This is a genomic window from Phenylobacterium sp. (assembly GCF_041919955.1).
Classification (GTDB): domain Bacteria; phylum Pseudomonadota; class Alphaproteobacteria; order Caulobacterales; family Caulobacteraceae; genus Phenylobacterium.
Window position 1 is genome coordinate 1 of sequence record NZ_JAYRSU010000011.1, and the last position, 55,917, is coordinate 55,917.

A 55,917-nucleotide genomic window follows, 5' to 3' on the forward strand; every position below is an offset into this window, starting at 1 on the left:
GGGCGCTTCCGGAGCCGGCTTGGCCGCGGCCGCTTCGGCGGCGGCCTTCGCGGCGGCGGCGGCGCGGGCCGCTTCAGCCTCGGCCGCGCGGGCGCGTTCCTCACGGGCGCGCTGCTCGGCGGCCTGGCGCGCCTGATGCTCGCGGGCGAGTTCGATCGCGCGCTGGCGGGCGCGTTGTTCTTCCGGCGACAGTCCGTGAGCGTCGCTCGAGCCGCCGCCCTGGGCCGGACGCGGCGCGGAGGGCTGCGACGGCGAGAAGGCGCGCTTCTCGGCCGAGGACGGCGCAGCAAGATTGCCCGCCGGCGCCTGGTGCGTGCGCTGGCGCTTGGTCTCCACGACCACCGTCTTGGAGCGGCCGTGGCTGAAGCTTTGCTTCACCGTGCCCGCACTGACCGATCCAGCCCCGCGGGGCTTGAGGGTCAGGGGAGCTCGCCCGCCAGGGGCCCGGCCGTTGTCGTTCTCGTCGCTCATGCGCTCGCTTTACATATCGGCCGGGACGGTCCCGACCACGGACATTCCAATAGCTCTAGGCGCGCGAAACCGGCTTAGGTTCCGCCCGCCTCAGAAGGCTTTTCCTCGCGCCAACTCTCGGGAAGGAGCGGACGGAAGCCAGCCAATCTCCGGACATCCGCAGTCCAGCGATCGGCGCCTCGCCCCGCAAGGAAGGCGGTGTGTATCACATTCTCGGCCCCCAAGGCCAAACCCAATTCCTCCGCCGTGAAAAGTCCGAAGACCTCGGGCGGATTGGGTGACTTGCGGGCCACATTAGAAATCTTGCGGCGACCGTCAGCGGCGCCGTCGGCCGCCTCGATCAGCCAGGCCGCCTTGCCGGCGTTCAGCGTGGCGGCGACCTTCTCGAAGCCCGAGATAAGCTCTCCGGCGCGTTTCGCAAGCCCGAGCCCATCCAGCAACCGTCGCAGGAGCAGCGCCTCGACCTGGTCGGACAGGCCCGGATCAGCCGTCAGCTTCGTTTTCGCCGCGCGCGAGAAGAGGCCTTTCTTCACCGCCGCGTCGACCGAGGCGCGATCGGCGGCGACCCACAAGCCCCTGCCCGGTAGCTTGCGCGCCAGGTCCGGCGTCACCCCGCCGTCGGGTCCGGCGACGAAGCGGAGCAGACCCGCTTCGTCCATCACCTGACCGGATACGATGTCGCGTCGCTCCCGCGCGGCCTGCGCGAGCGTCTTGGGCGCACGGCCCTCGATCGCAATGTCGGCGGGAGCGCTCACGTCGGTCTTAGGCCTCCGGCGCTTCTTGCGTCGGCGCCTCGACGTCGCCTTCGGCCTCGGCCTCGGCGTCGAACTCGCCCTCGGCGAACTCTTCCTCGACCGGCTCCGGCTCAGGGGCCTCGACCCAGCCCATGGCGATACGGGCGCGCATGATCAGGGCTTCGGCCTCGGCCGGATCCAGGTTGAAGCTTTCCAGGATGCCCGGCTCGCGCACGCGCTCGCCGTCGCGGGTCTCGAACCAGCCGCGCAGGTCGTCCGGGATCAGGCCGGCCAGATCCTCGACGCTCTTCACGTCGCCCTCGCCCAGGGCCACCGACATCGGCAGGGTCACGCCCTCGATCTCCAGCAGGCCGTCCTCGACGCCGAGGGCCTTGCGCTTGGCGTCGTACTCGGCCGCTTCCTTTTCCAGGAACTCGCGGGCGCGGGTCTGGATCTCGTCGGCGGTGTCCTCGTCGAAGCCCTCGATGGCCGCGATCTCGGAAGCGTCGACATAGGCGACGTCCTCGACCGAGGCGAAGCCTTCGGTGACCAGCAGCTGGGCGATGACCTCGTCGACGTCCAGGGCTTCCTGGAACAGGGCCGTGCGCTCGGTGAACTCGCGCTGACGGCGCTCGCTCTCCTGGCTCTCGGTCATGATGTCGATCTGCCAGCCGGTCAGCTGCGAGGCGAGGCGGACATTCTGGCCGCGACGGCCGATGGCCAGCGACAGCTGTTCGTCCGGAACCACCACTTCGACGCGCTCGTCCTCCTCGTCCATGACGACCTTGGAGACTTCCGCCGGGGCCAGGCCGTTGACGATGAAGGTCGCCTCGTCCGGGCTCCACTGGATGATGTCGATCTTCTCGCCCTGCAGTTCGGCCACGACCGCCTGCACGCGCGAGCCGCGCATGCCGACGCAGGCGCCGACCGGATCGATCGAAGAGTCGTTCGAGACGACCGCCATCTTGGCGCGCGAGCCCGGGTCGCGGGCGACAGCGCGGATCTCGATGACGCCGTCGTAGACTTCCGGCACTTCCTGGGCGAACAGCTTGGCCATGAAGCCGCCGTGGGCGCGGCTGAGCAGGATCTGCGGGCCCTTGGTCTCGCGGCGGACGTCGTAGATGTAGCAGCGGATCCGGTCGCCGATGTTGAAGTTCTCGCGCGGGATCGACTGATCGCGGCGCATGATGCCTTCGCCGCGGCCCAGGTCGACGACGGTGTTGCCGTACTCGACGCGCTTGACCACGCCGTTCACGACCTCGCCGACGCGGTCCTTGAATTCCTCGTACTGGCGCTCGCGCTCGGCCTCGCGGACCTTCCCGGTCACGACCTGGCGGGCCATCTGGGTCTGCACGCGGCCGAACTCGAACGGCGGCAGGATTTCCTCGTAGACCTTGCCGACGAAGGCGTCCTTGTCGCTGCGCAGCGCCTCGGCCAGGCGGCGCACGCCGGCCGGCTCCTCATAGACGCCGTCCTCGTTCTCGAACGAAGCGTCGTCGTCGATGACGGTGATCACGCGCTTGACCGTGGTCTCGCCGGTCTTCGGGTCGATCCGCACGCGGATGTCGTGCTCGGCGCCGTAGCGGGCGCGCGCGCCCTTCTGGATCGCCTCCTCGATCGCCTCGATGACGATCTCCTTGTCGATCGACTTCTCCCGGGCCACGGCCTCGGCGATCTGCAACAGCTCAAGCCGGTTGGCGGAAATGCCGGTCAGGCTCATCGGTTTGCGTCCTTGCTACTCAGGGGTGTCTTGGTCGGCCTCGGCGTCGAGACGGGCGGCGCGCTCTTCGGCGCCCCGCTTCATCAGCGCGTCGGTCAGGATGAGTTTGGCGTCCACGATCCACGAGAACGGGACCATGGCGGTGGAGTCCTCGCCTTCGAGGTCGATGCCGATGGCGTCGCCCTCGACGCCGGCCAGCACACCGCGGAAGCGCTTGCGGCCCTCGGCGACGCGGTCGAGTTCGATCCGCGCCTCGTGGCCCTCGTAGTTCGCAAAGTCCTTCAGCCGGGTCAGCGGCCGGTCAACGCCGGGCGAGGAAACCTCAAGCGTGTACTCCCCGGCGATCGGGTCGGCGGCGTCCATGATCTCGGAGATGGCCCGGCTCAGGCGCGCGCAGTCCTCGACGACCATCTCGCCTTCCGGCGTCTCGGCCATGACCTGCAGCCGACGGGCTTCCTCGCCGCCCATGAGGCGCAGGCGGACGATCTCGTAGCCCGCAGCCTCCGCGACGGGGTCGAGGAGCTCCAGGAGCCGATGGTCTTCAGCGGTCTTGCCACGCATAAGCTTGGCTGCTCTCCGGCAACAAAAAAGCGGCCGGGCCGAAGCCTGCCGCTCGTATGCGCTATCCAGCGCTAACGGACGATGTAGCGCTTATATAGCGCGGCGCCGGCGACTTGTCAGCCCCCCGCCCGATTGGGGCGCGAAGGCCGCAAATTCCTGCAATCGCGCGGCTTGTGGCGCGGCGCCCCTTTTCGGCGGGCCTCGAATAGTTCAGAGGAGGCGCCCTCAACTCCTGTGTCGCCAAGGTCCTTCCTCCCCATGGACATCTCCAAGATCCCCACCGGCGCGAACCCGCCCTACGACGTCAACGCCATCATCGAGATCCCGCAGGGCGGCGAGCCGGTGAAGTACGAGCTCGACAAGGAGAGCGGGGCCATCATGGTCGACCGCTTCCTCCACACCGCCATGTACTATCCGGGCAACTACGGCTTCATCCCGCACACGCTGTCGGACGACGGCGACCCGATGGACGTGCTGGTGGTCGGCCCGACCCCGGTGGTGCCGGGCGCCGTGATCCGCGTGCGCCCGATCGGGACGCTGATGATGGTCGACGAGGCCGGCGGCGACGAGAAGATCCTGGCCGTGCCGGTCGACAAGCTGCACCCGTTCTACGCCGGCGTGGATTCGTGGCGCAGCCTGCCGGCGATCCTGACCGAGCAGATCGCGCACTTCTTCAAGCACTACAAGGACCTGGAGAAGGGCAAGAGCGTCGAAATCGTCCGCTGGGCCGATCCGGAAGAGACCGGCGAACTGATCCGCCAGGGCATCGAGCGCGCCAAGGCCGCCGGCAAGGGCCAGCCCTGAGACCTGTACGGAGAGGCCGCCGTCGGCAGGTTTAGGCGGCGGCCTTTCGGTTACGTTCTGATGAAATCGAAGAAGACCGGCTCGCAGTCGCCCAGGCGCTTTTCCTCGTAGCGGGTGGTGATGTGGTCGGCGGGCGCGACGCGCCAGTCGTCGGCCCGCTCCGCCGGCCAGTCGAAATGGGGCGAGGCGATGATCCGCTCCAGCGCCCAGTCGGCGTAGCCGGCCACGTCGGTGGCGAAGCGCAGCCGCCCGCCGACCTTCAGCACCCGGGCCAGTTCGGCCACCATGTCGGCTTGGACGATCCGCCGCTTATGATGGCGCGCCTTGGGCCAGGGGTCGGGGAACAGGATGAAGACCCGGTCCAGGCAAGCGTCCGGCAGTCGCGCGACCAGTTCGCGCGCGTCGCCATCGAGGATGCGGACATTCTTGAGGTCCTGCTCGGCCACGTGGCGCACGGCGCTGGCCACCCCGTTCAGGAACGGCTCGCAGCCGACGATCAGGACCTCGGGCGCGCGGGCCGCCTGGGCGGCCATGTGCTCGCCGCCGCCGAAGCCGATCTCCAGCCAGGCCTCGCGCGCGCCCTCCATCAGGGCGCGGGGGTCGAACGGGCCTTGCGGCGGGCGCAGCGAGGGCAGCAGCTCCTCGACCAGCGCGGCCTGGCGCGGCTTGATCGGGCGCGACTTGATGCGGCCGTAGGAGCGGAGCAGGGGGTGGGCGGCGTCTTCCATGCGCGGCCCTCTACATCGGACCGGGGCGCGTGGAAATCCGGCGCGTCGATATCGAAGGGTCGGCCAAGGAGTCGCACTAGCGGCGAACGCGCACCGCAGGCATCGTCCAAACCTAGAGTCGGCCGCCGGCCGCACGCAGGGACCCGCCCATGACCACGCTGTGGGAGACGATCCGCTACTTCTTCGCGACCGAGGCGCTCAACCCGCACGGGATCTGCCTCTTATGGCGGCCCGAGCTGATCTGGACCCACGCCGCCGCGGACATCCTGATCGGCCTGGCCTATTTCTCGATCCCGCTGGCGATGGCCGCCTTCCTCTACAAGCGGCCCGACGCGCGCTTCGGCTGGGTGATCCTGCTGTTCGTCTCGTTCATCCTGCTCTGCGGCATGACCCACTTCATGGCCGTGTGGACGCTGTGGAACGCCGACTACGGGATCGAGGCCCTGCTGAAGGTGGTGACGGCCGTCGTGTCGGTGGCCACCGCCGCGGCGCTGTGGCCGCTGCTGCCGCGGTTGCTCGCCCTGCCCTCGACCGAGGCCCTGCAGGCCCGGATCGACGAGCGCGACCAGGCGCTGGCAGAGTTGCGTTCGGCCATGACCACCATGATGGAGATGCGCGAGCACGAGACGCGCCAGAAGCTGCTGCTGGACGAGCTGAACCACCGGGTGAAGAACACCTTGGCCTCGGTGCAGTCGATCGCCTCGCAGACCATCAAGACCACCGGCGACATGGACGAGTTCAAGGACGCGTTCATGGACCGGCTGATGGCGCTGTCCTCGACCCACGACCTGTTGGTCAAGCGCGAGTGGACGGGGGCCTCGCTGGTCGAGCTGACCGATGCGACCCTCGCCCACTACGGCCGGCCCTATGGCTATCACGGCCCCGACCTGCGGCTGCATTCAAGCCTGGCCGTGACCCTTGGCATGGCGCTGCACGAGCTGGCGACCAACGCCATCAAGCACGGCGCCTGGACGTCGGGCGGCCGGGTGGAGATCGAGGTCCGCCAGATCGCCGATCCTCAACAGGTGGAGATCGTCTGGCGGGAGCTGGATGGGAATGCGGTGCAGGCGCCGTCTCAGAGCGGCTTCGGTTCGCGGCTGCTGGAGCGCGGGGTGGCCGGCGAGCTGGGCGGAACCGTGGAGATCGACTACCGGCGCGAGGGACTGGTCTGCACCATCCGCGCGCCGATCTCGCCGAAGATCGCCGCCGAGGCGGCCTGAGCCCGAAGGCCCGGCCGTCCCGGAGGCTCGTAAGGGCTTAGGCCAGGCTCTTCAGCTGGTCGACCAGATCGGTCTTTTCCCAGGAGAAGCCGCCCTCGTTGTCCGGCGTGCGGCCGAAGTGGCCGTAGGCGGCGGTGCGGGCGTAGATCGGGCGGTTGAGGCCGAGATGCTCGCGGATGGCGCGCGGCGTGGCGCCGCCGATCATCTGCGGCAGGGCCAGCTCCAGCTTCGCCGGATCGACCTGGCCGGTGCCGTGCAGATCGACATAGAAGCTCAGCGGGTCGGCGACGCCGATCGCATAGCTGATCTGGATGGTGCACTTGCGCGCCAGGCCGGCGGCCACGACGTTCTTGGCCAAGTAGCGGCAGGCATAGGCGGCCGAGCGGTCGACCTTGGTCGGATCCTTGCCCGAGAACGCGCCGCCGCCGTGGGGGGCGGCCCCGCCGTAGGTATCGACGATGATCTTGCGGCCGGTGACGCCGGCGTCGCCGTCCGGACCACCGATCAGGAAGCGGCCGGTCGGGTTGACGTGCCACTTGGTCTTCTTGGTGATCAGGCCGGCCGGGATCACGCTCTCGACGAACGGCTTGATCGCCGCGGCGATACGCTTCGAGTTGGCGGTCTGGTCGCCGATCTTCTTCTGATGCTGGGTCGAAACGACGATCTTCAGGATCTCGACCGGGCGGCCGTCCTGATAGAGCACGGTCACCTGGCTCTTGGCGTCAGGCTCGAGGAACTCGCACTCGCCCGAATGGCGGACTTCCGAGAGCTTGCGCAGGATGTCGTGCGAGAACTGCAGGGTCGCCGGCATCAGCGACGGGGTCTCGTCGCAGGCGTAGCCGAACATGATGCCCTGGTCGCCCGCGCCCTCTTCCTTCTTTTCGGTCGAGTCGACGCCGACGGCGATGTCGGCGGACTGGGCGTGCAGGAAGTTGGCGAACTTGGCCTTCTCCCAGTGGAAGCCCTTCTGGGCGTAGCCGATGTCCTTCACCGCGGCGCGGACCTTGGGCTCGAGCCCGGCCAGGATTTCCTTGGTGAGGGCCTTGTTCTCGGCCTTGGAGGCGCCCGGCTTGCCGGCGCGGACTTCGCCCGCCAGCACAATACGGTTGGTCGTCACCAGGGTCTCGCAGGCCACGCGGGCTTCGGGCTCTACCGACAGAAAGGCGTCGACCACGGTGTCGGAGATGCGGTCAGCGACCTTGTCCGGATGGCCTTCGGACACGCTTTCGCTGGTGAAGATGTAGGAGGAACGGCTCAAGAGGTGGCTCCGGTGAATCGGGCAGGCCGCCGCATAGCCGCGCGGCCCCATTTCTACGTCGCGGGAAACCTATAAAGAAATCTTTATATCCCGCAAGCGGCGTGACGCGGCGCCGTCTGCAAGCGCCACGGGCCGCCGGGCGGCTATTCGGCGGGGATGGCCTCTTCCTCGGTCATGGCGCGAACCAGATCGAGGATGCGACGACGCACACGCGGCGGGCTGATCTTCGGGAAGGTGCTGGCCAGTTCCACGCCCTCGGGCGTGAGCAGGAAGGCCTGCATGTGCGCCTGGCCGCCCGGCTCCTCACCGGCGGCCAGGGTGGTGGTGTCGGCAAGCCCTTCGAAGAAGTAGGCCGTGGACGTCTCCAGCGCGCGCGCCATTTCGTACAGCTTGGACGCGGACACGCGGTTGGCGGCCCGCTCGTACTTCTGGACCTGCTGGAAGGTGAGGCCGATGGCCTCCGCCAGCTTCTCCTGGCTGACACCCAACTCCTTGCGGCGCAGACGGATCCGCAAGCCGACATGGACGTCGATGGGATTAGGAACTGTGTCGAGGTCCTTTGACATGGCTCACCCTGAAACGAGCCTTCACTGACGCGTCAAAAACCTGACCAACTCGTCAATTGCGCTCTACTCGCCGATCTAACTGTCGAATTCCGACAATGGCCAGCGAAACGAGCAACATGATGGCGAAGCTCCCTTCGCCGCCCAGACTATAGATTGTACGCGCCCGAGAAGGCGGCAACCTTGCGTCGACTATCCCCGTTTTCCCCAGGTCAAGCTTGGCGTTCGGAAGTACCCTTCCTTGGGAATCGATGACCGCCGATACGCCAGTCGGGGTCGCGCGGACGATCGGCAGGCCGCTCTCGATGGCGCGGTAGCTGGCGATGTTCAGGTGCTGCCACGGCCCGCTGGTCGCCCCGAACCAGGCGTCGTTGGAGACATTCAGCAGCCAGCGCGGACGTCCGTCTTTCCAGGCCGCCTCGGCGAAGCGCGGAAACAGGGCCTCGTAGCAGATCAGCGGCTGGACTGGCGGCAGGCCGGCCGGGACGATGGCGCGCGGCGCAGGGCCGGCGGTGAAGTCCTCGGGCATGTGCACGAGGCTGCGGATCCCGAGTCTGGTGGCGAGCTGGCCGAATGGCAGGAACTCGCCGAACGGCACCAGGCGGTGCTTGTCGTAGACCCCGGTGACCTGCAGGCCGGTCGGCTCGCGGCGCAGGGCCACCAGACTGTTGAAATAGTCGACCTCGCCGCCGTCACCATAGCCGGCGCGGTTGGCGCCCATCAGTAGGGTCTGACCAGGCGCGAGCGCGGCGGCGATGCGGGGCACATAGGGGCTGCCCGGGGCCAGCAGGTCGTCGATCACCGCCGGCAGGGCGCCTTCGGGCCAAACGACGATCTCCGGAGCCGGCGCCCCCGGGGCCGAACGCGACAGGCGGACATAGGTGTCGACGATGAGGTCGAGGTTCTCCGGCTTCCACTTGTCCTTCTGGTCGATATTGGCCTGGACGATGCGCACCAGCGGGGCGGCCGGGTCCTCGGCCGCCGCCTGGGCCAGGCGCCAGGCGCCGAAGCCGAACAGCCCGGCGAGCACGGCGAGAGCGACGGCCGGCGCCGCGAACCGGGTCCGGCGCGATCCCGGCTCGACGGCGGTGGCGACCGCCGCCCCCATGGCGATGGTCAGCCAGGAGAGGCCATAGGGCCCGACCACCGAGGCGAACTGCGAGATCGCGCCGCCGGCCCGCCATGTCTCGCCCGGCAGGTTCCAGGGAAAGCCTGTGAACACATGGCCGCGCACCCATTCGAGGCCCGCCAGGCAACCGGCGAAGACCAGCACCCGCAGCGGGCCGCGAACGTTCGCGGCCCGATAGACCAGCGCCGCCAGACCCCAGAAGAGGGCCAGGCCGCCGGCCATGAGCAGCAGGGCGAAGGGCGCCATCCAGCCGTGGGCCGCCGCATCGACCAAGAAGGCCTCGGTGATCCACCACACGCTGATCGCGAAATAGCCAACCCCGGCGAGCCAGCCCCGGAAGAAGGCCGAGCGAAGGGGCCGCGGTCCGGCGGTCTCGGCCAGGCGCATCATCGCGCCGTAACCGATCAGACCCGCCAGCAGGCCGAACGGCGGGTGGGCCAGACCGGCGGCGAGGCCGGCGGCCAGGGCCAGCAGGCGCAACGCCCAGGGCGACGGGGTCTTCAGGTCAGGCCTCCTGCGCCTGCTCGGGCTGGGCCGCCGCCGGTGCGAAGCGCACCCGCTTCACGCGCCGTGCGTCGGAATCGAGCACCTGGATCTCGTATCCGGCCGGATGGGCGATGACCTCGCCGCGCTGGGGTACGCGCCCGGCCAGGGCCGAGACCAGGCCGCCGACTGTGTCGATTTCCTCGTCCAGTTCACCGGGCGCGAGATCCTGGCCGATCGCCGCCTCGAGCTTCTCCAGCGGGGCGCGGGCGTCGACCTCATAGATTCCGCCGGGGCGCGGGACGATGCCGGCCACCGCCGCCTCGTCATGCTCGTCGTCGATCTCGCCGACCACGGCCTCGACCAGGTCTTCCATGGTGACCAGACCGTCGGTGCCGCCGAACTCGTCGATGACCATGGCCATGTGGGTGCGCTCGGCCTGCATGCGCAGCAGCAGGTCGGCCGCGCGCATCGAGCCGGGTACGTAAAGCGCATCGCGCCGCAGCTTCTGGAGGATCAGATCCTCGGGCCCCGGCCGGCGCCCCCCCGCCAGCAGCTTGAAGACGTCCTTGACGTGAACCACCCCGACCGGATCGTCGAGCGTCTCGCGATAGATCGGCATCCGGCTGTGCTCGGACTCTGCGAAGCGGTCGACGACCTCGGCGAACGGGGTCGAGAGCTCGACGGCGAAGATGTCCACCCGCGGGGTCATCACGTCGGAGACGCGGAGGGTCTGGAAGGCGGCGGCCTGTTCGACCAGGCGGCCGGCGGCGGCGGCGTCCTGGGGCGCGGCGAGCGCCTCGGCCCCGCCGGAACGGCGAAGTCTGCGGAAGAACGCCCGAAGCCCGCGGCTGCGCCGGGCGGGTTCGGGCGGGCTGGATATCCCGTCGGGAGAGTTAGTCATGGTCCCCTTGCTCAGCCGAGTAAGGATCAGGAACCCCCAGTCCGGCCAGGATGACGCGCTCAAGACCTTCCATCTGTTCGGCCTCGGCGTCGGTCTCGTGATCGTAGCCTACAAGATGCAGTACGCCATGCGCCACCAGGTGTTGCAGGTGGTGGGCCAGGGGCTTGCCCTGTTCGGTCGCCTCGCGCACGCAGACCCCGTAGGCCAGCGCGATGTCGCCGAGCAGTCCTTCCGGGTTCTGGGGCGCGGGAAAGGACAGCACGTTGGTCGCATAGTCCTTGCCGCGGAAGCGGGCGTTCAGCTCGCGCACGCTGTCGTCATCGGTCAGCAGGATGGTCACGGCCCCGCCGCCGAAGTCGATCTCGGTCAGGGCGGCGGCGGCGGCCTCCTCGACCAGATCCTCGGCGTTCGGCGCCGCGGCGAGCCAGGCCTCGTCCTCGATCTCGATGTCGATCAAACCGCTCGCCCGTTCTTGGTCGCATCGGCGTCATAGGCGCGCACGATCCGCTCGACCATGGGATGGCGCACCACATCCTCGACTGAGAAGCGGTTCACCCCGACGCCCTCGACGCCTTCCAGCAGGCCGACCGCGTGAGCGAGGCCGGAATCGGCGGCGTTGACCAGGTCGATCTGGGTCGGGTCGCCGGTGACGGCCATGCGCGAGCCCTCGCCGATGCGGGTCAGCACCATCTTCATCTGCAGGCGGGTGGTGTTCTGCGCCTCGTCGACAATGACGAAGGCGTGGCTGAGCGTGCGGCCGCGCAGGAAGGCGATCGGCGCGACCTCGATCTCGCCCTTCTCGCGCCGGCGGCGGAACTGCTCGGCGCCGAGGATGTCGCCCAGCGCCTCGAACACCGGCGCCATGTAGGGGTCGACCTTCTCGTTCATGTCGCCGGGCAGGAAGCCCAGCCGCTCGCCGGCCTCGACAGCCGGGCGCGAGACGATCAGGCGATCGACGTCGCCGCGCAGCAGCAGGCCCGCGCCATGGGCGACGGCCAGGAACGTCTTGCCGGTGCCGGCCGGGCCGAGGCCGAAGACCAGTTCGCAGCGGTTTAACGCCTCCAGGTATCGCGCCTGGCCCGGCGTGCGCGGCGCGACCTGGCCGCGCCGGCCGGTGGGCAGGCCGCCGGCCGGCGATTTTCCGGTCCCGGCCCGCGCATTGCCGATGGCGACACGGACATCGGCCTCGCTGACCTCGCGGCCGCTGTCGGCCAGGGCCGCGAGCGTATTGACCACCTGCTTGGCGCCGGCGCGCGCCTTGGCGTCGCCGTCGATCGACACGCCCCCGCCCGGCGTTTCGATCAGCACGTTGAAGGCGTCTTCGATCAGGGCGGCGTGGCGGCTGGCGGGACCGGCCACAGTGCGGGCGGCCGCATCGGAGAGGGGAATGTACTCGGGGCGGCTCACGCGGTTTCCATTTCCAGCACGCCGGCCAGGCTCATCTTGTTGGCGACGTCGATCCGTACGGGAACGATCTGGCCGATCAGGCGATCCGGGCCCTCGCAATGCACCGCCTGGAGATAAGGGCTGCGACCCGAGAGCTGGCCCGGATGGCGGCCAGGCTTTTCGAACAGCACCGGCAGCACCTTCCCGACCTGAGCGGCGTTGAAGGCGCGTTGCTGCTCGTCGATCAGGGCGTTGAGGCGGGCCAGGCGTTCGTCCTTGACCTCCTCGGCGACCTGGCCGGGCAGAGCAGCGGCCGGCGTGCCGGGGCGGCGCGAATATTTGAAGGTGAAGGACGCCGCGTAGCCGACCTCGCGCACCAGGTTCAGGGTCGCCTCGAAGTCGGCGTCGCGCTCGCCCGGGAAGCCGACGATGAAGTCGCCGGACATGGCGATGTCGGGCCGCGCGGCGCGAATTTTCTCGATCAGCCGCAGATAGCTCTCGGCCGTGTGCGCGCGGTTCATCGCCTTGAGAATCTTGTCCGATCCCGACTGCACCGGCAGGTGCAGATAGGGCATGAGCTGCGGCAGCTCGGCGTGGGCCTCGATCAGCGCCTCGTCCATGTCGGCCGGATGGCTGGTGGTGTAGCGGATACGGTCCAGGCCCTCGATCCGGGCGAGCTGGCGCGCCAGGCCCGCCAGGCCGCCTTCGCCCGCATAGGCATTGACGTTCTGGCCCAGCAGGGTGACTTCGCGCACGCCCTTGGCCGCCAGGTCGCGGGCCTCGGCCAGGATGGTCTCCAGCGGCCGCGACCACTCGCCGCCGCGGGTGTAGGGCACGACGCAGAAGGTGCAGAACTTGTCGCAGCCTTCCTGTACGGTGAGGAAGGCGGTGACGCCGGCCGGGTTGCGCTCCACCGGCAGGGCGTCGAATTTCTCGTCGGCCGCGAAGTCGGCGGCCAGGCGCTCGCCACGGGCGCGGTGGGCGCGGGCGATCAGCTCGGGAAGCTGGTGATAGGCCTGCGGCCCGACCACCAGGTCGACGGCCGGCGGGCGCTGCATGATCTGCTCGCCCTCGGCCTGGGCCACGCAGCCGGCCACGGCGATGGTCATCTTTGCGCCGGCCTCGGCGCGGGCCTGCTTCATCAGCTTGATCTGGCCGAGCTCGGAATAGACCTTCTCGGTGGCCTTTTCGCGGATATGGCAGGTGTTGAGGACGACGAGGTCGGCGTTCTCGGGACTGTCTGTCACGCCATAGCCCAGCGGCGCCAGCACATCGGCCATGCGCTCGCTGTCATAGACGTTCATCTGACAGCCGTAGGTCTTGATGAAGAGGCGCTTGGAGGGCGCTTGAGTGGACATCCGGGCGTTATGGGGTCGCGAAGGCCCCCACGCAAGTTTCAGCCCCGATTCGACGGCCCTCTAGTCCTCCAGCGGCACGCCGTAGAGCTCCAGGCGGTGGTCGACCAGCTTGTAGCCCAGCTTGCGGGCGATGGCCTCCTGGAGGGCCTCGATCTCCTCGTCGACGAACTCGACGACCTTGCCGGTCTTCATGTCGATCAGGTGGTCGTGGTGGACTTCGGTGGCTTCCTCGTAGCGCGAGCGGCCGTCGCGGAAGTCGTGGCGGGCGATGATGCCGGCTTCCTCGAACAGGCGCACGGTGCGGTAGACCGTGGCGATCGAGATATGCGGGTCCACCTCGTGGGCGCGGCGGTACAGCTCTTCCACATCGGGATGGTCGTGCGCGGCCGACAGCACGCGCGCGATCACGCGCCGCTGCTCGGTCATCCGCATGCCTTTTTCGATGCAGAGGCTTTCGATGCGATCCACGAACAGTCTCCTCGGGGGATTCAAACTCAACGCTAAGGATAGGGCCACTAGGCCTTTCGGCCAAGGTCGCGGCGCATGACGAGCGCGTCGGCGGCCGGCGCCGCGCCGCGATCATAGTAGGCTTTCCGCAGGCCGGTCCGCGCAAAGCCGGCCGCTTCGTAAAGGCCGATGGCCGGCAGGTTGTCGTGCGCGACTTCCAGGAACATGACGTCGGCGCCGGCCATCTGGGCTGCGCCCGCCGCCGCCTCCACCAAGGCGCGAGCCAGACCGCGGCGGCGGGCGGGCGGATCGACCGCCAGGGTCAGGATCTCGGCCTCGCCGGCGATCGCCCGGCAGAGGATGAAGCCCAAGACGCCTTCCGCCGGCGCGCCCTGCTCGACCAGCAGGGCGAAACCACCCGGGCCGTCGATCAGGGCGACGATGTCGGGCGCGGACCAGGCATGATCGAAGGCCCGCGCATGTACGGCCGACAAGGCTTGCGCCTCATGGCTCCAGGCGCCGCGCAGCTTCATTCGGAAAGGCTCTTGCCGCCCGGCAGCTTGGCGTCCGGCGCGCGCAGATAGAGCGGCCGCGGCGGGGCCGGCTTGCGCGCGGCGGCGACCATGGCGATGGCCAGTGGATCGACGTGGTCGAGGGGTTCGATGCGGGCGGCCCGGTGCATGTCGGCCAGCAGCGGCGCGCCGGTTCCGACCATCACCTCGGGCGCGAACTCGGCGACCCGGGCCGCGGCGGTCTCCAGCGGCAGGGCGTCGGGGGCGCTGACCGCCACGCCGTCGGCGAAGGCCTGCAGGTAGACCTGGCCCCGCTTGGCGTCGAGCACCGAGAGCACGCGGCCGGAAAAGGGCCGGGCCAGGGCTTCGAGCGAACCGACCCCGACCGCCGGGATCGACAGCGCCGCCGACAGGCCCTTGGCGAAGGCGAGGCCCACGCGCAGGCCGGTGAACGAGCCGGGGCCGACCGTCACCCCGACGCGGTCCAGGGCTCCGAAGTCGAGTCCGGCCGCCTCCATCACCTCCCGCACCAGCGGCGCGAGCCGCTCCTGGTGGCCGCGGGCCATCGGCTCGATACGGCTGGCCAGAACCGCGCCGTCGCGGACCACCGCGGCGGAACAGGCGAACAGGCAGGTGTCGAGGGCAAGGACGATCATGGCCGCGCCGGTGTCCAGCAGCGCGCCAGGCTGTTCAAGGTCTTTTCCATCCAGAGCGCCACAGGCGAGCCGTCGGTGGCGCGCAGTTCGAGCTGGCCGGAATGACGGTCGCTTCCCAGCCGCGCGTCCTGGACCCAGACGAAATAGCTGGAACCGTCGGGGCGCTCGACCGCCGCGGCCGCCCTGCGCCCGGCCAGCGGGACCTCGATCCGGGCGGGCGGAAGGGTTTCGAGCCCCGCCAGCGCGCCGGCCAGCGCCGGGCAGGCCTTGGAGCTGGTCCAGGCGATCGTGGCGGTATCGCCGCCCCGGGTTTCGACCCGGCGGGCGACGAGCGCCCCGCCCTGCACGAACAGGGTGACGCCGGTGGTGGGCCGGCCGGGCGCGCGATAGACCACGAAGGCGCCCCAGGGCATCTGGCCGTCGAGGCGCGCGCCCTTCAGCACCGGCCAGTCGTCCTCGCTGGCCGCGGCGGGCGCAGCCAGGATCGCGGCGCCGACCAGCGCCAGTATGGTCGTCCGGATCGCCCCCAAGAGATCGGCCCTAAAGCGTCTGCTCGACGCGGGTCACCTCGGGCACATAGTGCTTGAGCATGTTCTCGACCCCGGCCTTCAAGGTCGCCGACGAAGACGGGCAACCCGAGCAGGCGCCGCGCATGTGCAGCCAGACCACGCCGGTGTCGGCGTCGAAGCGGTTGAACAGGATGTCGCCGCCGTCCTGGGCTACGGCCGGGCGGATGCGGGTGTCGAGCAGGTCCTTGATCTCGGCCACGACCTGGGCGGTCTCGCCCTCGTAGACCATGTCGTCGTGGCCGCCGGACTGGGCGGTTCCCTCGGTGAACAACGGCCGGCCCGAGGTGAAGTGGTCCATGATGGCGGCCAGGATCGGCGCCTTCAGGTGCGGCCAGTCGTGGTGCGGGCCCTTGCCGACGGTCACGAAGTCCGGCCCGAAGAACACCCGTGTCACGCCCTCGATGTCGAACAGGTCGGCCGCCAGCGGCGAGGCCTGGGCTTCGTCCAGGCTGCGGAAGTCGTGCGAGCCCTCGGCCAGCACCTCCCGTCCGGGCAGGAACTTCAGAACCTCGGGGTTCGGCGTGGCTTCGGTCTGGATGAACATGCGCCAGATGTGGCGTTTTGGGCGCGAAATCGCAAGTTTTCCGTCCGTTCTTTGCGACCAGGCTCCGGTCGGTGTCATCCCGGTTTCGCCATAGGCGAAGACCGGGACCCATTCGCGTCCGAGTTCGAGGATGGGGCGCGGCCGAGCCGCGTCCTGATCTATCCGGTGTTCATGGGCTTGCTTCGCAAACCGGGATGACACCCTCTGGAGACCACCTAAGCCAGGTCGGCGATCTCGTCGTCGGTGAGGTCGCCCGGCACCACCGTGACCGGCAGCTTGCGCGTTCCCCACTTCACGCCGTCCTTGGCGATGGACGACACCAGAGGACCAGGACCGCGGCCGCCGACCGCCGAGGCCAGCACCAGGATCTTGATGGCCGGATCCTCCGAGATCACCTTGCGCAGCGCGGCCCGGGTGCTCTCGGCGTTGAGGATGATGAACTCGGGCGGGGCGCCGGTCTCGGCGACCACGAACTCGGCCATCTTCTGGAGCACCGCCTCGGCCTCCTCGCGGGCCTGACGCTCGATCTCCTGGCGCACGCCGCTCCAGTGCTCGAACACCGCCGGCTCGATGACGCGCAGCAGGGCCACGTGGCCGCCGGTCGAACGCGCTCGCCGGCAGGCGAAGCGCAGCGCCGCCTGGAACTCGGGGCTGTCGTCGGCGATGACGAGGAACTTGCGCTGGCTCATGGCGCGGACGGTGGCCTGCGCGGGCGCTCCGCGCAAGCCACCTTGGATGCTAGGGATTCAGGCGCCCCAGAAGCCGACGATCTTGCGAACCTCGGCCAGGGTGGGGGCCGCCGCCGCCCGGGCCCGTTCGGCCCCGTCCGCCAGCACACGGTCGATCTCCGCCGGATCGGCCATCAGCCGGCGCATCTCATCGCCCACCGGGCCAAGCTTGGCGACCGCCAGGTCGGCCAGTTTCGGCTTGAAGGCGCCGAAGCCCTGGCCGGCGAACTCGGCCAGCACCGCGTCGGACGAACGGCCGTCGAGGGCAGCATAGATGCCGATCAGGTTCTCCGCCTCCGGCCGGCCCTTGAGCTCTTCCAGGGTGGCGGGCAGCGGTTCCGGGTCGGTCTTCGCCTTACGGACCTTCTGGGCGATGGTGTCGGCGTCATCGAGCATGTTGAGCCGCGAATTATCCGACGGATCGGACTTGCTCATCTTCGCCGAACCGTCGCGCAGCGACATGATCCGCGCGCCCGGCCCCTGGGTCAGGGCGTCGGGCAGCGGGAAGTAGGCCGGGACCTCGAAGTCGTGGTTGAACTTCGCGGCCACGTCGCGGGTCAGTTCCAGGTGCTGGCGCTGGTCGTCGCCGACCGGCACCTCGGTCGCCTTGTAGAGCAGGATGTCGGCGGCCTGGAGCACCGGATAGGTGTAGAGGCCGACGCTGGACCGCTCCTTGTGCTTGCCCGACTTCTCCTTGAACTGGGTCATCCGGTCGAGCCAGCCGAGGCGGGCCACGCAGTTGAAGATCCAGGCGAGTTCGGCGTGCTGCGGCACGGCCGACTGCGGGAAGATGGTCGCGACCTTCGGATCGAGGCCCGAAGCCAGGTAGGCGGCCGTGATCTCGCGCACCTGGCCGGCCAGCAGCTTGGGGTCCTGCCACACAGTGATGGCGTGCATGTCGGCGACAAAGATGAAGGTCTCGACCTCGTGCTGGAGGCGGGCGAACTTCACCAGGGCGCCGAGATAGTTGCCGAGATGCAGGGCGCCGGACGGCTGGACGCCGGACAGCACGCGTCGGGGACCCGAATAGGCGGGGGGAGCTTGGTCGGTCATGGGATCGGGCTTCTTGAAAGGAGAACAGGCAGGCGCGCGCATCCGCGCCAGGAAGGGCGGTGATCAGGCGCTACGCCATCGCCACGTGTTGCGTCCGAAAGCCATGGCCGATGCGAATAAGGCCTGCAGCCCAAGACCGCAACCCCGTCAGAGGTCGGTGGACACCGCCGCATCGCCCGGCCGGCGACGGGTGGCGGTCCGGATCTCTGCCAGCGTGATGCCTCGGAAAGCCAGCAGCAGCAGGCCGTAGAGCGCCACCCCGACGGCGGCGGTCGCCAGGACCGCGATCTCCTTGGCCCCAAGGCCGGCGAGGTGGAAGCCGCGCAATGGCGCCTCGATCAAGGCGCGCTCGTGCGAGGCCAGGCCCAGAACGGCGCCGAAGACGGCGCTGGCCGCGGCGATGCGGGCGATGCGGCTCCAGGCCGCCTTGGTCGGCGAATAGTCGCCGCGCCTGGCCAGCAGCAGCACCATCTGGGCGACGTTGATCCAGGCCGCCGCGCTGGTCGCCGCGGCGATGCCCTTGACCCCGACCACCTGGAACAGCGCCAGACCGAGAACGATGTTGATCGCCACCGAGATCAGGCCGAAGCGCATCGGCGCCTTGGTGTCGGCGCGGGCGAAGAACGCCGGCTGAAGCACGCGCGCCAGCACGAAGGCCGGCACGCCCCAGCCGTAGTTGAGCAGGATCCAGCCGGTCTCGCGCGCGTCCTGCACAGTGAAGGCGCCACGGGTGAAGAGGCCGTCGATCAGGAAGAAGGGCATGGCCACCAGGGCGGCGGCGGCCGGCGCGGTCAGGGCCAGCGAGAAGATGACCGCCTGATCGGTCGCGACCTGGGCGTCGTCATGGTCGGCCGCCTGGATCGCGGCCGAGAGCCGCGGCAGGAGGGCGACGCTGACCGCCACCCCGATCAGGCCCAACGGCAGCTGATAGAGCCGCGCGGCGACCTCGGTCCAGGCGCGGCCGCCCGCCACCTGGGAGGCCAGGATGCCGGAGATGAAGATATTGATCTGCACCGCGCTGGCGGCGATCGCGCCGGGGACCGCCAGCGAGACCAGGGCCTTGATCTCGGGCGTCAGCTTGGGCCAGCGCAGGCGGATATGGGCGCCGGTCTTGCGCGCGCCCCACCACAGCAGGCCCGCCTGCAGGACGCCGGCGACAGGGATGCCGATCGAGGCCGCCCAGGCCGCGCGCACGGGGTCGGTCTGCGGGATCACCGCGATCAGCATCACGAGGTTGAGGATGGTCGGAAAGATGCCCGTCAGGATGAAGCGGCGATGGGCGTTCAGCACGCCCGACAGCAGGGCGCCGATGGCCATGCACGGCAGGTAGGGCATGCTGATCTGCGTCAGCACGATGGCCAGCTTGAACTTCACCGGGTCCGAGGCGTAGCCCGGGTTGATGACGTACATCAGCCACGGCATGGCCAACTGCGCCGCCAGGGTCAGGCCGATGGTCACCGCCGCCAGGGTGGCCAGGGCGTCCGATGCGATGCGGTCGGCCTCGGCCTGGCCTTCACCGGTCAGGGTCTTGGTGTAGGACGGGATGAAGGCCGAGGAGAACGCGCCCTCGGCGAAGATCCGCCGGAACAGGTTCGGAAAGGCCAACGCGGTATAGTAGGCGTCGGCGGCGATGGTCGCGCTGGCGCCTAAGCGGGCGGTGAGCACCAGATCCCGCGCCAGCCCCATGAAGCGACTGACCAAGGTCAGCCCCGACAGCAGCAGGGACGAGCGGATGAGCCCGCCCTTGGCGGGTGTGGAGGCGGGCGCGGTCACGGGCGCCTGTGTGCGCTCATGGCCGGGGAGCGGTCAAGCGGCCTTACCGCGCGACGCTGGCGCGGGCGCGTTGCAGGTTGACCCGGGGGCGGGGGGTGGCGGCCTCGACCTCTTCGAGCGAAGCCATGAGCGCGCCCTTCAGCGCCGTCATCCGCTTGGCGTCGGTCAGCTTCGCGCCATCCGGCTCGGTCACGTAGAAAGCATCGACCGCGCGCTCGCCGTAACCGTCGATATGGGCCGAGAGGATCGACAGGCCGGCGTCGGAGATGTTGCGGGCCAGCGCCACCAGCAGGCCCGGCCGGTCGCGGCCCGAAGCCTCGACGACGGTGGAGGCTTCGGACGCCTCGTTGTCGAGCATCACGGTCGGGGTGATGGTGAAAGCCGCGGCGCGCCCGAAGTCCGTGACCCTGCGCGGTTCGCTTTTGGAAGCCTCGCCGCGGCCGGCGGCTTCCAGCGACTGGGCCAGGCGCTCGAGCTGGCGCAGATTGTCGGCCCCGAAGGCGGCGCCGGTCGCGTCCTGCAGGTAGAAGACGTCCAGCGCCTGGCCCTGGCGCGAGGTGAAGACGCGGGCGCCGACGATATTAGCGCCGGCCGCGGTCACGGCGGCGGCGAGGTCGACGAACAGGCGCTGGCGGTCCGGCGCGGCGACCACGACCTCGGAGGCGTTGAGGCCGGGGCGGATATGCCCCTCGGCGGCGACGCCGCCAGCGCCGGCCGCCCGCCGGGCCAGGGCGCCATGGGCCTGGATCTCGGCGTCGGAGAAGCCGGTGAAGTAGGCGTCCTCCATCCCCTGCACCCAGTCGCCGGCGGCCGCATCGGCGGCGATCAGGCGCACCCGCGCGTCATAGGCGGCGTTCTCGTGATAGCGGCGGATGGCGGCGGCGGCGTCCGATCCACGGCCGCCGCGGAACACCGCCTCGGTCGCGCCGTAGAGCTCGCGCATCAGCTGGCCCTTCCAGCCGTTCCAGACCCCGGGCCCCACGGCGCGGATGTCGGCGACGGTCAGAACCAGCAGCAGGCGCAGGCGCTCCGGTGTTTCCACGATGCGCGCGAAGTCGGCGACGGTGCGTGGGTCGGAGACGTCGCGCTTCTGGGCGTAGTCGCTCATCACCAGGTGATGCTCGACCAGCCACGCGACCATCTCGATGCGCTTGCGGTCGAGACCGAGGCGCTCGCACGCCTGGCGCGCCGCGCGGGCGCCCGCCTTCTCCTGGCCCCCTGCCCCGCCCTTGCCGGTGTCGTGCAGCAGCATGGCCAGGAACAGGGCCTCGCGGTCGTCGATCAGCGGCATGATCGAGGTCGACAGCGGGTGATCCTCGGCGAACTCGCCGTTGGCGATGTCGGCGATCACGCCCACGGCGCGCAGGGTGTGCTCGTCCACCGTGTACGAATGGTACATGTTGAACTGCATCTGGGCGACGATGCGGCCCCATTCGGGGATGAAGCGGCCAAGCACGTCGGCCTCGTTCATCATCGACAGCGCCCGTTGCGGATTGCGGCCATGGGCGAGGATGTCGAGGAAAACCTTGGCCGCGGCCGGGTCGCGGCGCACCCGCGCCCCGATCATGCTGGCGCAGCGGCTGGCGGCGGTGAAAGCGTCCGGGTGCAGGTCGAGGTCGCGCTGGTCGGCCAGGCGGAACAGCCGCAGCATGTTGACCGGGTCGGCCTCGAAGATCTGCGGCCCGTCGATGTTGAGACGCCCGCCTTCCTCGTGGAAGCCGGGATCCAGCTTCTTGCGGCGCGGCCTGCCGCGGCCGGGGATCAGGCGCGACAGACCCTTGGGCTGCTGCTTGATCTGCTCGGCTTCCAGCTTGGCGGCGAAGACGCGCGTCAGCACCCCCACCTCCTTGGCGATCAGGAAGTAGCGCCGCATGAACCGCTCGACCGCCGGCGCATCGCCGCGGTCGCCATAGCCCATCCGCCGCGCGATCTCGGGCTGCAGGTCGAAGGTCAGCCGCTCTTCCGGCCGGCCGGTGGCGAAATGCAGGTGGCTGCGCACCGCCCAGAGGAAGTCGAAGGCCTTGATGAAGGCGGTGACCTCCTTGCGGTCGAACATGTCGAGCTGGACGAAGCCGTCGACGTGGCTGACCGGGTGCAGGTACTGGGCGATCCAGAACAGGGTGTTGAGGTCGCGCAGGCCGCCCTTGCCCTCCTTCACGTTCGGCTCGACCAGATAGCGGCTCGCGCCGGCGCGCTCCTGGCGAATGTCGCGTTCCTTGAGCTTGGCGGCGACGAAGGGCGCGGCGGTGCCCTTGACCACCTCGGCGCGGAACCGCCGCAGCAGCTCCTCGGCCAGGGCCTCGTCGCCGGTGAGCTGGCGCGCCTCGAGGATCGAGGTGCGGATCGTGTAGTCCTCGCGGCTGAGCTTCAGGCACTCCTCGACCGTGCGTGAGGCGTGGCCGACCTTGAAGCCCAGGTCCCACAGCGCATAGAGCATGTACTCGATCACGCTCTCGGCGTGGGCGGTCTGCTTGTAGGGACGCAGGAACAAGAGGTCCAAGTCCGAGAACGGCGCCAGCGTGCCGCGGCCGTAGCCGCCGACCGCCAGCAGGGCCAGACGCTCGCCCTCGGTCGGGTTGCGGGCCCGGAAGACGTGGACGGTGGTGAAGTCGTAGAGGGCCGTGACCACCTCGTCGGTGACCCCCGACAGCAGGCGGGCGGTCTCGATGCCGCCGGCCCCGTTCTCCAGCCGCTCCTTGGCGATCATCCGGCCGCGGAACAGCGCCTGCTTGAGGATGTCGAGCGCCCGGCGGCGCTGCTCGGCCTCGTCGCCAGCGGCGTCGAGCGCGGCGGCAGAAAGCTGGGCGCGCAGGCGCACGCCGTCGACGACATATTCCAGGCGGGTGGGACGGAGGCGAGGCGGCATGATCAGGATATAGTCTTCTCCTCGGCCTCTGCCGAGGGCAAGGACGATCACGACGCCAGACCGCAACGGAAAGGCTGGCTTTCGCGGCGCAGCATCGGCTCAAGCTGCACCGTGTGAGGCAAACTGGCGCAGGGTTTGAACCGCCTGAAGACCGCTTACCTATCCTTAACCGCCACAGCCCAGGAGTGCAGTCCAGTCGTAGTGGTGGAGTAGGTCATGACGCGTAGCGGTCTGGACGGGCGCCTGGAGTTCATGCAGGTGGGTCCCGAGACGCGAAAGACCCTCCGCGCCGCGCGGCCGCTGATCTCCGAGAAGCTGCCCGCCGCCCTCGACCACTTCTACGGCCAGGTGAGACGCACCCCCGAGACCCGCGTCCACTTCCGCGACGACGGCCATATCACCAAGGCCCAGAACGCCCAGCTTCGACATTGGCAGGGCATCGCCTCGGGCGAATTCTCGGGCGACTACGCCAAAGGGGTCCAGACCATCGGCGCCGTCCACGCCAAGATCGGACTGGAGCCGCGCTGGTACATCGGCGGCTACGCTCTGGTGCTCGAGCAATTGGTCCGCGCCGTGGTGGCGGAGAAGACCCCGAAGGGGTTCGGCGCCAAGGCCAAGACCGCCGACCTGGCCGATACGCTCTCGGCCCTGATCAAGGGCGCCATGCTCGACATGAGCCTGGTGCTGGACGTCTATTTCGAAGCCGCCGAGGCCGACCGCGCGAAGGCCGAAGCCGAGAAGGCGGCCACGGCGGCCGAGCAGGCGCAGGTGGTCCAGACCCTGGCACGCGCCCTCTCGGGCCTGGCGCAGGGCGATCTGACCAGCCGTATCGACCAGCCACTGTCGGGCGACTACGCCAAGCTCGGCGCCGACTTCAACGGAGCGGTCGAGGCCCTGCACGGGGCGATCGGCTCGGTGGTGGCCTCGGTTCAGGCGGTCACCGCCACGGTCGACCAGCTCAAGTCGTCCGGCGACGATCTGGCTCGCCGGACCGAGACCCAGGCCGCCAGCCTGGAACAGACGGCCGCGGCGGTCGAGGAGATCACCGTCACCGTCCGTCATTCGGCCGACACCGCCCGCAAGACCGCCGGCGCCGTCGCCGACACGCGCCAGGCCGCCGAGCAGAGCGCCCCGGTCGTCGAGGCGGCGATCTCGGCGATGGGTCAGATCGAGGGCTCGGCCGCCAAGATCAGCCAGATCATCGGGGTGATCGACGAGATCGCCTTCCAGACCAACCTCTTGGCCCTGAACGCCGGGGTCGAGGCCGCGCGCGCGGGCGAGGCCGGCAAGGGCTTCGCCGTCGTCGCCTCGGAAGTCCGCGCGCTGGCCCAGCGCGCCGCCGACGCGGCCAAGGAGATCAAGGCCCTGATCACCGACTCCAGCGAGCAGGTGGCCCAAGGCGTCGACCTCGTCGGCCAGACCGGCGAAGCCCTGACCCGCATCGTCGGCCGGGTGACCGAGGTCCACGGCCTGGTGGCGGAGATTTCGTCCTCGACCCAGGAACAGGCGACCGGCCTGAGCCAGGTGAACACCGCCGTCAACGAGATGGACCGGGTGACCCAGCAGAACGCCGGCATGGTTCACGAGACCGCCAACGCCGCCGCCGACCTGGCCCGCGAGGCCCAGATCCTGGCCAGCCTGGTCGGCCGCTTCCGCCTGGCCCAGGGCGAGGCCGCCGCTCCGCGCCGCCGGGCGGCCTAGGCCCGCGCGATCAGGTCCGCCAGCCGGTCCCGCCCGGTCCACACCGCCGCCTTCCAGCCCCGCGCGCGGGCCGCCTCGACGTTGGCGGCCTTGTCGTCGATGAAGAAGATGTCGGCGGGGCCGTAGCCGGTGCGCGCCTCGATGGCCGTGTAGAACTCAGGCGCCGGCTTGGCGTGGCCAAGTTCGGCGGCATAGTGCATCGCATCGAAGCGATCCTTCAGCCCCATCTCGTTCCAGAGATAGGCCGCGCGTTCATGTTCCTGGACGGTGGCCAGGTGCAGGGCGACCCCCTGCCCTCTCAATGCGGCGAGCTGGTCCAGCAGGCCGTGGTCGAGATGGCCGTCTTCCCGGAACCAGTAGGCGCAGAGGTCGTCGCAGGTCAGGTGCGGGGCGATCTCTTCCAGCACCGGCGCCAGGCGCTCGCGCAGCGCCGCGCGGCCATGGATCACGTCGCCAAAATGCGGCTCGAAGAACGCCGCCTGCAGCGTCGCCTTGGAGAGGCCGAGATCCCGCTCCAGGTGGGTGGCCCAGCCGCCCGGCTCGGGATGGACGACGACGACCCCGTCGACATCGACCATCAGCACCTTCACTTCAGCTTGTCCTTCAGGCGGTAGAGCGCGGCCATGGCCTCGCGCGGGCTCATGCTGTCGAGATCGAGGGTCTTGAGTTCCGCTTCCACTTCGCTCGGTCCGAACTGCGGCTCGGGCTCGGCGACATGGGCGGCGAACAGCGGCAGGTCCTCCAGGTGCGCCGGCGCACCGGCTTCACGCTCCAGGCGATCGAGCACCTCGCGCGCGCGGACCACCACCGCCGGGGGCACCCCGGCGAGCTTGGCCACCTGCACGCCGTACGACCGGTCGGCCGGTCCCGGCCCCGCCTCGTGCAAGAAGATCAGGTCGCCGTTCCACTCCTTGGCCTTCAGCGAGAGGTTGGAGACGAAGGGCAGCCGGTCCTCCAGCACCGCCAACTCGTGATAGTGGGTGGCGAAGAGACCACGGCAGCGGTTGGTCTCGTGCAGCGCCTCCGCGCAGGCCCAGGCGATGGCCAAGCCGTCATAGGTGGCGGTGCCGCGGCCGATCTCGTCGAGGATAACCAGCGAGCGGGGCGTGGCCTGGGTCAGGATGGCGGCGGTCTCCACCATCTCGGCCATGAAGGTCGAGCGACCGCGCGCCAGGTCGTCGCCTGCGCCCACGCGGCTGAACAGCCGGTCGACCACGCCGATCCGCAGCGCCTTGGCCGGCACGTAGCAGCCGGCCTGGGCCAGCACCGCCAGCAGGGCGTTCTGGCGCAGGAACGTCGACTTACCGGCCATGTTCGGACCGGTGACGATCGACAACCGCGCCGCGGCCGCCCCCGCCCCATCCAGGCGGCAATCGTTGGGGGTGTAGGGATCCCCGGCGCGCTTGACGGCGGCTTCCACCACCGGGTGGCGGGCGGCCTCGGCTTCGAACACGGTCGAACGATCGACGATCGGGCGGGCGGCGCCGACGTCGTCGGCCCACTCGGCCAGACCCGCGGCGACGTCCAGCCGCGCCGCGCCTTCGGCGGCGGCCTGGATCGCGGCGGCGATACGGATCGCGGCCTCGCGCCAGGCCTCGAACGTGGCGACCTCCATGGCCAGGGCGCGCTCGGCCGCCTGGGCGATGCGGGCGTCCAGCTCGGCCAGCTCGACCGTGGTGAAGCGCACCTGGTTGGCCAAGGTCTGGCGATGGATGAAGGTTGTGCTGAGCGGCAGGACCATCAGCGGCTCCGCCGCCTTGGCGGTGGCCTCGACGAAATAGCCGAGCACGGCGTTGTGGCGGATCTTCAGCGCCACGCCGCTCTCAGCCGCCAGCCGCGCCTCGAGCTGCAGGATGACCTTGCGGCTGTCGTCGCGCAGGGCGCGCGCCTCGTCCAGTTCGATGCGGACTCCGGCGGCGACGAAGCCGCCGTCGCGGGCCTGGGCCGGCAAGTCCTGTCCCATCCCTTCGGCCAGCATGCGGCGGAAGTGGGCCAGATCGGCATTGGCGCTGGGATGCAGGGCGGCGAGCGCGTCGGCGATTTCCGGAGGCGGCGGCGGATCAAGCGGCTCGGGATGGCCGAACAGGGCGAAGATCGCCTCTCCGCCCGCCAGGCCGTCGCGCAGGCATCCCAGGTCGCGCGGGCCGCCCCGGCCGAGGGCCAGACGGGAGAGGGCGCGCGCCATGTCGCCCATGCCGCGCAACTTCTCGCGGAGCTTCTCGCGCAGGGGCCGGCGCTCGCAGAACCATTCGATGGCGTCCAGACGCGCGTCGATAGCGGCGGGGTCGAGCAGCGGACGGGCCAGGCGCGAGGAGAGCAGGCGCGCGCCCGGCGCGGTGATGGTGCGGTCGATGGCGCCAAGCAGCGAGCCGTCTCGCGAACCCGACGTCGACTTCTCGATCTCCAGGCTGGAGCGGGTGGCCGGATCGATGGCCATGACGTCGGCCTCGCCGGCCCGGCGCGGGGCGGTAAGCGCCGGCAGCTTGCCGGCCTGGGTGGTCTCCAGGTGGGCGGCGATGAGGCCGAGGGCCGAGACCTCCGCCCCGGTCAGCTCGCCGAAGCCGTCGAGCGTGTCCACGCCGTAAAGGCGCTTCAGCCGCGCCTCCGCGGCCGAGGGCTCTGACAGCGCCGAGGGCATCGGCTGGATCAGGCCGCCGGCCGACTTGAATGTGGTCGCCAGGGTCTCGTCGGCGAACAGGCGGTCGGGCACCAGGGTCTCGGACGGCCCCAGCGCGGCCAGCGCCGAGGCCAGGGCCTCGCGCGACAGCGCCATGCACTCGACCTCGCCGGTCGAGAGCTCGACGCTGGCCACGGCCGCCGCGCCCGCGCGCACCGCGACGGCGGCCAGGCGGTTGGCGCCACGGGCGTCCAGCAGGCCGTCCTCGGTCAGGGTGCCAGGGGTGACGACGCGCACCACGTCGCGGCGCACCACCGACTTGGAGCCGCGCTTCTTGGCCTCGGCCGGGTCCTCCATCTGCTCGCAGAGGGCGACCTTGAAGCCCGAACGGACGAGCTTGGCGAGATAGGCCTCGGCCGCGTGCACCGGCACGCCGCACATCGGGATCGGCGCGCCGCCGTGATTGCCCCGCGCGGTCAGGGTGATGCTGAGCGCCGCGGCGGCCTTCTCCGCGTCCTCGAAGAACAGCTCGTAGAAGTCGCCCATGCGAAAGAACACCAGCGCATCGGGCTGGCGGGCCTTGGCCTCGAAGAACTGGGCCATGACCGGCGTGGCGCCGGTCGGGTCGGGAATGGCGGAGGTCGGGGCGTTCATGAGTTCGGGGAAGCTAATGGCGCCCGCGTGATCCGTCAGCCCCCAAGGCGGCCTTGCGCCCCCTTGAACCTGACCCTTCGGCTCCCAAGCTGTGACTAAGTCAGGAGCGACCTCGTGCAGCACGTGATCTTCCCGCCTGGACCGGACGACGCCGAGGATCTGGCGCGCCTCCATATCACCTGTTGGCGCGAGACCTATCAGGGCCTGCTGCCGGACGCCTTCCTCAATCGCATGTCGGTTCCGGTTCATGCCCGCCGGTTCCGCGCCGGACTGCTGAACCCTGGCCCGCTGGACGCGACCCTGGCGGCGGCCGACCGCCGGGGGATCATCGGCTACGCCCAGGGCGGTCCCTCGCGCGCACGTCGTCCCGGCGAAGCCGAGGTGATGACACTCTATGTGCTGCGCGCCGCACAAGGGCGCGGGATCGGCCGCGATCTGATGACCGGGATGGCGCGGATCATGGCCGCGAACGGCGCGACGTCGCTGATGCTGTCGGTGCTACGCGACAACATCCCGGCGCGGGGGTTCTACGAACGCCTGGGCGGACGGGCCGAAGCCCCCCGGCGCGAGCCGGGTCCCGGCGGGGTCACCTACGAGGTGAGCTACCGCTGGCCGGACATCTCTGTCCTGACGGTCTAGGCCTGCATTCCGGCGACGACCGCCCGAACCATCGCGCGCATCACCCGCTCGGCGTCGTCGGGCGCCAGCCGCTGGTCCTCGCGCAGTCTGCGCCAGACATCGAAGCTGAGCGTGAGATCCAGCGCCTCGACCAGATCCGGCGCAGGGACGAGCACGCCTTCCAGATGGCCGAGCAGCAGCTCGCGTTGGCGGCGGACGAAGTTCTGGTGGGCGGCGGTCAGCGAAGGCGACTGCACGCGGTTGGCGTCGGCGAAGGCCTTGGGTCGCGCCAGCTTCTCAAACACCACGCGCCGGCGGGCGACGAGCTGGTCCAGGCGCTCCAGCAGGGCGCCGTGAACCGGCTCGGAGTAGATCGGGGCCAGGCGCTCGTCCATCACCTCCTGCAGGCCCTGACGCAGGCCGTCGACGTCGTTGAACAGGCGGAAAACCGTCCGCACCCCGACCCCGGCGCGCAGGGCGACGGCTTCGGCCGAGGGCTGGATCTCGCCCTCCTGGATAAGATCGACCATCGCCTCGAGAATGCGGGCGCGGCTGGCGACCGCGCGGGCCCGGCGGCCATCGGTCTTTTCAGGAAGGTCTGCGAGCGCGCTCATGAAGGGTCACTAGATCGCGGTTCGCGCGGTTTGCCCATGCGACGTTTTTTGGCGGCGTTGCGGCCGGCGGCTCAGCCGCCGGTGACGTCTTCCCAGAACTGCTTGGCCTTGCCGATGAAGCTCGCCGACTTCGGGTGCTGCTGCTCGCCGCAGATCTCGGCGAACTCGCGCATCAGCTCCTTCTGGCGGGCCGTCAGCTTGGTCGGAGTTTCCACGAAGAGCTCGACCACCAGGTCGCCGCGCTCGCGCGAGCGCAGGGACGGCATGCCCTTGCCCTTCAGGCGCACGGTGCGACCGGTCTGGGCGCCTTCCGGCACCGTGACCTCGATGCGGCAATTGCCGTCGCAGTTCTCGCCGCCCATCAGACAGGGCGCCTCGATCTCTCCGCCCAGCGCGGCCACCGACATCGGCACCGGCACGGTGCAGAGCAGGTCCAGGCCGTCGCGGTCGAAGAGGTCATGCGGCTTCACCGAGAGGAAGATGTAGAGGTCGCCGCGCGGGCCGCCGCGGGCTCCGGCGTCGCCCTCGCCGGCCAGGCGGATGCGCGCGCCGTCGTCGACCCCGGCCGGAATGCGGACCTGCAGGGTGCGCTGCTTACGCACCTGGCCGTGGCCGTGACAGTCCTCGCACGGGTCGAGCACCAGGCGGCCGGAGCCGCCGCAGCGCGGGCAGGCCCGCTCGATCGAGAAGAAGCCCTGGCTGGCGCGCACGCGCCCGGCGCCGCCGCAGCCGCCGCAGACGGTCGGGCTGGTGCCCGGCTTGGCGCCGGAGCCGTCGCAGGTCTCGCAGGTGATCGAGGCCGGGACCGTGATCTCGACCTCCGAGCCGGCATAGGCCTGCTCCAGGCTGATCTCCAGATCATAACGCAGGTCTTGGCCGCGGGCCGGACCCGAGCGCTGGCGGCCGCGGCCGCCGAACATGTCGCCGAAGACGTCGCCGAACACCTCGTTGAAGATGTCGTTCACGTCGTGGAACTGGGCCCCGCCTCCGCCGCCGGCCGCGCCGTTGACGCCCGCATGACCGAACCGGTCGTAGGCCGCGCGCTTCTGCGGATCGGAGAGGATCGAATAGGCCTCGTTGATCTCCTTGAACCGACCGGCCGCGTCCTCGCAACCGCCGTTGCGGTCGGGGTGATGCTCCATGGCCAGCTTGCGGAACGCGGACTTCAGGACGGCGCCGTCCGCGCCCCGCTCCACGCCCAGGACTTCGTAATAATCCCGCATGTTATGTCAGGGGTTCAAATTCGATCTGAGAATTGAGGTGGGATGATCCCCGCCCGGCTGCAAGGCTAGTTCGGCTGCGAACCGGGCGGAGATTTCCTGTGGCGTCGCCCAGCCCGTCGGCGGCCTTCTCGCAGGATTTGCGCAAGGCCGCCATCGGGCGCAACGTCACGCCGACTTCTTGTCGTCGTCGGCGACTTCTTCGAACTCGGCGTCGACCACGTCGTCGCTCGAGCCCGCGGCTTCCGGCTGCTCTTCCGAGCCGCCCTGTTGGGCCGCATACATCGCCTCGCCCAGCTTCATCGAAGCCTGGATGAGGGTCTGGGTCTTGGCCGAGATGGCGTCGGCGTCATCGCCTTCCAGCGCCGACTTGACGTCGGCCAGGGCCGCCTCGATGGCCTCCTTGTCCGCGCCCGAGACCTTGTCGCCGTGCTCGGCAAGCGCCTTCTCGGTGGAGTGGACGACCGCCTCGGCCTGGTTCTTGGCCTCGACGGCGGCCTTGCGCTTCTCGTCCTCGGCCTTGTTGGCCTCGGCTTCCTGGACCATCTTTTCGATGTCCGCGTCCGAGAGGCCGCCATTGGCCTGGATGCGGATCGACTGCTCCTTGCTGGTCGCCTTGTCGCGCGCCGACACATTGACAATGCCGTTGGCGTCGATGTCGAAGGTGACCTCGACCTGCGGCACGCCGCGCGGGGCCGGCGGGATGCCGACCAGGTCGAACTGACCCAGCAGCTTGTTGTCGTGCGCCATCGGGCGTTCGCCCTGGAACACGCGGATGGTCACGGCCGACTGGTTATCGTCGGCGGTCGAGAAGGTCTGCGAGCGCTTGGTCGGGATGGTGGTGTTGCGCTCGATCAGCGGCGTGAACACGCCGCCCAGGGTTTCGATGCCCAGGGTCAGCGGGGTCACGTCGAGCAGCAGCACGTCCTTGACGTCGCCTTGCAGAACGCCGGCCTGGACCGCCGCACCGAGGGCGACGACTTCGTCCGGGTTCACGCCCTTGTGCGGCTCACGGCCAAAGAACTCCTTCACGGTCTCGACGACCTTGGGCATGCGGGTCATGCCGCCGACCAGGATCACCTCGTCGATGTCGGACTTCTTCAGGCCCGCATCCTTCAGCGCCTGCTCGCAGGGACCGACCGTCTTGGCGATCAGGTCCTCGACCAGGGCCTCCAGCTTGGCGCGGGACAGCTTGATGTTCAGGTGCAGCGGACCCGAGGCGTTCATCGAGATGAACGGCAGGTTGACCTCGTACTGAGCCGTCGAAGACAGCTCCTTCTTGGCCTTTTCGCCTTCTTCCTTCAGGCGCTGCAGGGCCAGCTTGTCGTTCCGCAGATCGACGCCGGTCTCCTTCTTGAACTCGTCGGCGAGGTACTCGACGATGCGCATGTCGAAGTCTTCACCGCCGAGGAAGGTGTCGCCGTTGGTCGCCTTCACCTCGAACACGCCGTCGCCGATCTCGAGGATCGAGACGTCGAAGGTGCCGCCGCCGAGGTCGTAGACGGCGATCTTCTTGCCGTCGTTCTTCTCGAGCCCGTAGGCCAGAGCGGCCGCGGTCGGTTCGTTGATGATGCGCAGGACTTCAAGACCGGCGATCTTGCCGGCGTCCTTGGTCGCCTGACGCTGGGCGTCGTTGAAGTAGGCCGGGACGGTGATGACCGCCTTCTCGACCTTCTCGCCGAGGTGCTGCTCGGCCGCTTCCTTCATCTTCTGCAGGATGAAGGCCGAGATCTGCTGGGGCGAATAATCCTTGCCGTGGGCCTTCACCCAGGCGTCGCCGGTCGGACCCTTGACGATCTCGTAGGGCACCATGTGCTTGTCCTTCTCGACCATCGGGTCGGAGAAGTTGCGGCCGATGAGGCGCTTGATCGCGAAGAGGGTGTTGGCGGGATTGGTCACGGCCTGGCGCTTGGCAGGCTGGCCGACGAGGCGTTCGCCGTCGTCGAGGATGGCGACGACCGACGGGGTGGTGCGAACGCCTTCCGCGTTCTCAATCACTTTCGGCGATTTGCCGTCCATAATCGCCACGCACGAATTGGTCGTGCCCAGGTCGATGCCGATGATCTTGCTCATATCGAGTCTTGCTCGCTCCTGATTGGCGGACGCCGGTTTGAGGGCCTTCGTGTGAAGCACCCCGTTTCTTCTCGGCTTCCCCGGTTCGATTAAGGGCTCGGCCGGTTAACCCATGGGGCAACCAGCGTCGAGTCGCGATATGGGATGACATGCGTCCCCCGCAAGTGCGGAATGTCCCTATATCTTGCGGGGTCTTCCGCCCAGGGGGTGCGGCCAAGCCGCTAAAATCCTTGCATAAGCGGCGCTCTCGAAGGGCGCCGCGCCGCCGCCGGCGGCCAGGTAGGCATGCTGGATCACCATCGCCTGCTGTTCGATGTTCAACACCGAGAAAGGGCGCCCGTCGGCCAGATCGTAGGCGTAGGCCTGCTCGCCGTCGCCCGCCTTGAGCTTCGCAAACGGCAGGAAGACGCCGTTCTGGGCCTGCCAGACGTGGACCAGCTCGTGCACGAAGACCGAGCGCAGCCACAGCGGGGCCGCCGCGAAATCGGCCAGGGCCGCGGCGGCCGGCCAGACGATCAGCCCCCCGCTCGGGACGAAAGGTCGCGGCCAGACCGGCAGCGAGACCAGGCGGACGCGGCGCACGTCGAGCCCGCCGCCGAACACGCTCTCGCACAGATCGCGCTCGCCGGGCGTCAGGCGCCGCGCGCGCAGCGGCGCCATGCGCAGGTCGGTGGCGGCGATCGAACCCATAGGCCCTATATGAGCATCCATGAGCCTTTCCACGACCAGCGGATTTCGCCTGTTGCCGGGGCGCCTGTCGCCCGACCAGCAGAAAGCCTTGCTGGACGAGGTGCTGGCCAAGGCGCAGGAGGCGCCCTTCGTCCATCAGGTCACGCCCGGCGGCAAGCCGATGAGCGTGGCGATGACCAGTTTCGGCCCCCTCGGCTGGACCACCGACGCCAAAGGCTATCGCTATGAGCCGTCACACCCGACCACCGGCAGGTTCTGGCCGGCGATCCCCACTATCCTGACGGATCTCTGGACCGAGCTCGCCGATCCGCATGTCCCGCCCGACGCCTGCCTGATCAACTTTTATAACGCCGACGCCCGCATGGGCCTCCATCAGGACAAGGACGAGGCCGATTTCCGGTTTCCGGTGCTGTCGGTTTCGCTCGGCGACACGGCGGTCTTCCGGCTGGGCGGGGCCCGGCGGAACGATCCGACCGCCTCGATGAAGCTGGCCTCGGGCGACGTCTGCCTGCTGGCCGGGGCTTCGCGCCTGTTCCACCACGGCGTCGACCGCATCCTGCCCGGCTCCTCTCGGCTGATCCCCGGCGGCGGGCGGATCAACCTGACCTTGCGGAGGGCCGCGCCATCGAGTTGAGATGTGGGCAAATCGCTGGGAGGCTCCGCCGTGCTCAATCTCACCCGTCCCGAAGGCGCGCAGCCCGAGGATTTCCACCTGTCGCGCCGCGGCCTCGCCGCGGCCCTGGCCGGCGGCTACGCGCTGACGGCCTTCTCGGCCCAGGCCGAGCCGATCACCACCGACGCGGCCGGCCTGGTCGCCGAAACCGTCGAGGTCTGGACCCCGGACCGCTCGATCCCGGCCTATGTGGCCCGGCCCAAGGCTCGCGGCCGCTTCCCGGTGGTGATCGTGATCTCCGAGGTGTTCGGGGTGCACGAGTACATCCGCGACATCTGCCGGCGGCTGGCCAAGCTCGGCTACGTCGCCATCGCCACCGACTTCTTCGTGCGTGCGGGCGATCCGTCGACGGTCACCGACTTCGCCCAGGTGCGGAAGCTGGTCTCTGAATCCTCGGAGGCCGAGGTGCTGAGCGACCTGGCTTCGACCCTCGCCTTCATCAAGGCCCAGCCCTATGCCGATCCCGGCAAGATCGCTGTCACCGGCTTCTGCTGGGGCGGCGCGGTGACCTGGCAGGCGGCGGCGCGGTTCCCGGACGTGAAGGCGGCGGCGGCCTGGTACGGCCGGCTGGCGCCGCCCAAGCCCGGCGAATTCCTCGGCGAAGCCGACCGCACCTGGCCGGTGCAGTTCGCCGGCAAGCTGACCGCGCCCGTTCTCGGCCTCTATGCGGGCAAGGATCAGGGCATCCCCCTCAGCGACGTCGAGACCATGAAGGCGGCTCTGCTCTCGTCGGGTCAGATGCGTTCGTCGATCGTTGTCTATCCCGAAAGCCAGCACGGCTTCCACGCCGACTACCGCGCCAGCTACGACGAGGCGGCGGCCAAGGACGGCTGGGCGCGCATGCTGGCGCACTTCGCCGCAAACGGCGTCAAGCCGAAGGCCTTCAAGGCGTCTTAAGACGAGGCGTCACCCCGGAAAGCGCGGAGCGCTTGTCCGGGGCCGCCTGAAGGGCAAACCCGGCTCACTCCGAAGATCAGGTGTTCATGGATCCCGGCCTTGCTGTGCAAACCGGGATGACAGCCTGGTGCGGCCAGCTCTCAGTAAGGCGGCTGTTCCGGCGGCGGGGTGAGGCCGTCGATCAGGTCGCCGACCCGGTCTTCGTCGGACGACGGCAGGGCCGGACCCTTCGGGGCCGTGGCCGGCTTGGCGGCGACGTCGGTCGGCGCCTTCTCGACGGGAACCGCGGCCTCGTCGGTCTTTTCCTCGGGCTTTTCCTCGGCCTTGGCCTGTTCCTGCGGCGGCAGCTCCGAGGGGGTGAGCACGAAGTCGTCCAGCGGCCGCGCCTCGCTGGCCTGCAGGGCCGAACCGCCCTGCGGCGCCTCCCCGGGCAGGCGCGCGCGCTCCGGCGCGCCGCGCAGGCCGAGCACGAACCCGCCGACCGCGCAGAGGGCCAGGACGACGGCGACGACCCGCAGGACGCTTCGAGGCATGCTCCACATGGCGGCGAACCTAGATTGGCTTTCGCAAAACGGAAACGGGATTTTCTCCACAGCCCGGCGGTGCGGGGCCGGCGCCCGCGGTCAGGCTTGGTAAACGCCTCTTAACCCTCTTTCCCCCAAAACATGGGGTCTCTGTCACTGGGGATCGACTATGGCGCGGGCGGCGCGGAAAACCGGTTTTGAGCTTGGCCTGCACATTGCGGGCCTGGCCTGGGCGCACCCGGCCACGGCGCGGCTGCGCGGCGGCGTGGTCGCCGCGGCGGGCCTGGCGTTGATCGTCGCGCTCGCCACCTACAACGCCGCCGATCCCAGCCTGAACGCAGCCTCGGCGCTCGCGCCAAGCAACGTTCTCGGCGCGCCAGGCGCGACGGCCGCGGACGCCGGCATGCAGTCGTTGGGCTTGGCCGCCGGCGTCGCCGCCCTGCTGATGGTGGTGTTCGGCCTGGGCCGGGTCACCACGCCGCAGCCCGACGAGACCCGCGCCAAGGTGCGCCTGCGGGCTGTGATCGGAACCCTCGGGGTCCTCGCCCTCGCCGGCCTGCTCGCCGCCCCGCCCGCCCCCGCCGCATGGCCGCTGGCGAAGGGCCTCGGCGGCTTCTGGGGCGACGGCCTGCTGCACGCCATCGCCGGCCTTTTTTCCTATGCGCACATTCCGGGCGGGGTGGTCATCGCCAGCCTGCTGCTGCTGGCCGGGGCGGCGGCCGGGATCGGCTTCGCCATCGGCGTGCGCCGGGCCGAGCTGACCGCCAGCATCGACTGGCTGCGCCGCACCCTGCAGAAGGCCCCGCCGGCCCCGGCCCAGCCGCAGAAGCCGGCCCGCGCCCCGGCCGCGCGCCGCGCCAAGGCTGCCGAGGACGCGCCCACGCCGCGCCCTGCCGCCGCGCCCGTCCCGCAACCCCTCGCCGCCGCGCCCGACGACGAGGCCTTCGACGACGACGAAGCCGCGCCGGCCAGCAACTCCGTCGCCATCCGCCAACCCAAGCCCGCGCCCAAGGATTCCGGCCGCGAGCAGCGCGAGGCCCAGGGCGCGTTCGACTTCGTGAAGACCGGCGGCTTCGCACTGCCGGAGCTGGCCATGCTGGCCAAGCCCAAGCCGCGAGCCTCGATGTTCGACGAGGGCGCCCTGCGCCAGAACGCCCAGCTTCTGGAAAGCGTGCTGGCCGAGTTCGGGGTGCGCGGCAACATCGACCAGATCCGCCCCGGCCCCGTCGTTACGCTCTACGAACTGGTGCCGGCCGCTGGCGTGAAGTCGGCCCGCGTCGTGGCCCTGGCCGACGACATCGCCCGCTCGATGTCCGTCGCCGCCTGCCGCGTCTCGGTGGTGCCGGGCCGCAACGCCATCGGCATCGAACTGCCCAATGCGCGCCGCGAGACCGTCTATCTGCGCGACCTGCTGGCCAGCGCCGAATACGAGCGCTCGACCCAGGCCCTGCCGATGGCTCTGGGCGAGAACATCGGCGGCGAGCCCTATATCGCCGACCTCTCGAAGATGCCCCACCTGCTGATCGCCGGCACCACCGGCTCGGGCAAGTCGGTCGGCGTCAACGCCATGATCCTGTCGATCCTCTACCGCCTGCCGCCCGAGCAGTGCCGGTTCATCATGATCGACCCCAAGATGCTGGAACTGTCGGTCTATGACGGCATCCCGCACCTGCTGGCCCCGGTCGTCACCGACCCGAAGAAGGCCATCGTCGCGCTGAAGTGGACCGTGCGCGAGATGGAGGACCGCTATCGCCTGATGTCCAAGATCGGCGTGCGCAACGTCGCTTCGTACAACGAGCGCGCCAAGGAGGCTGCGGCCAAGGGCGAGCACTTCGAGCGCACCGTCCAGACCGGCTTCGACGACAACGGCCGGCCGATCTACGAGAGCGAGCGCATCGATCCGAAGGCCATGCCCTATCTGGTCGTGGTGATCGACGAGGTGGCCGACCTGATGCTGGTCGCCGGCAAGGACGTGGAAGGGGCCGTTCAGCGCCTGGCCCAGATGGCCCGCGCCGCCGGCATCCACCTGGTCATGGCGACGCAACGCCCATCGGTCGACGTCATCACCGGCACCATCAAGGCCAACTTCCCGACCCGGATCTCCTTCCAGGTCACCTCGAAGATCGACAGCCGCACCATCCTGGGCGAGCAGGGCGCCGAGCAGCTGCTGGGCCAGGGCGACATGCTCTACATGGCCGGCGGCGGGCGCATCACCCGCCTGCACGGCCCGTTCGTCTCGGACGGCGAGGTCGAGGCCGTGGCCAAGTTCCTGCGCGACCAGGGCGAGCCGCAGTACCTCGAGGACGTCACCGCCGGCGGCGACGAGGACGGGGACGGTGGCGACCTGTACGGCGACGAGGGCGGCGGCTCGGGCGACGACCTCTACGACCGCGCCGTGGCGGTGGTCACCCGCGACCGCAAGGCCTCGACCAGCTACGTCCAGCGCCGCCTGCAGATCGGCTACAACCGCGCCGCCTCGCTGATCGAGCGGATGGAGAACGAAGGCGTGGTCAGCCCCGCCAACCACGCCGGCAAGCGCGAGGTGCTGGTGAGCGCGGCGCCTTAGGTCTCTTAATTCCTCCCCTCTTGGGGGAGGTGAATCGATGCGCAGCATCGAGACGGAGGGGGCCTGCTGACTCAGCGCAGGAGTCAAAGTCCCCCTCAGTCAGCTTCGCTGACAGCTCCCCCAGAGGGGGAGCAAATGAGAGGCATCACCCCACCCCCCCCACCACCGCCGCGCCGAGCTCGGTCGGGAACACGCCGTTCATGCCTTCGATGGCGGTGTTGGTCAGGGCCACGACCGTGGTCCCGCGGCTGGGGATGATCTGCCAGGAGTGGCCATAGACGCCGCCCCAGCTGACCGTGCCCTCGATCAGCGGCGAGGCGGCCTCGACGGCGTTCTTCAGCACCGCCCCGCCGAAGGAGAAGCCCCAGCCCGGGCCGTGGGTCACCACCGCCAGATCGCCGATCTGGTTGGCCAGCATGGCGCCGGCCGACGCCGCCGAGAGCACCCCGCCCCCGCCGGTGCGGACCGCCTCCAGCAGCTTGAGCACGTCGGGCGCGCTGCCGACCATGCCGGCGCCGCCGGACGGGAAGGAAGCCGGGCGCGTGGCCCGGGCCGGCGAATATCGTATGCCCGAGAGCTCCATGAACGGCGAGACGTCCGGCTCGGCCATCGGCCGCGGCGGGGCGCCGTCCATGTATGGCGTGACCAAGCCGGCGGCGTCGGTCACATAGAAGCCGCTGGAGGCCATGCCGAGGGGTTTGAGGATCAGCTCGTCCACCGCCTGCGGCAGCGGCTTGCCGGCGGCCTTCTCGACCGCCGCGCCAAGCACGTCGAGGCTGAGCGAATAGAGCCAGGCCGCGCCGGGCGGGAAGAACAGCGGCACGGACGCCAAACGCTTCAGTTCCTCGGCCATCGGCAGGTCCGGATCGGCCAGGCCGTCCGAGACCCCGGCCGCCAGGTATGGCCCGCCTTCCGGCTGCAGGAAGCCGTAGCCGAGGCCGCTGGTGTGGGTCAGGAGCTGGGCGATGGTGATGTCGGGCGCGAGCTCGCCGTCCAGCGTCGGCCGGAAGTCGGGCAGCCAGCGCGAGACCGGCGCGTCGAGCGTAAGGTCGCCGCGGTCGACCAGGGCCAGCGCGGTCGCCGCCACGATGGGCTTGGTGACGGACGACAGGCGGAACACCGCGTCGGTGGTCATGGCCTTGCCCGCCTCGCGGTCGGCATGGCCGGCGGCGCGGCTGTAGACCAGCTTCCCGTCCCGGGCGACCTGCACTACCGCCCCGACGATCCGGGTGTCGGCGAGGGCGCGGTCGATCACGTCGTCGAGGGCGGCGTCGAGGGTGGTCATGCGGGCTCTCCATTCAGCGGAGCCTTCACATGAGCACAGCAGGACGCGGCGCCAAGAGTGACGTGGGGAGAGGCAGGAAGGCTTTTCCCTCCCCACAGAGGGGAGGGAAGAAAAAGGACCTACTCGGCCGCTTCGCGCACGCCCAGGCGCTGGGTGAGGGCGGCGTGCTGGTCCCACAGTTGGGCCGGCAGGCGGTCGCCGAACTTATTGTAGAAGTCCGGGATCAGGGCGGCTTCCTCGGCCCAGACCTCGGCGTCGACCGAGAGCAGGGTCTCCAGCGCCGCATCGGCGATGCTGAGGCCCGAGAGGTCCAGCGAGGCCTTGGTGGGCACGCGGCCGATCGGGGTGTCCACGGCGTCGGCGGTCCCGTCCAGGCGCCCGGCGATCCACTTCAGCACGCGGCTGTTCTCGCCATAGCCCGGCCACAGGAACTTGCCGTCGGCGCCCTTGCGGAACCAGTTCACGAAATAGATGCGCGGCAGCTTGGCCGGGTCCGCCCCGGCGCCGACCTTCAGCCAGTGGCCGAAATAGTCGCCCATGTTGTAGCCGCAGAAGGGCAGCATCGCGAACGGGTCGCGGCGCAGCTCGCCGACCTTGTTCTCGGCCGCGGCGGTGCCTTCCGAGGCGACGTTGGCGGCCAGGAACACGCCGTGCGCCCAGTCGAAGGCCTCGGTCACCAGCGGCACGGCGCTGGCGCGCCGCCCGCCGAACAGGATGGCCGAGATCGGCACGCCGGCCGGATCGTCCCACTCGCCGGCGATCACCGGGCACTGATCGGCCGGCACCGCGAAGCGGGCGTTCGGATGGGCGGCGGGCTCGCCCGAGGCGGGCGACCAGGGGCGGCCCTTCCAGTCGGTGAGGCCTTCCGGCGGCGTGTCGGTCAGGCCCTCCCACCAGACGTCGCCGTCGGCGGTCAGGGCGACGTTGGTGAAGACGGTGTTGGCGTGCAGCGCGTCGACCGCGTTCTTGTTGGTCGCGTTGCCGGTGCCCGGCGCCACGCCGAAGAATCCGGCTTCCGGATTGATCGCATAGAGCCGGCCGTCGTCGCCGAAGCGCATCCAGCAGATGTCGTCGCCCACGGTCTCGGCCTTCCAGCCGGGGATGGTCGGCTGCAGCATGGCCATGTTGGTCTTGCCGCAGGCGCTGGGGAAGGCGGCGGCCACGTAGCGGACCGCGCCTTCCGGCGAGGTCAGCTTGAGGATCAGCATGTGTTCGGCCAGCCAGCCCTCGTCTCTCGCCATGATCGAGGCGATGCGCAGGGCATAACACTTCTTGCCCAGCAGGGCGTTGCCGCCGTAGCCGGAGCCGTAGGACCAGATCTCGCGGCTCTCAGGGAAGTGGACGATGTACTTGATGTCGTTGCAGGGCCACGGCACGTCGGCCTGGCCCGGCTCCAGCGGCGCGCCGACCGAGTGCAGGGCCGGGACAAAGAAGCCGTCCTCGCCCATCATGTCGAGGGCGCCCTTGCCCATCCGGGTCATGACCCGCATCGAGATGGCGACATAGGCGCTGTCGGTGATCTCGACGCCCAGGGCGGAGATCTTGGACCCGAGCGGACCCATGCAGAACGGCACCACGTACATGGTGCGGCCGCGCATCGACCCTTTGAAGAGCTGTTTCAGGTCGGCCCGCATTTCCTCGGGCTCGAGCCAGTTGTTGGTCGGACCGGCGTCGGCCGGATCCTTGGAGCAGATGAAGGTGCGGCTTTCGACGCGGGCGACGTCGCTGGGGTCAGACGCGGCGTAGAAGCTGTTGGGGCGCTTGGCCGGGTTCAGGGGCTTCAGGGTGCCGGACTTGACCAGTTCGGCGGTGAGGAGGTTCCACTCCTCGTCCGAACCGTCGCACCAGTGGACCCGGTCCGGCTGCGTCAGTTCCGCGACCTCGCGTACCCACGCCAAGAGTTTTGCATGTTTGGTCGGGGCCTCGTCGAGACCCGGAATGGCCAAGCCCATCAGGCTGCGCCCCTTTTGTTTACCCACGCGTTCGTCGCCGGACCGGCCGGGTCTCTGACGGACCCGGTCCACAGGGCCGGCGGGTTCGGTGATATGTATGAATTTTGACGTACACAAGCCGACAACGCCGGAATGTCCCGCGCAATGGAATTGACACCGGTGGCAAACGAGGAATTGAGCACATCACAAATTAGTGTGGAGTCAAACTAATTTGCCCTGCACGCCGTCCTCGCGGAACGATGGGCCGCGCGCGCCGTTCTTGCGCCCTATTGACGCCCCCGGCCGGCTGTATGACCTGCGCCCTGGAAGACTTGCCGGTGAAACGGAGCCCTTGATGACCCGACTGACCCGCCGCGCCCTTGCGATGGGCCTTGCCGCCCTGCCCCTGCCGGCTCTTGCCCAGAAGGCCGCGCCTGCGCCGCTCTCGGCCGCCGACCGGGCGCTGGTCGACAGCGCGGCGACCTATCTGCAGGGCTTGGCGGAGGCCAAGGGCCGCTTCGTGCAGACCGATGCGCGCGGCGCGACGACGCAAGGCTCGCTCTATCTGAAGCGCCCCGGCAAGGCGCGCTTCGAATACGACAAGCCCTCCGGGCTGTTGGTGGTGTCGGACGGCGGCAACGTCTCCATCGCCGACTCCCGGCTGAAGACCTTCGAGGCCTATCCTCTGATGGCCACGCCCCTGTCGCTGTTCCTGGCGCGGGAGATCAAGCTGGACAAGGGGATCAACGTCACCCGCGTGACCCGCATGGCTGACGGCTTTTCCATCACCGCCCGAGACGGACGCAAGGAGGCCGAGGGCCAGATTACCCTCACCTTCTCGAACACGCCGCTCGCCCTGATCGGCTGGACAGTGACCGACGCCCAGGGCGCCTCGACCCGCATACGCCTGACGAACCTGACGAAGACCAGCGGCCTGGCGCCGTCGCTGTTCGTGCTGAAGGACCCGCGTCCGAAGAACGTCGGCCGCTCCAAAATGTGACACATTCACAACACGCAAGATTGTGCGTGAATCGCGCTTGACTTTTTTCTCTAGCAAGTGGCATTAATGACACATCGAGTTCGCGCGATCGCGGGCTCTTTCCGTGCCGGAACCTATCCCCTCCCGGCGGCGGCATGAGAGACACACTTTACGCCCGGGCTTCTCCAGTAGCCCGGGCGTTTCTTTTTGCCCGAAGCCCCTTAGAAACCTGCCATGCGCCTCCGCCTCTGCACCTGGAACGTCAACTCCGTCCGCCTGCGGGTGGAACAGATCGCCCGCCTGGTCGACGAACAGGCGCCCGACGTCCTGTGCATGCAGGAGATCAAGTGCCAGGAAGGCGAGTTCCCGCGCGAGGCTTTCGCCGCAGTCGGCCTGCCGCACCTGAAGATCGCCGGGCAGAAGGGCTGGCACGGCGTGGCCATCGCCTCGCGCCTGCCGATCGAGGACGCGGCCCCGCTGGACGTCTGCCGCGAAAAGCACGCCCGCTGCGTGGGCGGCAAGGTCGCCGGCGTCGAGATCCAGAACTTCTACATCCCCGCCGGCGGCGACATCCCCGACCGCGAGATCAATCCAAAGTTCGACCACAAGCTCGACTTCTTCGAGAAGCTGACGGCCGAGTTTGCGCGCCGCGACCCCAAGGCGCCGCTGGCCGTGGTCGGCGACCTGAACGTCGCCCCAGGCGAGTTCGACGTCTGGAGCCATAAGCAGATGTCGAAGATCGTCAGCCACACCCCGATCGAGCTGGAGGCCTTCGCCAAGCTGAAGGCCAGCCTCGACTTCATCGATCTGCCGCGCGAGGCCGTGCCCGAGCCGGAAAAGCTGTTCTCGTGGTGGAGCTATCGCGCCGCGGACTTCCGCAAGTCCAACCGCGGCCTGCGCCTGGACCATATCCTGGTCACGCCCGGCCTGCGCGAGGCGGCGTTCCGCACCGGCGCGGTGTCCTCGCGCGTCCACGACGACGTGCGCGAATGGACCCGCCCCAGCGACCACGCGCCGGTGACCGCCGACCTGGCGGTCTAGGCGGGCGCGCTCGCGGCCTTGGGCAGCACGCAGCTAGGCACGCCGTCGCGGGTGACAACCGTGGCCGCGCGGCCCGCGCCGGGCGCGAAGTAGAAGGCGCCTTTCTGCGTCGTCACCACCAGCAGGGCCGGGCCGCTGAACTGACAGACCGGGGCGAAGCCGCCGCCGGCTGCGACCACATTGCAATCGGCGTGGCCGAAGCGGCGCTCATAGCGAATGTCGTTGGTTACGAAGGCCTGTTTGGCCTTGGCGCCGCGCGCCTCGTAGTCGGCCTTGCTCAGGGTTGGACACGGGTCGCCCTGCAGGGCCGCCATGTCGACCGAGGCCGCGGACGCCGCGATCGCATTGTCCCGGCGCAGCTTGGCCCCGATCCCCACCGCGATGACCCCGACGATCACGGCGGCGCCCAGCATCAGCGGAAAGGCGCGCGCCAGGGTCATCTTCTTGGCCATCGATCGCTCCGGAGTGCGGTTACGGAGCCAGACGGTAGCCGCCCGCCTCGGTCAGCAGCAACCGGGCGTTGCCGGGATCCGGCTCGATCTTCTGGCGCAGTCGGTAAACATGGGTCTCGAGAGTGTGGGTCGTCACCCCGGCGTTGTAGCCCCAGACCTCGGCCAGCAGTTCCTCGCGCGAGACCGGCTTCTCGCCGGCCCGGTAGAGGTACTTCAGGATGTTGGTTTCCTTTTCCGTCAGCCGGATCTTCTTCTGGTTGGCGTCGACCAGCATCTTGGCCGAGGGGCGGAACTCATAGGCCCCGAGATGGAAAACCGCCCCCTCCGACTGCTCGTGGCTGCGCAGCTGGGCGCGGATGCGGGCCAGCAGCACCTGGAACTTGAAGGGCTTGGTCACATAGTCGTTAGCCCCGGCGTCCAGCCCCTGGATCTGGTCATCGTCGGTGTCGGCCGCGGTCAGCATGATGATCGGAGCGGCCACGCCCTTCTCGCGCATCTGCCGGCAGGCCTCTCGGCCGTTCATGTCGGGCAGGTCGACATCGAGCAGGATGAGGTCGGGACGATTGTCCACCGCCGCCTTCACGCCGTCTCCGGCTGTTGCGGCTTCGAGGGCGTTGAATTCCTCGGAAAGTTGGAGTTGTTCGGCGATCGCGCCGCGGAGTTCTTCGTTGTCGTCGACGACGAGCAGGGTCTTGCGTTGAGCCATGCGGCGGAACATGCACCGTAACGACCCAAAGAGCCAACCGCTGGAGCCAAGCTAACCGATGATCTTCACGGCGTTGTCAGATGGCCGCTTCCTGCTGGGCGAACGCACGACCCGTTGCGCGCTGGGCAAGGGCGGGGTGATCGAAGCGGCCGGGAAGCGCGAAGGCGACGGCAAGTCGCCGCTGGGAACCTGGATCATCCGCCGGGTGCTGTACCGTCCCGACAAGAGCGACCCGCCGCAGACCCGCCTGCCGACCAAGGCGCTCCAGCGCGACGACGGTTGGTGCGACGATCCGCGCGATCCGGCCTACAACCGCGCCGTCAAGCTGCCCCATCCGGCCAGCGCCGAGCAGATGTGGCGCGACGACGACGTCTACGACCTGGTCTGCGTGCTGGCCCACAACGACGATCCGCCCGTCCCGGGCAAGGGCTCGGCGATCTTCATGCACCTGGCCCGGCCGGACTGGTCGCCGACCGAGGGCTGCGTCGCCCTGGCCCGCGAAGACCTGCTGGAGCTGCTGGCTCAGGCTCAGCACGGCGACGCGGTGGCGATCGAGCAGGCCTAGCGCGCGCCGAACAGGGCCGAGCCGACCCGCACGCTCGTGGCGCCGAAGGCGATGGCGGTCTCGAAGTCGTCGCTCATGCCCATGGAGAGCTTCGAAAGCTCGTTGCGGGCGGCGATCTTCGCCAGCAGGGCGAAGTGCGGGCCCGGCGGCTCGGCGGCGGGCGGGATGCACATCAGCCCCTCGACCGACAGGCCATAGGTTTCCTTGCAGGCCGCAATGAAGGCGTCGGCCTCGGCCGGGGCCACGCCCGCCTTCTGGGGCTCCTCGCCGGTGTTGACCTGGACATAGAGACGCGGACTGCGCGCCTGCTTCTGGACCTCGTCGGCGAGCGCGCGGGCCAGCTTCTCCCGGTCCAGGCTCTCGATCACGTCGAAGAAGGCGACGGCCTCCTTGGCCTTGTTCGACTGCAGCGGGCCGATCAGGCGCAGTTCGATGGCCTGCCGATGCGGCGTCCAGCGCTCCATGGCCTCCTGCACGCGGTTCTCGCCGAACACCGCCTGGCCGGCCGTGAGCACCGGCTCGACCCGGTCCCACGGCTGCATCTTGGAGACCGCGACCAGGGTCACGTCCTCGCGCCTGCGCCCACAGGCCTTCGCCGCACGGGCGATCCGGTCTAGGACGTCGGTGAGCGCGGGAGGCACGGTCATCTCTTCAGGCTTCTGGACAGTGGGCAGGACGGCGCAAGCCATAGGTCGGCGGGCGGGCGCGCGAAAGCCCCCCCTGCCGCCGCTGCTGTTCTTCACCGACCCGGCCCGCACCCCCGACGTCGCCGCGGCGATGGTTCGGCTGCCGCGCGGCGCGGGCGTGGTGTTTCGCGCGTTCGGCGCGCCGGACGCCGACGCCAAGGGCCGGAAGCTCGCCCGGATCGCCCGGCGGCGGGGCTTGGTGCTGCTGGTCGGCGCCGACGCAGCCCTGGCCGCCCGCATCGGCGCCGGCGGCGTGCACCTGCCCGAGCGGCTGGCCGCCCGCGCCCCTGCGATCCGCCGGCCCGGCTGGATCGTCACCACGGCGGCCCACAGCCCTCTCGCCGCCCGGCGCGGCTTGGCGTTGGGCGCCGACGCGGTCGTGGTCTCTGCGGCTTTTCCCTCCTCCAGCCCGTCGGCAGGCGCGCCGATCGGGCCGCTGCGGTTGGCGCAAATCGTCCGCCGCGCGGGCGGGCCGGTCTACGCGCTGGGCGGGATCAACGACAAAACAGCCCGCCGGCTGCTGCCTGCGGGCTTGGTGGGTCTGGCGGCCGTCGAGGCCCTTAGAACTTGAAGGCGGTCTCGAGCCGGACGCGCGGCGCGGAATCCTGCGGCTCGGTCTTCTTGTAGGACGGAGCTTCTTTTTCGCCCAGGGCGACAGCGCCGCCGACCCGCAGGCTGGGAGTCACCCGGAAATAGGCGCCCGCCTGAACGTCGTTCCATTGCGTGTCGCGCTCGCCCCGTTGATCCAGGTTGAGCGAAACCCCCCAGCGCCCCTTGCCAGTCGTCCACTTCAGCGACTTCCCTTGCGGGGTAGCCACAGAAGTTTCGCTGCGCACGGTGAAGTCGGTGGCCTTCTTCACGGTCTGGGCATGCGCGGCCGACGCACCGCTCGCGAGGAGCGCCGCACCCACCAACGAAATGACCAACCGCTTGGACATAACCACCTATATGGCCCCTAAGCCCCGAACGCGCCACTTGGAGCGCGACCGTCAAGGGCGATTAAAGTCGCCGGGGGGTGCAGGTCAACCGGACTCATCGGCCCGCTGCACCCTCCCTGGACAGATCATCGGCGCCTGTGGCGGCAGAGACACGCGATTCCTGTTTGGCGGTTCTGCGGGCATTGTTATAGAGGGCCGGCTGCGAGGGGGCGGCGCCGCGGCGCGGACCGACGCGGAACAAGGACTAGGAGCCATATATGCCGTTTGTGCGCGGTGGTTTTATGCGTGGCGTGAAGACCGGGGTGCTGGTGCTGGGCCTCACGGCGCTGGCGGCGTGCTCGAGCGGCGGCGGTCCCCGGACCTTCCAGACGCAGGAGCCCGGCGGCGGCTTCAACCTGTTCGGCCTGGGCGGCGGCGGCAAGAAGGCCGGCGCGGCGGGCGCCAACCAGCCGGCGATCGGCGTGAACGGCTATCTGTGGCGCGCGACGCTGGACACCCTGTCCTTCATGCCGCTGGCCTCGGCCGACCCCTACGGCGGGGTCGTCATCACCGACTGGTACGTGAACCCGGAAAAGCCGGACGAGCGCTTCAAGTGCACGGTCTACATCCTGGACTCGCGCCTGCGCGCCGACGGCCTGAACGTCGCGGTGTTCAAGCAGTCGAAGGACGCAGCCGGCAACTGGGTCGACGCGCCGTCGGCCGGCCAGACCGAAACCGATCTGGAAAACGCGATCCTCACCAAGGCGCGGCAGCTTCGGCTGTCCAATATCGGCTAAGCCCGAGCGGGGCGCATTCGAAGACTCCAGTCAGGATGCGCTTTCCCTCCCTGGGTCAGCGCAGACGAGGCGCTGGCCGCCATCCAACTGAAGTTCGAAGACCGCCCCATGGCCCGCTACAATCCCAAAGAGACCGAGCCCAAGTGGCGCAAAGCCTGGGCTGACGCCGAGGTGTTCCGCGCCGGTCCGCCGCAACCGGGCGTGCCGAAATACTATGCGCTCGAGATGTTTCCCTATCCCTCGGGGCGCCTGCACATGGGCCATGTGCGCAACTACGCCCTGGGCGACGTGGTGGCGCGCTACAAGCGGGCGCGCGGCTTCAACGTGCTGCACCCGATGGGCTGGGACGCGTTCGGCCTGCCGGCCGAGAATGCGGCCATGGAGCGCGGCGTCGATCCGCGCGGCTGGACCTACGACAACATCGCGCGCATGCGCAGCGAACTGAAGGAACTGGGACTGTCGATCGACTGGTCCCGCGAATTCGCCACCTGCGACGCGGCCTATTACGGCAAGCAGCAGGACTGGTTCCTGGACCTGTGGAAGCGCGGCCTGGTCTATCGCAAGGAAAGCGTCGTCAACTGGGACCCGGTCGACCAGACCGTCCTGGCCAACGAGCAGGTGGTCGACGGCCGCGGTTGGCGCTCGGGCGCGCCGGTCGAGAAGCGCAAGCTCAACCAGTGGTTCCTGCGCATCACCGACTATGCCGACGAGCTGATCGAAGGCCTGAAGACCCTGGACCGCTGGCCCGACAAGGTCCGGCTGATGCAGGAGAACTGGATCGGCCGCTCGAAGGGCCTGCGCTTCAAATTCGGCTGGGCCGGCCAGGCGCCCGCCGGCTTCGAGACCGGGCTGGAGGTCTACACCACCCGTCCCGACACGCTGTTCGGCGCCAGTTTCGTCGGCGTCGCGCCCGACCATCCGCTGGCCGAGCAACTGGCGGCCGCCGATCCGAAGGTCGCGGCCTTCATCGCCGAATGCCGCAAGGGCGGCGCCTCGGAGGCCGAGATCGAGACGGCCGAGAAGATCGGCCTCGACACCGGCCTGACGGTGGCCCATCCCTTTGATCCGGAATGGAAACTGCCGGTCTGGATCGCCAACTTCATCCTGATGGACTATGGCACCGGCGCGATCTTCGCCTGCCCGGCCCACGACCAGCGCGACCTGGACTTCGCCCGCAAGTACGGCCTGCCGGTCAAGGCGGTGGTGCTGCCGCCGGGCGAGGATCCGGCCACCTACGAGGTCGGAACCGAGGCCTATACCGGCCCGGGCACCATCTTCCATTCGCAGTTCCTGGATGGGCTGGAGATCGAGCCGGCCAAGGCCGCGGCGATCGCCCGCATCGAGGCCGAGGGCCGCGGCGAGGGCGCGACGGTCTACCGCCTGCGCGACTGGGGCGTCGCGCGCCAGCGCGGCTGGGGCTGCCCGATCCCGGTGGTCCATTGCGATAGGTGCGGCGTGGTCGCCCTGCCGAAGAGCCAGCTGCCGGTCGTCCTCCCCGACGACATGGACTTCTCCAAGCCTGGCAACGCCCTGGCGCGACATCCGACCTGGAAGACCACCACGTGCCCCGACTGCGGCGGCCCGGCGACGCGCGAAACCGACACGCTCGACACCTTCGTCGACTCTTCATGGTACTTCGCTCGCTTCACCGACACCCAGGCGGCGGAGCCGATCGACAAGGCCGCCGCCGACTACTGGCTGCCGGTCGACCAGTATGTCGGCGGCATCGAGCACGCCGTCCTGCACCTGCTCTATGCGCGCTTCGTGACCCGGGCGCTGAGCGACGAGGGCATGCTGAGCGTGCGCGAACCGTTCGCGGGTCTGTTCACCCAGGGCATGGTCACGCACGAGACCTACAAGCGCGCCCAGAGCGGCGAATGGGTCGAGCCCAAGGAAGTCGAGATCTTCGCCGAAGGCGGCCAGCGCCAGGCCCGCAGCGCCGAGACCGGCGAGGCCCTGGTCATCGGCGACGTCGAGAAGATGTCGAAGTCCAAGCGCAACACCGTCGCGCCGGAAGAGATCTTCGAGGTCTACGGCGTCGACGCCGCCCGCCTGTTCGTGCTGTCCGACTCGCCACCCGAACGCGACACCCAGTGGTCAGCCGCCGGGGTCGAGGGCGCTTGGCGCTTCGTCAACCGCGTCTGGAACGAATTCGACAGCTATCCGACCGGTCCCGTCCCTGCCCTGGCCGCCGACGCCAAGGCTGACGAGCTGCGCGCCGCCACCCACCGTACCATCAAGGCGGTGACCGAGGCGGTCGAGACCTTCCGCTTCAACTCCGGCATCGCGCGGATGTACGAATTCCTGAATAAACTCAAGGAATTCCCGGCCGAGAACGCGACGCCTGCGGTGCTGGCCGCGCGTCACGAGGCGCTGTCGGTGTTCGCCCGCCTGGTCTCGCCCTTCACCCCGCACTTGGCTGAAGAGGCATGGGCTCGGATCGGCGGCGACGGAATGGTGGTCTCGGCGCCCTGGCCCGAGCATGACGAAGCCCTGACTCAGGACGCGGTGCGCGTGCTGCCGGTCCAGGTCAATGGCAAGCGCCGGGGCGAGATTTCGGTCGCCGCGAGCCTCGAACCGGCCGAAGTTGAGAAGATCGTGCTTGACGACCCGGAGATCGCGCGGCGCCTTGAGGGCCTGGCGATCAAGAAGGTGATCGTCGTGAAGGACCGCATCGTCAACATCGTGGCTGGGTGAGCTGACATGAACCGCGTCGTCGTTTCGGCCGTGCTGGCGGCTGGGGCCCTGGGCCTCGCCGGCTGCGGGTTCACGCCGCTCTACGGGGCGCCTGGGGTGACCCAACAGCTCGCCGGCGTGCAGGTGACAACGCCGCCTGGCCGCACGGGCCAGTTGCTCCGCGAGCACCTGGACGACGCCCTCGCCCGCCGCAACGGCGTGGCCCCGCAGTACCGGATGGACCTGGCGCTGTCTGAGACCCGCTACCCCCGCGGCGTGCGCGTCGACAACGTTGCGACGCGCTACGAGTACGTGCTGACCGTCAGCTACACCCTGGTTTCCGCCGCCAGCGGCGCGCCGGTCAAGCAGGGCCGCGCCCGCGGCCAGGTCACCTACGACAGCGCCGATCAGCCGTACGCCTCCATCACCGCACAGCAGGACGCGCAGGACCGGGCCGCGGCCGAGTGCGCCCGCAAGATCCAGACCGAGCTGGCGGCCTGGCTGGCCACCCAGGGAAAATCATAGGGATTACAAGGCCGTGATCCTCTCCAAACGGCCGGATGTCGAACGCTTCCTGAACAAGCCCGAACCTCCGGTCCGGGTGGCTTTGATCTATGGCCGCGACACCGGCGTCGTCCGCGACCGCGGAACCCAGCTCGCCAAGAAGCTCGTCCCCAATCTCGACGATCCGTTCAACGTCGCTTTGCTCACCGACGGCGACCTCGATTCCGACGGCGGGCGGTTGGAGGGCGAGCTGGCGGCCCAGTCGCTGATGGGCGGCCGGCGGCTGATCCGTCTGCGCTTCGCGACCGAGAAAGCCAATCTGGACAAGCAGGTCGCCGAGGCCGTCATCGCGCACGCCGAAGGCAAGTTGAACCCGGACGCCTTCTTCGTCATCGAGGCGGGGAACCTTGGTCGGGACTCCGCCCTGCGCAAGGCCGCCGAGAAAGCCCCCGAGGCGGTGGCCATCCCCTGCTACGAAGATGAGCCGGGCGACGTCGCGCGCCTGGTGCGCGAGTTGCTATCCCAGGACAGCGTGGGTCTCGACGCGCAGGCGCTCCAGCTGTTCGTGAGCCGCCTGCCCAAGGAGCGTGGCGTCGCGCGGCAGGAGATCGAGCGCCTTGCCCTCTATCTCGAGCCCGGCAGCGGCCGCACGGCGACGGCCAGGGATCTCGACGACTTCCTGGGCGTCGAACCCGATGCGTCGCTCTCGGACGCCGCCGCCGACGCTTTCGGCGGCCGTCTCGCGGACGCCCAGGCCGGCCTGCGCCGCGCCGCGGCGGAAGGCGAGGCCGGCCCCGCGGCGATCCGCGCCATCAGCATGTACCTTGGCCGCATGCGTCGCACTCTGACGCTCGCCAAGAACGGCGCCGGCCTGCAGGAGGCCGCCAAGGCCTCCGGCGTATTCTGGAAGCAGGAGCGCGAGTTTCTACGCCAAGCGCGCAGTTGGTCGCTGGAGGAACTCGATCGGATTCAGCCTGAAGTATTGGCCGCCGACAAGGCGTGCAAGACGGCCGGCTCACCCGACCACCTGATCGCCGAGCGCCTGGCCTTGACCATCGCCGGCCGCGCGCGGCGCCTAGGGCTCTGAAAGTCCGATTTCGAAACCGGCTCTGTGGCGCGTGGAGCGCCGACTGACCGTACCTATGGACGCTCCGTTCGCGAGAGCGCGAATTCGACAATCGAGCCCTTATAAATCAATGACTTATGATTAGGCGCGAGCGGTCAGTTTGCGGCACAGCTCGTCGAGCTGCTCCAGGGTCGCATATTTGATCCGCAGCTCGCCGACGCCGCCCTTGTCGAGCACCTCAACGTCGAGTCCGAGCGCGTCGGACAGGTCGACCTCCAACGCCTGGGTGTCGGTGTCCTTGGCGACCTTCCGGCCGCCGGACTTCTGGCGCGGCGCGGCCGGGGCGCCGCCACGAGCGAGGGTCTCCGCGTCACGGACCGACAGGCCCTTGGCGATGATCTGCTCGGCCAAGGCGACCGGGTCGTCGGCCGTGAGTATGGCCCGGGCATGACCGGCGGACAGCTTGCCTTCCAGCACATAGGTCCGAACCTGTTCGGGCAGGTTCATCAGCCGCAGGGTGTTGGCGACGTGGCTGCGGCTCTTGCCGATGCTCTCGGCGACCTCTTCCTGGGTGCGCTTGAACTTGTCGATCAGCTGCTGGTAGGCGGCCGCCTCTTCGATGGCGTTCAGATTGGCGCGCTGGACGTTCTCGATGACGCCGATCTCGAGCACCTGCACGTCGTCCAGTTCGCGCACCAGCACGGGCATGGTCCGCAGCCCGGCCTTCTGACTGGCGCGCCAACGCCGCTCGCCGGCGACGATCTCCCATTCACCAGGCAGGCCGGGCGCGGGGCGCACCAGGATCGGCTGCAGCACGCCCTTCTCGCGGATCGAGGCGGCCAACTCCTCGACCTCGGCCTCTGAGAACACCCAGCGCGGCTGGTGCTCATTGCGGTGGATCAGCTCGATCGGGACCTCGCGGACGCCCGAGACCTCCTCGACCGACGCCCCGGCAACGACCTTGGCTTCATCGACATCGCCCAGCAGGGCCGACAGCCCGCGGCCAAGTCCACGCTTCTCCACCATCATGTCCTCTTAGGCCGCCTTCGCCCGGCGATCACGTTCGCGCATCACGACCTCGCGCGCGAGCTTCAAATAGGCCTGCGACCCCGTGCACTTGAGGTCGTAGACCAACACCGGCTTGCCGTAGCTAGGGGCTTCGGAGACCCGGACATTGCGCGGGATGACCGTGTTGTAGACCGTCTCGCCGAAGTGGCCCCGCACATCGCGGGCCACCTGTTCCGACAGGCTGTTGCGTCGATCGTACATGGTCAGCACCACGCCCTGGATCTCCAGGTTCGGATTCAGGCTGCCGCGCACCAGATCGACCGTCCGCAGCAGTTGCGTCAGACCCTCCAGGGCGAAGAACTCGCACTGCAACGGCACCAGGACCGCGTCCGCCGCCGCCATGGCGTTGACCGTCAGCAGGTTCAGCGAGGGGGGGCAATCGATCAGGACGTAGGTGTACTCCCCGCTCACCCGGATCGGGTCCAGGGCGTCGCGCAGTTTGAACGAGCGACGCGCCTGCTGGCCGAGTTCCAACTCGACCCCCGAAAGGTCGGGGTCGGCCGCGATCAGGTCCAGGCCCGGCAGAGCCGTGTGGACCACGGCCGTGGAGATCGGTTGCTCGCCCATCAGCACGTCGTAGAGCGTCACCTTGCGCTGGGCGCGGCCGACGCCGAGGCCGGTGGAGGCGTTGCCCTGTGGATCGGAGTCGATCAGCAGCACCTTCTCGCCCACCGCGGCCAAGGCGGTGCCGAGGTTGATGGCCGTGGTGGTCTTGCCCACCCCGCCCTTCTGGTTGGCGATCACGAGGACGCGCAGTCCGCGCTTAGCTTTTCCGGCCACGGCCGAGCCTCCTAATCCGAACGATCCGGCCTCTGGCGTCACTCAAGCTCGGCGACACGTCAGCATCGAAGTCCCACGCCCTGGCGGCGTCTTCCAGTTCCGACGCGACATCCTGACCCTTAAGGAACAGCGCCTGTGCGCCACGCCTGAGGTAGGGCTGGGCGTACCCCAGCAGCCGCGAGAGGGGCGCGCAAGCCCGCGCCGTCACGATATCCACAGTCAGCGACAAGTCTTCCGCACGTGAATTGTGAACGCTGGCGGGCAGCGACAGGCCGTTGACAACCTCGGTCAGGAACCGGCAGCGCTTAGCCAGGCTATCGACCAGATGCACGTGAAAGCCGGGCCGCTCTTTTCCCAGGATCGCCAGCACGATGCCGGGAAGTCCTGCGCCGGTTCCGAGATCGGCCCAGGTCAGGGCTTCGGGCGCCAACGGCAGGATCTGGGCCGAGTCCCAGGCGTGGCGCGACCAGAAGATGTCGAGCGTGGCCGGGCCGACCAGGTTCATCTTCTCGTTCCACTCGATCAGGTATGACCGGTAGCGCTCCAGGTCGGCGATGGCCTGCGGCGAGGCGCCTGCGGCGGCGGCGAAGCTGGCCGCGTCAGTGACGTCGATGCTCATGGGATCAGGCGGCGCGGCGACGGACATGGGCCAGCAGCGCGGTCAGGGCGCCCGGCGTCACGCCTTCGATGCGCGCGGCCTGGCCCAAGGTCAGCGGCTTCACCGCCATCAGCTTCTCGCGCACCTCGTTCGACAGCCCGCCGACGCCGGCGTAGTCGAGGTCGGGGGGTAGGCGGAGGTTCTCGTCGCGGCGGAAGGCGGCGGCGTCGGCGGCCTGGCGATCCAGGTAACCGGCGTAGGCGGCTTCGATCTCGAGCTGCTCGCGGACGACGGGCGACCAGTCGGCGGCCTCCGGGAACACGCGGGCCAGGTCGTCGAAGCCGATGGTCGGATAGGCCAGCAGCTGGACGAAATCGCGCATCACGCCATCGGCCTTGACCGGCAGGCCGGCCTTCTGGGCTATGTTCGGTGACAGGGTCAGCTCCCCTGCCCGCGCCCGGGCGTGGGCGAGGTCGGCCGCCTTGGCGCGCCAGGCCGTTTCACGTGAAACGCCGACCACGCCCAGCGCAATGCCACGGTCGGTCAGCCGCTGGTCGGCGTTGTCGGCGCGCAGGGTCAGGCGGAACTCGGCGCGGCTGGTGAACATCCGATAGGGTTCGGTGACGCCGCGCGTGGTCAGGTCGTCGATCAGCACGCCGATATAGGCCTCGTCCCGCCCGAAGGCGGCGGCGTCCAGGCCCGAGGCGGCGCGAGCGGCGTTGAGGCCGGCGACCAGGCCCTGGGCCCCCGCCTCCTCATAGCCCGTCGTGCCGTTGATCTGGCCCGCCAGGTAGAGGCCCGACAGCTTCTTGACCTCCAGGGTCGGATAGAGCTCGCGCGGGTCGACGTAGTCATATTCGATCGCGTAGCCGTAGCGTTTCACGCGAACGTTCTGCAGTCCCTCGATGGTGCGCAGGAACAGGTCCTGGGTCTGCGCCGAGACCGAAGTCGAAATGCCGTTGGGATAGACGGTGTCGTCGTCCAGGCCCTCGGGCTCCAGGAAGATCTGGTGGCTGTCCTTGTCGCCGAAACGGACAACCTTGTCCTCGATCGACGGGCAATAGCGGGGGCCGCGGCCGTTGATGCGGCCGCCATAGACCGCCGACTCCGTCAGCCGTTCGGCGATGATCCGATGGGTCTCGGCGTTGGTGTAGGTGATGCCGCACGCGATCTGCGGGACGGTGATGCGATCCGTCAGGAACGAGAACGGCACAGGCTCGTCGTCGGCCGCCTGCATCTCCAGCCGGTCCCAGGCGATGGTCGAGCCGTCGAGCCGGGCCGGGGTGCCGGTCTTCAGCCGTCCCATATCCAGGCCCAGCGAGTAGAGTCGGTCCGAAAGACCGATGGCCGGGGCGTCGCCGACCCGGCCGGCGGGGATCCGCTCCTCCCCCTGGTGGATGATCCCCTTGAGGAAGGTGCCCGTGGTCAGCACCACGCGGCCGGCGCGGTACTCGGTTCCCGTCGCCCCGACCACGCCCTGGACGACGCCGTCCCGGACGATCAGGTCCTCGACCGCCTCGGCCATGACGGCGAGGTTCGGGGTCGCGGCGAGCTCGGCCTGCATGGCCTGGCGATAGAGTTTGCGGTCGATCTGGCTGCGCGGGCCGCGAACGGCCGCGCCCTTGGAGCGGTTCAGCATCCGGAACTGAATGCCAGCCTGATCGGCCAGACGGCCCATCAAGCCGTCCAGAGCATCGATCTCGCGAACCAGATGGCCTTTACCCAGGCCGCCAATGGCCGGATTGCAGCTCATCTCGCCGATGGTCTCGAGCTTGTGGGTCAGCAGCAGGGTCTTGGCGCCGAAGCGCGCGGAGGCCGCCGCGGCTTCACAGCCGGCGTGCCCTCCCCCGATGATGATGACGTCCCAGGCGCTCAAGCTTGTCTCCACGCAAGACGCCCCCGGGAGGCCGGGGGCGCTATCGGCAGCTATATAGCGAAGACCGGGGCGTTTTTCACGTGGGATTCGGAGGCGGCGCGGGAGAAGAGGGATCAGAGTGTTTCACGTGAAACGCACTACCGCCGTGTTTCACGTGAAACACCGGCACTACTTTCCGATGCAGAAGCTGGAGAACACCCGGCCGAGAACTTCCTCCGGATCGATCCGGCCGGTGATCCGGTCGAGCGCGCGGCTGGCCAGGCGGACATCCTCCGCGGCGAGTTCGAGATCGTCGTCCAGGTCCAGGGCGCGCCGGACGCGTTCCAGGGCCTCGCCCAGCAGCTCGCGGTGACGCAGTCTGGTGGCGGTCGGCAGTTCGGCGCCGGCCAGGGCCTCGACCACCCGCGCTTCGAGAACCTGTTCGAGGGCGGCGATATCGGCAGGTTTCCAGGCCGAGACTCTATGAACCTCGACGTTCAGGGCGCGGGCCTCGACCAGGGCGTGGCCGGTCTCCGCCCCCTGCCCGAGGTCAGCCTTGTTGATCACGCAGAGATCGTGGGGGTGCAGGGCCGGCACGGTCGCCGGCGCCTCGCCGGCGCCGTCCACGATCCAAACCCGCAGGTCCGCCTCTTCGGCCCAGCGCCGAGCCCGGCGCACGCCCTCGGCCTCGATCTCG

At 69.3% G+C, this 55,917-nt stretch carries 54 protein-coding genes (1 of these 54 only partly in view); 15 read left to right on the top strand and 39 right to left on the bottom strand.

All coding sequences use genetic code 11. From position 1 onward, the window contains the following. The 4 genes from ACE3T2_RS10815 to rimP all read right to left on the bottom strand — a co-directional run. The coding region (locus tag ACE3T2_RS10815; RefSeq protein WP_374657138.1) for an IF-2-associated domain-containing protein at positions 1–471 on the bottom strand (471 nt) is incomplete at its 3' end. A 74-nt stretch (positions 472–545) separates the two neighbouring features. Further along, positions 546–1,226 (bottom strand): RNA-binding protein, encoded by a 681-nt coding sequence (locus tag ACE3T2_RS10820; protein WP_374657140.1) that lies wholly within the window; start codon positions 1,224–1,226, stop codon positions 546–548. Between the two features lie 7 nt (positions 1,227–1,233). Beyond that, entirely contained in the window at positions 1,234–2,925 is a 1,692-nt protein-coding gene (gene nusA / locus ACE3T2_RS10825) for a transcription termination factor NusA (protein WP_374657142.1), read from the bottom strand. A 15-nt stretch (positions 2,926–2,940) separates the two neighbouring features. Continuing rightward, positions 2,941–3,486 carry a ribosome maturation factor RimP gene (rimP, locus tag ACE3T2_RS10830; protein WP_374657144.1) on the bottom strand — a complete coding sequence of 182 codons (546 nt, stop codon included), beginning with the start codon at positions 3,484–3,486 and terminating at the stop codon, positions 2,941–2,943. Between the two features lie 258 nt (positions 3,487–3,744). Between rimP and ppa the strand changes: the two genes are divergently transcribed. Continuing rightward, positions 3,745–4,290, top strand: a complete 546-nt coding sequence (gene ppa, locus ACE3T2_RS10835) for an inorganic diphosphatase (RefSeq protein WP_374657146.1) — start codon at positions 3,745–3,747, stop codon at positions 4,288–4,290. A 50-nt stretch (positions 4,291–4,340) separates the two neighbouring features. On the opposite strand, the gene trmB is transcribed toward ppa, so the two are convergent. Further along, complete coding sequence (gene trmB / locus ACE3T2_RS10840) at positions 4,341–5,018, bottom strand: tRNA (guanosine(46)-N7)-methyltransferase TrmB (protein WP_374657148.1); 678 nt, start codon at positions 5,016–5,018, stop codon at positions 4,341–4,343. Between the two features lie 149 nt (positions 5,019–5,167). On the opposite strand from trmB, the gene ACE3T2_RS10845 reads away from it, so the two are divergent. Then, positions 5,168–6,238, top strand: a complete 1,071-nt coding sequence (locus tag ACE3T2_RS10845; protein WP_374657150.1) for a sensor histidine kinase — start codon at positions 5,168–5,170, stop codon at positions 6,236–6,238. A 37-nt stretch (positions 6,239–6,275) separates the two neighbouring features. Here the strand turns inward: ACE3T2_RS10845 and metK are convergent, their stop codons facing one another. The 16 genes from metK to ACE3T2_RS10925 all read right to left on the bottom strand — a co-directional run bounded on the left by metK (position 6,276) and on the right by ACE3T2_RS10925 (position 22,467). Next, positions 6,276–7,496 carry a methionine adenosyltransferase gene (gene metK, locus ACE3T2_RS10850; RefSeq protein ID WP_374657152.1) on the bottom strand — a complete coding sequence of 407 codons (1,221 nt, stop codon included), beginning with the start codon at positions 7,494–7,496 and terminating at the stop codon, positions 6,276–6,278. 143 nt (positions 7,497–7,639) lie between these two features. Next, positions 7,640–8,062, bottom strand: coding sequence for a helix-turn-helix domain-containing protein (locus ACE3T2_RS10855; protein ID WP_374657154.1), 423 nt, complete (start codon positions 8,060–8,062; stop codon positions 7,640–7,642). A gap of 52 nt (positions 8,063–8,114) precedes the next feature. Next, positions 8,115–9,668, bottom strand: coding sequence for an apolipoprotein N-acyltransferase (gene lnt, locus ACE3T2_RS10860; RefSeq protein WP_374657156.1), 1,554 nt, complete (start codon positions 9,666–9,668; stop codon positions 8,115–8,117). Positions 9,669–9,693: 25 nt separating this feature from the next. Then, entirely contained in the window at positions 9,694–10,575 is an 882-nt protein-coding gene (locus ACE3T2_RS10865) for a hemolysin family protein (RefSeq protein WP_374657158.1), read from the bottom strand. Continuing rightward, on the bottom strand, positions 10,568–11,032 hold the full coding sequence (ybeY, locus tag ACE3T2_RS10870; RefSeq protein WP_374657160.1) for an rRNA maturation RNase YbeY: 465 nt from the start codon (positions 11,030–11,032) through the stop codon (positions 10,568–10,570). Before ybeY ends, ACE3T2_RS10865 begins: the two co-directional genes overlap by 8 nt. Continuing rightward, complete coding sequence (locus ACE3T2_RS10875) at positions 11,029–11,982, bottom strand: PhoH family protein (protein ID WP_374657162.1); 954 nt, start codon at positions 11,980–11,982, stop codon at positions 11,029–11,031. Before ACE3T2_RS10875 ends, ybeY begins: the two co-directional genes overlap by 4 nt. Continuing rightward, the gene (gene miaB / locus ACE3T2_RS10880) at positions 11,979–13,319 is read right to left on the bottom strand and encodes a tRNA (N6-isopentenyl adenosine(37)-C2)-methylthiotransferase MiaB (protein WP_374657164.1); all 1,341 of its coding nucleotides are present in this window, start codon (positions 13,317–13,319) and stop codon (positions 11,979–11,981) included. Before miaB ends, ACE3T2_RS10875 begins: the two co-directional genes overlap by 4 nt. Before the next feature lie 60 nt (positions 13,320–13,379). Further along, on the bottom strand, positions 13,380–13,787 hold the full coding sequence (locus ACE3T2_RS10885) for a Fur family transcriptional regulator (protein ID WP_374657166.1): 408 nt from the start codon (positions 13,785–13,787) through the stop codon (positions 13,380–13,382). Between the two features lie 47 nt (positions 13,788–13,834). Then, entirely contained in the window at positions 13,835–14,299 is a 465-nt protein-coding gene (locus ACE3T2_RS10890; protein WP_374657168.1) for a GNAT family N-acetyltransferase, read from the bottom strand. Next, complete coding sequence (tsaB, locus tag ACE3T2_RS10895) at positions 14,296–14,931, bottom strand: tRNA (adenosine(37)-N6)-threonylcarbamoyltransferase complex dimerization subunit type 1 TsaB (RefSeq protein ID WP_374657372.1); 636 nt, start codon at positions 14,929–14,931, stop codon at positions 14,296–14,298. Before tsaB ends, ACE3T2_RS10890 begins: the two co-directional genes overlap by 4 nt. Continuing rightward, on the bottom strand, positions 14,931–15,464 hold the full coding sequence (locus ACE3T2_RS10900; RefSeq protein ID WP_374657170.1) for a hypothetical protein: 534 nt from the start codon (positions 15,462–15,464) through the stop codon (positions 14,931–14,933). Before ACE3T2_RS10900 ends, tsaB begins: the two co-directional genes overlap by 1 nt. A gap of 10 nt (positions 15,465–15,474) precedes the next feature. Next, positions 15,475–16,047, bottom strand: a complete 573-nt coding sequence (locus ACE3T2_RS10905; protein ID WP_374657172.1) for a NifU family protein — start codon at positions 16,045–16,047, stop codon at positions 15,475–15,477. Between the two features lie 215 nt (positions 16,048–16,262). Further along, on the bottom strand, positions 16,263–16,772 hold the full coding sequence (locus tag ACE3T2_RS10910) for a universal stress protein (protein ID WP_374657174.1): 510 nt from the start codon (positions 16,770–16,772) through the stop codon (positions 16,263–16,265). 21 nt (positions 16,773–16,793) lie between these two features. Beyond that, positions 16,794–17,828 (bottom strand): tryptophan--tRNA ligase, encoded by a 1,035-nt coding sequence (gene trpS / locus ACE3T2_RS10915; RefSeq protein ID WP_374657176.1) that lies wholly within the window; start codon positions 17,826–17,828, stop codon positions 16,794–16,796. A gap of 147 nt (positions 17,829–17,975) precedes the next feature. Beyond that, the gene (murJ, locus tag ACE3T2_RS10920; protein WP_374657178.1) at positions 17,976–19,601 is read right to left on the bottom strand and encodes a murein biosynthesis integral membrane protein MurJ; all 1,626 of its coding nucleotides are present in this window, start codon (positions 19,599–19,601) and stop codon (positions 17,976–17,978) included. A 43-nt stretch (positions 19,602–19,644) separates the two neighbouring features. Then, on the bottom strand, positions 19,645–22,467 hold the full coding sequence (locus ACE3T2_RS10925) for a [protein-PII] uridylyltransferase (RefSeq protein ID WP_374657180.1): 2,823 nt from the start codon (positions 22,465–22,467) through the stop codon (positions 19,645–19,647). Positions 22,468–22,683: 216 nt separating this feature from the next. On the opposite strand from ACE3T2_RS10925, the gene ACE3T2_RS10930 reads away from it, so the two are divergent. Further along, positions 22,684–24,168, top strand: a complete 1,485-nt coding sequence (locus tag ACE3T2_RS10930; RefSeq protein WP_374657182.1) for a methyl-accepting chemotaxis protein — start codon at positions 22,684–22,686, stop codon at positions 24,166–24,168. Here ACE3T2_RS10930 and ACE3T2_RS10935 read toward each other — a convergent pair. Both ACE3T2_RS10935 and mutS read right to left on the bottom strand, forming a co-directional pair. After that, on the bottom strand, positions 24,165–24,758 hold the full coding sequence (locus ACE3T2_RS10935) for an HAD family hydrolase (protein WP_374657184.1): 594 nt from the start codon (positions 24,756–24,758) through the stop codon (positions 24,165–24,167). The two genes, ACE3T2_RS10930 and ACE3T2_RS10935, sit on opposite strands and share 4 nt — an antisense overlap. Next, complete coding sequence (gene mutS / locus ACE3T2_RS10940; protein WP_374657186.1) at positions 24,755–27,439, bottom strand: DNA mismatch repair protein MutS; 2,685 nt, start codon at positions 27,437–27,439, stop codon at positions 24,755–24,757. The genes ACE3T2_RS10935 and mutS overlap by 4 nt, the downstream gene beginning before the upstream one ends. A gap of 114 nt (positions 27,440–27,553) precedes the next feature. Between mutS and ACE3T2_RS10945 the strand changes: the two genes are divergently transcribed. Beyond that, positions 27,554–28,078, top strand: a complete 525-nt coding sequence (locus ACE3T2_RS10945; protein ID WP_374657188.1) for an N-acetyltransferase family protein — start codon at positions 27,554–27,556, stop codon at positions 28,076–28,078. Here the strand turns inward: ACE3T2_RS10945 and ACE3T2_RS10950 are convergent. The 4 genes from ACE3T2_RS10950 to ACE3T2_RS10965 all read right to left on the bottom strand — a co-directional run bounded on the left by ACE3T2_RS10950 (position 28,075) and on the right by ACE3T2_RS10965 (position 32,654). Then, the gene (locus ACE3T2_RS10950; protein WP_374657190.1) at positions 28,075–28,671 is read right to left on the bottom strand and encodes a TetR/AcrR family transcriptional regulator; all 597 of its coding nucleotides are present in this window, start codon (positions 28,669–28,671) and stop codon (positions 28,075–28,077) included. The genes ACE3T2_RS10945 and ACE3T2_RS10950 overlap by 4 nt on opposite strands. A gap of 71 nt (positions 28,672–28,742) precedes the next feature. Continuing rightward, positions 28,743–29,894 (bottom strand): molecular chaperone DnaJ, encoded by a 1,152-nt coding sequence (gene dnaJ / locus ACE3T2_RS10955; protein WP_374657192.1) that lies wholly within the window; start codon positions 29,892–29,894, stop codon positions 28,743–28,745. A 165-nt stretch (positions 29,895–30,059) separates the two neighbouring features. Beyond that, a complete protein-coding gene (gene dnaK, locus ACE3T2_RS10960) occupies positions 30,060–32,024 on the bottom strand; it encodes a molecular chaperone DnaK (protein WP_374657194.1) in 1,965 nt (654 codons plus the stop codon). A 117-nt stretch (positions 32,025–32,141) separates the two neighbouring features. Then, positions 32,142–32,654 carry a hypothetical protein gene (locus tag ACE3T2_RS10965; protein ID WP_374657196.1) on the bottom strand — a complete coding sequence of 171 codons (513 nt, stop codon included), beginning with the start codon at positions 32,652–32,654 and terminating at the stop codon, positions 32,142–32,144. Positions 32,655–32,673: 19 nt separating this feature from the next. Here ACE3T2_RS10965 and ACE3T2_RS10970 point away from each other — a divergent pair, with 19 nt between their 5' ends. Next, positions 32,674–33,288, top strand: a complete 615-nt coding sequence (locus ACE3T2_RS10970) for an alpha-ketoglutarate-dependent dioxygenase AlkB (RefSeq protein ID WP_374657198.1) — start codon at positions 32,674–32,676, stop codon at positions 33,286–33,288. Between the two features lie 30 nt (positions 33,289–33,318). After that, complete coding sequence (locus ACE3T2_RS10975) at positions 33,319–34,224, top strand: dienelactone hydrolase family protein (protein ID WP_374657200.1); 906 nt, start codon at positions 33,319–33,321, stop codon at positions 34,222–34,224. 140 nt (positions 34,225–34,364) lie between these two features. On the opposite strand, the gene ACE3T2_RS10980 is transcribed toward ACE3T2_RS10975, so the two are convergent. Then, the gene (locus ACE3T2_RS10980) at positions 34,365–34,757 is read right to left on the bottom strand and encodes a hypothetical protein (RefSeq protein ID WP_374657202.1); all 393 of its coding nucleotides are present in this window, start codon (positions 34,755–34,757) and stop codon (positions 34,365–34,367) included. A gap of 160 nt (positions 34,758–34,917) precedes the next feature. Here ACE3T2_RS10980 and ACE3T2_RS10985 point away from each other — a divergent pair, with 160 nt between their 5' ends. Next, a complete protein-coding gene (locus ACE3T2_RS10985; protein WP_374657204.1) occupies positions 34,918–37,314 on the top strand; it encodes a DNA translocase FtsK 4TM domain-containing protein in 2,397 nt (798 codons plus the stop codon). 145 nt (positions 37,315–37,459) lie between these two features. Here the strand turns inward: ACE3T2_RS10985 and ACE3T2_RS10990 are convergent, their stop codons facing one another. Beyond that, positions 37,460–38,599 carry a serine hydrolase domain-containing protein gene (locus tag ACE3T2_RS10990; RefSeq protein WP_374657206.1) on the bottom strand — a complete coding sequence of 380 codons (1,140 nt, stop codon included), beginning with the start codon at positions 38,597–38,599 and terminating at the stop codon, positions 37,460–37,462. A 119-nt stretch (positions 38,600–38,718) separates the two neighbouring features. After that, a complete protein-coding gene (locus tag ACE3T2_RS10995) occupies positions 38,719–40,551 on the bottom strand; it encodes a phosphoenolpyruvate carboxykinase (GTP) (protein ID WP_374657374.1) in 1,833 nt (610 codons plus the stop codon). Positions 40,552–40,885: 334 nt separating this feature from the next. On the opposite strand from ACE3T2_RS10995, the gene ACE3T2_RS11000 reads away from it, so the two are divergent. Beyond that, the gene (locus ACE3T2_RS11000) at positions 40,886–41,530 is read left to right on the top strand and encodes an outer-membrane lipoprotein carrier protein LolA (RefSeq protein ID WP_374657208.1); all 645 of its coding nucleotides are present in this window, start codon (positions 40,886–40,888) and stop codon (positions 41,528–41,530) included. A 213-nt stretch (positions 41,531–41,743) separates the two neighbouring features. Continuing rightward, a complete protein-coding gene (locus tag ACE3T2_RS11005) occupies positions 41,744–42,550 on the top strand; it encodes an exodeoxyribonuclease III (protein WP_374657210.1) in 807 nt (268 codons plus the stop codon). Here the strand turns inward: ACE3T2_RS11005 and ACE3T2_RS11010 are convergent. Beyond that, the gene (locus ACE3T2_RS11010; RefSeq protein WP_374657212.1) at positions 42,547–43,002 is read right to left on the bottom strand and encodes a hypothetical protein; all 456 of its coding nucleotides are present in this window, start codon (positions 43,000–43,002) and stop codon (positions 42,547–42,549) included. The genes ACE3T2_RS11005 and ACE3T2_RS11010 overlap by 4 nt on opposite strands. A 19-nt stretch (positions 43,003–43,021) precedes the next feature. Further along, on the bottom strand, positions 43,022–43,708 hold the full coding sequence (locus tag ACE3T2_RS11015; RefSeq protein WP_374657214.1) for a response regulator transcription factor: 687 nt from the start codon (positions 43,706–43,708) through the stop codon (positions 43,022–43,024). A 58-nt stretch (positions 43,709–43,766) separates the two neighbouring features. Here ACE3T2_RS11015 and ACE3T2_RS11020 point away from each other — a divergent pair, with 58 nt between their 5' ends. Then, on the top strand, positions 43,767–44,273 hold the full coding sequence (locus tag ACE3T2_RS11020) for a L,D-transpeptidase (RefSeq protein WP_374657216.1): 507 nt from the start codon (positions 43,767–43,769) through the stop codon (positions 44,271–44,273). On the opposite strand, the gene ACE3T2_RS11025 is transcribed toward ACE3T2_RS11020, so the two are convergent. Continuing rightward, positions 44,270–44,914, bottom strand: coding sequence for a YggS family pyridoxal phosphate-dependent enzyme (locus tag ACE3T2_RS11025; RefSeq protein ID WP_374657376.1), 645 nt, complete (start codon positions 44,912–44,914; stop codon positions 44,270–44,272). The genes ACE3T2_RS11020 and ACE3T2_RS11025 overlap by 4 nt on opposite strands. Between ACE3T2_RS11025 and ACE3T2_RS11030 the strand changes: the two genes are divergently transcribed. Next, entirely contained in the window at positions 44,898–45,530 is a 633-nt protein-coding gene (locus ACE3T2_RS11030) for a thiamine phosphate synthase (RefSeq protein ID WP_374657218.1), read from the top strand. The two genes, ACE3T2_RS11025 and ACE3T2_RS11030, sit on opposite strands and share 17 nt — an antisense overlap. On the opposite strand, the gene ACE3T2_RS11035 is transcribed toward ACE3T2_RS11030, so the two are convergent. Then, positions 45,520–45,897, bottom strand: coding sequence for an NtrZ family periplasmic regulatory protein (locus tag ACE3T2_RS11035; RefSeq protein ID WP_374657220.1), 378 nt, complete (start codon positions 45,895–45,897; stop codon positions 45,520–45,522). The two genes, ACE3T2_RS11030 and ACE3T2_RS11035, sit on opposite strands and share 11 nt — an antisense overlap. Positions 45,898–46,154: 257 nt before the next feature. Here ACE3T2_RS11035 and ACE3T2_RS11040 point away from each other — a divergent pair, with 257 nt between their 5' ends. From ACE3T2_RS11040 to holA, 4 genes are all read left to right on the top strand, one after another. After that, positions 46,155–46,673, top strand: coding sequence for a DUF3576 domain-containing protein (locus ACE3T2_RS11040; protein ID WP_374657222.1), 519 nt, complete (start codon positions 46,155–46,157; stop codon positions 46,671–46,673). A gap of 108 nt (positions 46,674–46,781) precedes the next feature. Beyond that, positions 46,782–49,370, top strand: a complete 2,589-nt coding sequence (leuS, locus tag ACE3T2_RS11045) for a leucine--tRNA ligase (RefSeq protein WP_374657224.1) — start codon at positions 46,782–46,784, stop codon at positions 49,368–49,370. Positions 49,371–49,376: 6 nt separating this feature from the next. Then, entirely contained in the window at positions 49,377–49,874 is a 498-nt protein-coding gene (gene lptE, locus ACE3T2_RS11050) for an LPS assembly lipoprotein LptE (RefSeq protein WP_374657226.1), read from the top strand. A gap of 13 nt (positions 49,875–49,887) precedes the next feature. Continuing rightward, the gene (gene holA / locus ACE3T2_RS11055; RefSeq protein ID WP_374657228.1) at positions 49,888–50,940 is read left to right on the top strand and encodes a DNA polymerase III subunit delta; all 1,053 of its coding nucleotides are present in this window, start codon (positions 49,888–49,890) and stop codon (positions 50,938–50,940) included. A 120-nt stretch (positions 50,941–51,060) separates the two neighbouring features. Here the strand turns inward: holA and ACE3T2_RS11060 are convergent, their stop codons facing one another. From ACE3T2_RS11060 to mnmE, 5 genes are all read right to left on the bottom strand, one after another. Beyond that, positions 51,061–51,948 carry a ParB/RepB/Spo0J family partition protein gene (locus tag ACE3T2_RS11060; protein ID WP_374657230.1) on the bottom strand — a complete coding sequence of 296 codons (888 nt, stop codon included), beginning with the start codon at positions 51,946–51,948 and terminating at the stop codon, positions 51,061–51,063. Positions 51,949–51,954: 6 nt separating this feature from the next. Beyond that, positions 51,955–52,743 (bottom strand): ParA family protein, encoded by a 789-nt coding sequence (locus tag ACE3T2_RS11065; protein ID WP_374657378.1) that lies wholly within the window; start codon positions 52,741–52,743, stop codon positions 51,955–51,957. A 7-nt stretch (positions 52,744–52,750) separates the two neighbouring features. Beyond that, entirely contained in the window at positions 52,751–53,386 is a 636-nt protein-coding gene (rsmG, locus tag ACE3T2_RS11070; RefSeq protein ID WP_374657232.1) for a 16S rRNA (guanine(527)-N(7))-methyltransferase RsmG, read from the bottom strand. 4 nt (positions 53,387–53,390) lie between these two features. After that, a complete protein-coding gene (gene mnmG / locus ACE3T2_RS11075) occupies positions 53,391–55,241 on the bottom strand; it encodes a tRNA uridine-5-carboxymethylaminomethyl(34) synthesis enzyme MnmG (RefSeq protein ID WP_374657234.1) in 1,851 nt (616 codons plus the stop codon). Positions 55,242–55,409: 168 nt separating this feature from the next. Continuing rightward, positions 55,410–55,917 carry the end of a tRNA uridine-5-carboxymethylaminomethyl(34) synthesis GTPase MnmE gene (gene mnmE, locus ACE3T2_RS11080; protein WP_374657236.1) on the bottom strand. Its footprint extends 827 nt past the window's final position, so the window shows 508 of its 1,335 coding nt (coding positions 828–1,335); its start codon lies off the right edge, out of view; its stop codon occupies positions 55,410–55,412.

Bases quoted from the DNA above. Each gene is read 5' to 3' on its own strand.
- nusA (WP_374657142.1), bottom strand. From the start codon at position 2,925: ATGAGCCTGACCGGCATTTCCGCCAACCGGCTTGAGCTGTTGCAGATC.
- rimP (WP_374657144.1), bottom strand. From the start codon at position 3,486: ATGCGTGGCAAGACCGCTGAAGACCATCGGCTCCTGGAGCTCCTCGAC.
- ppa (WP_374657146.1), top strand. From the start codon at position 3,745: ATGGACATCTCCAAGATCCCCACCGGCGCGAACCCGCCCTACGACGTC.
- trmB (WP_374657148.1), bottom strand. From the start codon at position 5,018: ATGGAAGACGCCGCCCACCCCCTGCTCCGCTCCTACGGCCGCATCAAG.
- ACE3T2_RS10845 (WP_374657150.1), top strand. From the start codon at position 5,168: ATGACCACGCTGTGGGAGACGATCCGCTACTTCTTCGCGACCGAGGCG.
- ACE3T2_RS10855 (WP_374657154.1), bottom strand. From the start codon at position 8,062: ATGTCAAAGGACCTCGACACAGTTCCTAATCCCATCGACGTCCATGTC.
- ACE3T2_RS10865 (WP_374657158.1), bottom strand. From the start codon at position 10,575: ATGACTAACTCTCCCGACGGGATATCCAGCCCGCCCGAACCCGCCCGG.
- miaB (WP_374657164.1), bottom strand. From the start codon at position 13,319: ATGTCCACTCAAGCGCCCTCCAAGCGCCTCTTCATCAAGACCTACGGC.
- ACE3T2_RS10890 (WP_374657168.1), bottom strand. From the start codon at position 14,299: ATGAAGCTGCGCGGCGCCTGGAGCCATGAGGCGCAAGCCTTGTCGGCC.
- ACE3T2_RS10905 (WP_374657172.1), bottom strand. From the start codon at position 16,047: ATGTTCATCCAGACCGAAGCCACGCCGAACCCCGAGGTTCTGAAGTTC.
- trpS (WP_374657176.1), bottom strand. From the start codon at position 17,828: ATGACCGACCAAGCTCCCCCCGCCTATTCGGGTCCCCGACGCGTGCTG.
- ACE3T2_RS10925 (WP_374657180.1), bottom strand. From the start codon at position 22,467: ATGCCGCCTCGCCTCCGTCCCACCCGCCTGGAATATGTCGTCGACGGC.
- ACE3T2_RS10930 (WP_374657182.1), top strand. From the start codon at position 22,684: ATGACGCGTAGCGGTCTGGACGGGCGCCTGGAGTTCATGCAGGTGGGT.
- mutS (WP_374657186.1), bottom strand. From the start codon at position 27,439: ATGAACGCCCCGACCTCCGCCATTCCCGACCCGACCGGCGCCACGCCG.
- ACE3T2_RS10950 (WP_374657190.1), bottom strand. From the start codon at position 28,671: ATGAGCGCGCTCGCAGACCTTCCTGAAAAGACCGATGGCCGCCGGGCC.
- dnaJ (WP_374657192.1), bottom strand. From the start codon at position 29,894: ATGCGGGATTATTACGAAGTCCTGGGCGTGGAGCGGGGCGCGGACGGC.
- ACE3T2_RS10965 (WP_374657196.1), bottom strand. From the start codon at position 32,654: ATGGGTTCGATCGCCGCCACCGACCTGCGCATGGCGCCGCTGCGCGCG.
- ACE3T2_RS10970 (WP_374657198.1), top strand. From the start codon at position 32,674: ATGAGCCTTTCCACGACCAGCGGATTTCGCCTGTTGCCGGGGCGCCTG.
- ACE3T2_RS10980 (WP_374657202.1), bottom strand. From the start codon at position 34,757: ATGCCTCGAAGCGTCCTGCGGGTCGTCGCCGTCGTCCTGGCCCTCTGC.
- ACE3T2_RS10985 (WP_374657204.1), top strand. From the start codon at position 34,918: ATGGCGCGGGCGGCGCGGAAAACCGGTTTTGAGCTTGGCCTGCACATT.
- ACE3T2_RS10990 (WP_374657206.1), bottom strand. From the start codon at position 38,599: ATGACCACCCTCGACGCCGCCCTCGACGACGTGATCGACCGCGCCCTC.
- ACE3T2_RS10995 (WP_374657374.1), bottom strand. From the start codon at position 40,551: ATGGGCTTGGCCATTCCGGGTCTCGACGAGGCCCCGACCAAACATGCA.
- ACE3T2_RS11000 (WP_374657208.1), top strand. From the start codon at position 40,886: ATGACCCGACTGACCCGCCGCGCCCTTGCGATGGGCCTTGCCGCCCTG.
- ACE3T2_RS11005 (WP_374657210.1), top strand. From the start codon at position 41,744: ATGCGCCTCCGCCTCTGCACCTGGAACGTCAACTCCGTCCGCCTGCGG.
- ACE3T2_RS11010 (WP_374657212.1), bottom strand. From the start codon at position 43,002: ATGGCCAAGAAGATGACCCTGGCGCGCGCCTTTCCGCTGATGCTGGGC.
- ACE3T2_RS11015 (WP_374657214.1), bottom strand. From the start codon at position 43,708: ATGGCTCAACGCAAGACCCTGCTCGTCGTCGACGACAACGAAGAACTC.
- ACE3T2_RS11020 (WP_374657216.1), top strand. From the start codon at position 43,767: ATGATCTTCACGGCGTTGTCAGATGGCCGCTTCCTGCTGGGCGAACGC.
- ACE3T2_RS11035 (WP_374657220.1), bottom strand. From the start codon at position 45,897: ATGTCCAAGCGGTTGGTCATTTCGTTGGTGGGTGCGGCGCTCCTCGCG.
- ACE3T2_RS11040 (WP_374657222.1), top strand. From the start codon at position 46,155: ATGCCGTTTGTGCGCGGTGGTTTTATGCGTGGCGTGAAGACCGGGGTG.
- leuS (WP_374657224.1), top strand. From the start codon at position 46,782: ATGGCCCGCTACAATCCCAAAGAGACCGAGCCCAAGTGGCGCAAAGCC.
- lptE (WP_374657226.1), top strand. From the start codon at position 49,377: ATGAACCGCGTCGTCGTTTCGGCCGTGCTGGCGGCTGGGGCCCTGGGC.
- ACE3T2_RS11060 (WP_374657230.1), bottom strand. From the start codon at position 51,948: ATGATGGTGGAGAAGCGTGGACTTGGCCGCGGGCTGTCGGCCCTGCTG.
- rsmG (WP_374657232.1), bottom strand. From the start codon at position 53,386: ATGAGCATCGACGTCACTGACGCGGCCAGCTTCGCCGCCGCCGCAGGC.